72 protein-coding genes, 1 tRNA gene and 1 pseudogene (2 of these 74 running past the window's edge) are annotated in these 53,180 nt (G+C 70.8%); 56 read left to right on the top strand and 18 right to left on the bottom strand.

Annotated features, from left to right (window positions below):
* The 5 genes and pseudogenes from ACFYUV_RS38430 to ACFYUV_RS38410 form a co-directional block, all read right to left on the bottom strand.
* A protein-coding gene (locus ACFYUV_RS38430) for a tyrosine-type recombinase/integrase (RefSeq protein WP_387677892.1) crosses the window boundary here: on the bottom strand, positions 1-360 show its beginning. 2,121 nt of this gene lie to the left of the window's left edge; 360 of the gene's 2,481 nt are visible here — the first part of the coding sequence; its start codon is at positions 358-360; the stop codon falls past the left edge of the window.
* Entirely contained in the window at positions 357-1,616 is a 1,260-nt protein-coding gene (locus tag ACFYUV_RS38425) for a tyrosine-type recombinase/integrase (RefSeq protein ID WP_387677889.1), read from the bottom strand. Before ACFYUV_RS38425 ends, ACFYUV_RS38430 begins: the two co-directional genes overlap by 4 nt.
* A gap of 69 nt (positions 1,617-1,685) precedes the next feature.
* A pseudogene (locus ACFYUV_RS38420) lies at positions 1,686-2,567 on the bottom strand (TadA family conjugal transfer-associated ATPase); the annotation flags it as partial.
* Complete coding sequence (gene ssd, locus ACFYUV_RS38415) at positions 2,564-3,604, bottom strand: septum site-determining protein Ssd (protein ID WP_387677886.1); 1,041 nt, start codon at positions 3,602-3,604, stop codon at positions 2,564-2,566. The pseudogene ACFYUV_RS38420 and the gene ssd, both read right to left, overlap by 4 nt.
* A gap of 733 nt (positions 3,605-4,337) precedes the next feature.
* Positions 4,338-5,117 (bottom strand): oxidoreductase, encoded by a 780-nt coding sequence (locus ACFYUV_RS38410; protein ID WP_358290459.1) that lies wholly within the window; start codon positions 5,115-5,117, stop codon positions 4,338-4,340.
* Between the two features lie 371 nt (positions 5,118-5,488).
* Between ACFYUV_RS38410 and acs the strand changes: the two genes are divergently transcribed.
* From acs to ACFYUV_RS38390, 4 genes are all read left to right on the top strand, one after another.
* Entirely contained in the window at positions 5,489-7,462 is a 1,974-nt protein-coding gene (gene acs / locus ACFYUV_RS38405; protein ID WP_387677883.1) for an acetate--CoA ligase, read from the top strand.
* A 186-nt stretch (positions 7,463-7,648) separates the two neighbouring features.
* Positions 7,649-8,089: a phage holin family protein gene (locus tag ACFYUV_RS38400; RefSeq protein WP_352321392.1), complete on the top strand. Its 441-nt coding sequence runs from the start codon at positions 7,649-7,651 to the stop codon at positions 8,087-8,089.
* On the top strand, positions 8,079-8,996 hold the full coding sequence (locus ACFYUV_RS38395) for an alpha/beta fold hydrolase (RefSeq protein ID WP_387677880.1): 918 nt from the start codon (positions 8,079-8,081) through the stop codon (positions 8,994-8,996). The genes ACFYUV_RS38400 and ACFYUV_RS38395 overlap by 11 nt, the downstream gene beginning before the upstream one ends.
* Positions 8,997-9,011: 15 nt before the next feature.
* Positions 9,012-9,455: a DUF309 domain-containing protein gene (locus ACFYUV_RS38390; protein ID WP_358290468.1), complete on the top strand. Its 444-nt coding sequence runs from the start codon at positions 9,012-9,014 to the stop codon at positions 9,453-9,455.
* On the opposite strand, the gene ACFYUV_RS38385 is transcribed toward ACFYUV_RS38390, so the two are convergent.
* Positions 9,452-10,642, bottom strand: a complete 1,191-nt coding sequence (locus ACFYUV_RS38385) for a MarP family serine protease (protein ID WP_364327501.1) — start codon at positions 10,640-10,642, stop codon at positions 9,452-9,454. The genes ACFYUV_RS38390 and ACFYUV_RS38385 overlap by 4 nt on opposite strands.
* A gap of 103 nt (positions 10,643-10,745) precedes the next feature.
* On the opposite strand from ACFYUV_RS38385, the gene ACFYUV_RS38380 reads away from it, so the two are divergent.
* Positions 10,746-11,237 (top strand): HEAT repeat domain-containing protein, encoded by a 492-nt coding sequence (locus ACFYUV_RS38380; RefSeq protein WP_387677876.1) that lies wholly within the window; start codon positions 10,746-10,748, stop codon positions 11,235-11,237.
* Positions 11,238-11,252: 15 nt separating this feature from the next.
* Here ACFYUV_RS38380 and ACFYUV_RS38375 read toward each other — a convergent pair whose 3' ends face one another.
* Both ACFYUV_RS38375 and nth read right to left on the bottom strand, forming a co-directional pair.
* On the bottom strand, positions 11,253-11,918 hold the full coding sequence (locus tag ACFYUV_RS38375; RefSeq protein WP_387677873.1) for an NUDIX hydrolase: 666 nt from the start codon (positions 11,916-11,918) through the stop codon (positions 11,253-11,255).
* 49 nt (positions 11,919-11,967) lie between these two features.
* The gene (gene nth, locus ACFYUV_RS38370) at positions 11,968-12,690 is read right to left on the bottom strand and encodes an endonuclease III (RefSeq protein WP_352321382.1); all 723 of its coding nucleotides are present in this window, start codon (positions 12,688-12,690) and stop codon (positions 11,968-11,970) included.
* A 76-nt stretch (positions 12,691-12,766) separates the two neighbouring features.
* On the opposite strand from nth, the gene ACFYUV_RS38365 reads away from it, so the two are divergent.
* The gene (locus ACFYUV_RS38365) at positions 12,767-13,195 is read left to right on the top strand and encodes a hypothetical protein (RefSeq protein ID WP_387677870.1); all 429 of its coding nucleotides are present in this window, start codon (positions 12,767-12,769) and stop codon (positions 13,193-13,195) included.
* A 133-nt stretch (positions 13,196-13,328) separates the two neighbouring features.
* Positions 13,329-14,009: a Crp/Fnr family transcriptional regulator gene (locus ACFYUV_RS38360; RefSeq protein WP_352321378.1), complete on the top strand. Its 681-nt coding sequence runs from the start codon at positions 13,329-13,331 to the stop codon at positions 14,007-14,009.
* On the opposite strand, the gene ACFYUV_RS38355 is transcribed toward ACFYUV_RS38360, so the two are convergent.
* From ACFYUV_RS38355 to ACFYUV_RS38340, 4 genes are read right to left on the bottom strand one after another with little or no spacing between them, the layout of a single operon-like run.
* The gene (locus ACFYUV_RS38355) at positions 13,991-14,779 is read right to left on the bottom strand and encodes an MBL fold metallo-hydrolase (RefSeq protein ID WP_387677867.1); all 789 of its coding nucleotides are present in this window, start codon (positions 14,777-14,779) and stop codon (positions 13,991-13,993) included. The two genes, ACFYUV_RS38360 and ACFYUV_RS38355, sit on opposite strands and share 19 nt — an antisense overlap.
* Positions 14,776-15,594 (bottom strand): NUDIX hydrolase, encoded by an 819-nt coding sequence (locus ACFYUV_RS38350; RefSeq protein ID WP_358290486.1) that lies wholly within the window; start codon positions 15,592-15,594, stop codon positions 14,776-14,778. The genes ACFYUV_RS38355 and ACFYUV_RS38350 overlap by 4 nt, the downstream gene beginning before the upstream one ends.
* A 49-nt stretch (positions 15,595-15,643) precedes the next feature.
* A complete protein-coding gene (locus tag ACFYUV_RS38345) occupies positions 15,644-16,102 on the bottom strand; it encodes a RidA family protein (RefSeq protein ID WP_358290489.1) in 459 nt (152 codons plus the stop codon).
* Complete coding sequence (locus tag ACFYUV_RS38340; RefSeq protein ID WP_352321370.1) at positions 16,099-16,254, bottom strand: hypothetical protein; 156 nt, start codon at positions 16,252-16,254, stop codon at positions 16,099-16,101. The genes ACFYUV_RS38345 and ACFYUV_RS38340 overlap by 4 nt, the downstream gene beginning before the upstream one ends.
* 131 nt (positions 16,255-16,385) lie before the next feature.
* On the opposite strand from ACFYUV_RS38340, the gene ACFYUV_RS38335 reads away from it, so the two are divergent.
* The gene (locus ACFYUV_RS38335; protein ID WP_387677864.1) at positions 16,386-17,390 is read left to right on the top strand and encodes an ArsA-related P-loop ATPase; all 1,005 of its coding nucleotides are present in this window, start codon (positions 16,386-16,388) and stop codon (positions 17,388-17,390) included.
* Positions 17,387-18,514 carry an ArsA family ATPase gene (locus ACFYUV_RS38330; RefSeq protein ID WP_364327527.1) on the top strand — a complete coding sequence of 376 codons (1,128 nt, stop codon included), beginning with the start codon at positions 17,387-17,389 and terminating at the stop codon, positions 18,512-18,514. Before ACFYUV_RS38335 ends, ACFYUV_RS38330 begins: the two co-directional genes overlap by 4 nt.
* A gap of 53 nt (positions 18,515-18,567) precedes the next feature.
* Here ACFYUV_RS38330 and ACFYUV_RS38325 read toward each other — a convergent pair whose 3' ends face one another.
* Positions 18,568-18,864, bottom strand: coding sequence for a WhiB family transcriptional regulator (locus ACFYUV_RS38325; RefSeq protein WP_090771382.1), 297 nt, complete (start codon positions 18,862-18,864; stop codon positions 18,568-18,570).
* Positions 18,865-19,108: 244 nt separating this feature from the next.
* Between ACFYUV_RS38325 and ACFYUV_RS38320 the strand changes: the two genes are divergently transcribed.
* Positions 19,109-21,442 carry a transglycosylase domain-containing protein gene (locus ACFYUV_RS38320; protein ID WP_387677861.1) on the top strand — a complete coding sequence of 778 codons (2,334 nt, stop codon included), beginning with the start codon at positions 19,109-19,111 and terminating at the stop codon, positions 21,440-21,442.
* 475 nt (positions 21,443-21,917) lie between these two features.
* Here ACFYUV_RS38320 and ACFYUV_RS38315 read toward each other — a convergent pair whose 3' ends face one another.
* Positions 21,918-22,373, bottom strand: a complete 456-nt coding sequence (locus ACFYUV_RS38315; protein WP_352321362.1) for a GatB/YqeY domain-containing protein — start codon at positions 22,371-22,373, stop codon at positions 21,918-21,920.
* An 89-nt stretch (positions 22,374-22,462) separates the two neighbouring features.
* Here ACFYUV_RS38315 and ACFYUV_RS38310 point away from each other — a divergent pair, with 89 nt between their 5' ends.
* Together ACFYUV_RS38310 and ACFYUV_RS38305 are read left to right on the top strand one after the other, a co-directional pair.
* On the top strand, positions 22,463-23,326 hold the full coding sequence (locus ACFYUV_RS38310; protein ID WP_352321394.1) for a metallophosphoesterase: 864 nt from the start codon (positions 22,463-22,465) through the stop codon (positions 23,324-23,326).
* Positions 23,327-23,390: 64 nt separating this feature from the next.
* A tRNA-Pro gene (locus ACFYUV_RS38305) sits at positions 23,391-23,464 on the top strand.
* Positions 23,465-23,560: 96 nt separating this feature from the next.
* Here ACFYUV_RS38305 and ACFYUV_RS38300 read toward each other — a convergent pair.
* The 3 genes from ACFYUV_RS38300 to ACFYUV_RS38290 all read right to left on the bottom strand — a co-directional run bounded on the left by ACFYUV_RS38300 (position 23,561) and on the right by ACFYUV_RS38290 (position 26,033).
* Entirely contained in the window at positions 23,561-25,156 is a 1,596-nt protein-coding gene (locus ACFYUV_RS38300; protein ID WP_387677858.1) for a hypothetical protein, read from the bottom strand.
* A 2-nt stretch (positions 25,157-25,158) separates the two neighbouring features.
* Positions 25,159-25,596: a hypothetical protein gene (locus ACFYUV_RS38295; RefSeq protein ID WP_387677855.1), complete on the bottom strand. Its 438-nt coding sequence runs from the start codon at positions 25,594-25,596 to the stop codon at positions 25,159-25,161.
* A 158-nt stretch (positions 25,597-25,754) separates the two neighbouring features.
* Entirely contained in the window at positions 25,755-26,033 is a 279-nt protein-coding gene (locus ACFYUV_RS38290; protein WP_387677853.1) for a hypothetical protein, read from the bottom strand.
* Positions 26,034-26,420: 387 nt separating this feature from the next.
* Between ACFYUV_RS38290 and ACFYUV_RS38285 the strand changes: the two genes are divergently transcribed.
* The 19 genes from ACFYUV_RS38285 to ACFYUV_RS38195 all read left to right on the top strand — a co-directional run bounded on the left by ACFYUV_RS38285 (position 26,421) and on the right by ACFYUV_RS38195 (position 34,658).
* Positions 26,421-26,648 (top strand): helix-turn-helix domain-containing protein, encoded by a 228-nt coding sequence (locus ACFYUV_RS38285; protein ID WP_387677850.1) that lies wholly within the window; start codon positions 26,421-26,423, stop codon positions 26,646-26,648.
* Positions 26,645-26,992, top strand: coding sequence for a hypothetical protein (locus ACFYUV_RS38280; RefSeq protein WP_387677847.1), 348 nt, complete (start codon positions 26,645-26,647; stop codon positions 26,990-26,992). Before ACFYUV_RS38285 ends, ACFYUV_RS38280 begins: the two co-directional genes overlap by 4 nt.
* Before the next feature lie 116 nt (positions 26,993-27,108).
* Positions 27,109-27,306 carry a hypothetical protein gene (locus ACFYUV_RS38275; protein ID WP_387677844.1) on the top strand — a complete coding sequence of 66 codons (198 nt, stop codon included), beginning with the start codon at positions 27,109-27,111 and terminating at the stop codon, positions 27,304-27,306.
* Positions 27,303-27,791 carry a hypothetical protein gene (locus ACFYUV_RS38270; RefSeq protein ID WP_387677842.1) on the top strand — a complete coding sequence of 163 codons (489 nt, stop codon included), beginning with the start codon at positions 27,303-27,305 and terminating at the stop codon, positions 27,789-27,791. Before ACFYUV_RS38275 ends, ACFYUV_RS38270 begins: the two co-directional genes overlap by 4 nt.
* Entirely contained in the window at positions 27,788-28,081 is a 294-nt protein-coding gene (locus ACFYUV_RS38265) for a hypothetical protein (RefSeq protein WP_387677839.1), read from the top strand. Before ACFYUV_RS38270 ends, ACFYUV_RS38265 begins: the two co-directional genes overlap by 4 nt.
* Positions 28,078-28,455, top strand: coding sequence for a hypothetical protein (locus ACFYUV_RS38260; RefSeq protein WP_387677836.1), 378 nt, complete (start codon positions 28,078-28,080; stop codon positions 28,453-28,455). The genes ACFYUV_RS38265 and ACFYUV_RS38260 overlap by 4 nt, the downstream gene beginning before the upstream one ends.
* Complete coding sequence (locus ACFYUV_RS38255) at positions 28,452-28,913, top strand: hypothetical protein (protein ID WP_387677833.1); 462 nt, start codon at positions 28,452-28,454, stop codon at positions 28,911-28,913. The genes ACFYUV_RS38260 and ACFYUV_RS38255 overlap by 4 nt, the downstream gene beginning before the upstream one ends.
* Positions 28,910-29,356: a hypothetical protein gene (locus ACFYUV_RS38250; protein ID WP_387677831.1), complete on the top strand. Its 447-nt coding sequence runs from the start codon at positions 28,910-28,912 to the stop codon at positions 29,354-29,356. Before ACFYUV_RS38255 ends, ACFYUV_RS38250 begins: the two co-directional genes overlap by 4 nt.
* A 303-nt stretch (positions 29,357-29,659) precedes the next feature.
* The gene (locus ACFYUV_RS38245) at positions 29,660-30,181 is read left to right on the top strand and encodes a hypothetical protein (RefSeq protein WP_387677828.1); all 522 of its coding nucleotides are present in this window, start codon (positions 29,660-29,662) and stop codon (positions 30,179-30,181) included.
* 2 nt (positions 30,182-30,183) lie between these two features.
* The gene (locus ACFYUV_RS38240; RefSeq protein WP_387677825.1) at positions 30,184-30,354 is read left to right on the top strand and encodes a hypothetical protein; all 171 of its coding nucleotides are present in this window, start codon (positions 30,184-30,186) and stop codon (positions 30,352-30,354) included.
* The gene (locus ACFYUV_RS38235) at positions 30,351-30,629 is read left to right on the top strand and encodes a DUF4880 domain-containing protein (protein ID WP_387677822.1); all 279 of its coding nucleotides are present in this window, start codon (positions 30,351-30,353) and stop codon (positions 30,627-30,629) included. Before ACFYUV_RS38240 ends, ACFYUV_RS38235 begins: the two co-directional genes overlap by 4 nt.
* The gene (locus ACFYUV_RS38230) at positions 30,604-31,557 is read left to right on the top strand and encodes a hypothetical protein (protein ID WP_387677819.1); all 954 of its coding nucleotides are present in this window, start codon (positions 30,604-30,606) and stop codon (positions 31,555-31,557) included. Before ACFYUV_RS38235 ends, ACFYUV_RS38230 begins: the two co-directional genes overlap by 26 nt.
* Positions 31,554-31,964, top strand: coding sequence for a hypothetical protein (locus tag ACFYUV_RS38225; protein ID WP_387677816.1), 411 nt, complete (start codon positions 31,554-31,556; stop codon positions 31,962-31,964). The genes ACFYUV_RS38230 and ACFYUV_RS38225 overlap by 4 nt, the downstream gene beginning before the upstream one ends.
* A gap of 30 nt (positions 31,965-31,994) precedes the next feature.
* Positions 31,995-32,339 (top strand): hypothetical protein, encoded by a 345-nt coding sequence (locus ACFYUV_RS38220; protein ID WP_387677813.1) that lies wholly within the window; start codon positions 31,995-31,997, stop codon positions 32,337-32,339.
* Positions 32,336-33,028, top strand: coding sequence for a hypothetical protein (locus ACFYUV_RS38215; RefSeq protein ID WP_387677810.1), 693 nt, complete (start codon positions 32,336-32,338; stop codon positions 33,026-33,028). The genes ACFYUV_RS38220 and ACFYUV_RS38215 overlap by 4 nt, the downstream gene beginning before the upstream one ends.
* A complete protein-coding gene (locus ACFYUV_RS38210) occupies positions 33,021-33,278 on the top strand; it encodes a hypothetical protein (protein ID WP_387677807.1) in 258 nt (85 codons plus the stop codon). The genes ACFYUV_RS38215 and ACFYUV_RS38210 overlap by 8 nt, the downstream gene beginning before the upstream one ends.
* Positions 33,271-33,603 (top strand): hypothetical protein, encoded by a 333-nt coding sequence (locus tag ACFYUV_RS38205; protein WP_387677804.1) that lies wholly within the window; start codon positions 33,271-33,273, stop codon positions 33,601-33,603. The genes ACFYUV_RS38210 and ACFYUV_RS38205 overlap by 8 nt, the downstream gene beginning before the upstream one ends.
* Positions 33,604-33,783: 180 nt before the next feature.
* The gene (locus ACFYUV_RS38200) at positions 33,784-34,416 is read left to right on the top strand and encodes a hypothetical protein (protein WP_387677802.1); all 633 of its coding nucleotides are present in this window, start codon (positions 33,784-33,786) and stop codon (positions 34,414-34,416) included.
* Positions 34,413-34,658, top strand: coding sequence for a hypothetical protein (locus ACFYUV_RS38195; RefSeq protein ID WP_387677799.1), 246 nt, complete (start codon positions 34,413-34,415; stop codon positions 34,656-34,658). The genes ACFYUV_RS38200 and ACFYUV_RS38195 overlap by 4 nt, the downstream gene beginning before the upstream one ends.
* 40 nt (positions 34,659-34,698) lie before the next feature.
* On the opposite strand, the gene ACFYUV_RS38190 is transcribed toward ACFYUV_RS38195, so the two are convergent.
* Positions 34,699-34,971 carry a hypothetical protein gene (locus ACFYUV_RS38190; protein ID WP_387677796.1) on the bottom strand — a complete coding sequence of 91 codons (273 nt, stop codon included), beginning with the start codon at positions 34,969-34,971 and terminating at the stop codon, positions 34,699-34,701.
* Positions 34,972-35,083: 112 nt separating this feature from the next.
* On the opposite strand from ACFYUV_RS38190, the gene ACFYUV_RS38185 reads away from it, so the two are divergent.
* From ACFYUV_RS38185 to ACFYUV_RS38065, 25 genes are all read left to right on the top strand, one after another.
* On the top strand, positions 35,084-35,302 hold the full coding sequence (locus tag ACFYUV_RS38185; RefSeq protein ID WP_387677794.1) for a hypothetical protein: 219 nt from the start codon (positions 35,084-35,086) through the stop codon (positions 35,300-35,302).
* 315 nt (positions 35,303-35,617) lie between these two features.
* The gene (locus ACFYUV_RS38180; protein ID WP_387677791.1) at positions 35,618-35,977 is read left to right on the top strand and encodes an HNH endonuclease signature motif containing protein; all 360 of its coding nucleotides are present in this window, start codon (positions 35,618-35,620) and stop codon (positions 35,975-35,977) included.
* 12 nt (positions 35,978-35,989) lie between these two features.
* Positions 35,990-36,169, top strand: coding sequence for a hypothetical protein (locus ACFYUV_RS38175; protein ID WP_387677788.1), 180 nt, complete (start codon positions 35,990-35,992; stop codon positions 36,167-36,169).
* Positions 36,170-36,332: 163 nt separating this feature from the next.
* Complete coding sequence (locus ACFYUV_RS38170; protein ID WP_387677785.1) at positions 36,333-36,821, top strand: phage terminase small subunit P27 family; 489 nt, start codon at positions 36,333-36,335, stop codon at positions 36,819-36,821.
* A complete protein-coding gene (locus ACFYUV_RS38165) occupies positions 36,793-38,568 on the top strand; it encodes a terminase large subunit (RefSeq protein ID WP_387677782.1) in 1,776 nt (591 codons plus the stop codon). Before ACFYUV_RS38170 ends, ACFYUV_RS38165 begins: the two co-directional genes overlap by 29 nt.
* 10 nt (positions 38,569-38,578) lie before the next feature.
* Positions 38,579-38,809, top strand: coding sequence for a hypothetical protein (locus ACFYUV_RS38160; protein WP_387677780.1), 231 nt, complete (start codon positions 38,579-38,581; stop codon positions 38,807-38,809).
* 2 nt (positions 38,810-38,811) lie between these two features.
* The gene (locus ACFYUV_RS38155) at positions 38,812-40,857 is read left to right on the top strand and encodes a phage portal protein (protein WP_387677777.1); all 2,046 of its coding nucleotides are present in this window, start codon (positions 38,812-38,814) and stop codon (positions 40,855-40,857) included.
* A 25-nt stretch (positions 40,858-40,882) separates the two neighbouring features.
* The gene (locus tag ACFYUV_RS38150) at positions 40,883-41,581 is read left to right on the top strand and encodes an HK97 family phage prohead protease (protein WP_387677774.1); all 699 of its coding nucleotides are present in this window, start codon (positions 40,883-40,885) and stop codon (positions 41,579-41,581) included.
* Positions 41,582-41,659: 78 nt separating this feature from the next.
* Positions 41,660-42,862 (top strand): phage major capsid protein, encoded by a 1,203-nt coding sequence (locus tag ACFYUV_RS38145; RefSeq protein WP_387677771.1) that lies wholly within the window; start codon positions 41,660-41,662, stop codon positions 42,860-42,862.
* 17 nt (positions 42,863-42,879) lie between these two features.
* Positions 42,880-43,275 carry a Bbp16 family capsid cement protein gene (locus tag ACFYUV_RS38140; protein ID WP_387677769.1) on the top strand — a complete coding sequence of 132 codons (396 nt, stop codon included), beginning with the start codon at positions 42,880-42,882 and terminating at the stop codon, positions 43,273-43,275.
* A gap of 71 nt (positions 43,276-43,346) precedes the next feature.
* On the top strand, positions 43,347-43,673 hold the full coding sequence (locus ACFYUV_RS38135) for a hypothetical protein (protein WP_387677766.1): 327 nt from the start codon (positions 43,347-43,349) through the stop codon (positions 43,671-43,673).
* A 3-nt stretch (positions 43,674-43,676) separates the two neighbouring features.
* Positions 43,677-44,231, top strand: a complete 555-nt coding sequence (locus tag ACFYUV_RS38130; RefSeq protein ID WP_387677763.1) for a hypothetical protein — start codon at positions 43,677-43,679, stop codon at positions 44,229-44,231.
* Complete coding sequence (locus ACFYUV_RS38125) at positions 44,228-44,560, top strand: head-tail adaptor protein (RefSeq protein ID WP_387677760.1); 333 nt, start codon at positions 44,228-44,230, stop codon at positions 44,558-44,560. The genes ACFYUV_RS38130 and ACFYUV_RS38125 overlap by 4 nt, the downstream gene beginning before the upstream one ends.
* Positions 44,557-44,916 (top strand): hypothetical protein, encoded by a 360-nt coding sequence (locus ACFYUV_RS38120; protein ID WP_387677757.1) that lies wholly within the window; start codon positions 44,557-44,559, stop codon positions 44,914-44,916. Before ACFYUV_RS38125 ends, ACFYUV_RS38120 begins: the two co-directional genes overlap by 4 nt.
* The gene (locus ACFYUV_RS38115; RefSeq protein ID WP_387677754.1) at positions 44,913-45,329 is read left to right on the top strand and encodes a DUF3168 domain-containing protein; all 417 of its coding nucleotides are present in this window, start codon (positions 44,913-44,915) and stop codon (positions 45,327-45,329) included. The genes ACFYUV_RS38120 and ACFYUV_RS38115 overlap by 4 nt, the downstream gene beginning before the upstream one ends.
* Positions 45,330-45,386: 57 nt before the next feature.
* Complete coding sequence (locus tag ACFYUV_RS38110; RefSeq protein WP_387677751.1) at positions 45,387-45,800, top strand: phage tail tube protein; 414 nt, start codon at positions 45,387-45,389, stop codon at positions 45,798-45,800.
* Positions 45,801-45,813: 13 nt separating this feature from the next.
* Entirely contained in the window at positions 45,814-46,326 is a 513-nt protein-coding gene (locus ACFYUV_RS38105) for a hypothetical protein (protein WP_387677748.1), read from the top strand.
* On the top strand, positions 46,326-46,733 hold the full coding sequence (locus ACFYUV_RS38100; RefSeq protein WP_387677745.1) for a hypothetical protein: 408 nt from the start codon (positions 46,326-46,328) through the stop codon (positions 46,731-46,733). The genes ACFYUV_RS38105 and ACFYUV_RS38100 overlap by 1 nt, the downstream gene beginning before the upstream one ends.
* 50 nt (positions 46,734-46,783) lie before the next feature.
* Entirely contained in the window at positions 46,784-47,071 is a 288-nt protein-coding gene (locus ACFYUV_RS38095; protein WP_387677742.1) for a hypothetical protein, read from the top strand.
* 63 nt (positions 47,072-47,134) lie between these two features.
* The gene (locus ACFYUV_RS38090; RefSeq protein WP_387677739.1) at positions 47,135-50,362 is read left to right on the top strand and encodes a hypothetical protein; all 3,228 of its coding nucleotides are present in this window, start codon (positions 47,135-47,137) and stop codon (positions 50,360-50,362) included.
* 28 nt (positions 50,363-50,390) lie between these two features.
* Positions 50,391-50,639 carry a hypothetical protein gene (locus ACFYUV_RS38085; RefSeq protein WP_387677736.1) on the top strand — a complete coding sequence of 83 codons (249 nt, stop codon included), beginning with the start codon at positions 50,391-50,393 and terminating at the stop codon, positions 50,637-50,639.
* Positions 50,636-51,046 (top strand): hypothetical protein, encoded by a 411-nt coding sequence (locus tag ACFYUV_RS38080; protein ID WP_387677733.1) that lies wholly within the window; start codon positions 50,636-50,638, stop codon positions 51,044-51,046. The genes ACFYUV_RS38085 and ACFYUV_RS38080 overlap by 4 nt, the downstream gene beginning before the upstream one ends.
* Positions 51,046-51,489, top strand: a complete 444-nt coding sequence (locus tag ACFYUV_RS38075) for a hypothetical protein (protein ID WP_387677730.1) — start codon at positions 51,046-51,048, stop codon at positions 51,487-51,489. Before ACFYUV_RS38080 ends, ACFYUV_RS38075 begins: the two co-directional genes overlap by 1 nt.
* A 13-nt stretch (positions 51,490-51,502) precedes the next feature.
* Complete coding sequence (locus tag ACFYUV_RS38070; protein ID WP_387677727.1) at positions 51,503-52,027, top strand: hypothetical protein; 525 nt, start codon at positions 51,503-51,505, stop codon at positions 52,025-52,027.
* A gap of 16 nt (positions 52,028-52,043) precedes the next feature.
* Positions 52,044-53,180: the 5' portion of a hypothetical protein gene (locus ACFYUV_RS38065; RefSeq protein WP_387677724.1), read on the top strand. The gene runs 657 nt beyond the window's last position; the window shows 1,137 of its 1,794 coding nt (coding positions 1-1,137); its start codon is at positions 52,044-52,046; its stop codon lies beyond the right edge, outside the window.

Below are 53,180 nucleotides of genomic sequence, written 5' to 3'. Positions count from 1 at the left end.
GACAGAAGTGAGCCAGGACTCCGCGAGCTCGACCCCTTGAGGGGCCAGGTCATGGGCGCCGCTGGCCTGCCAGCGCTCCTGCCAGGACGCGCCGGGGAAGGTCTCCAGCCATCGCAGCAACTTGACCGCTCCGCGATATCTGGCTGCGTGCGCGCCTTCGACCGCAGCACGAAGTGGAGGTTCTTTGAGACGGGCCAGGACCTGTTCGCGGCTTGCCAAGCTGGCCGGCCATGAAACTGGCACTGGACGGTCGGGAAACCGGGCTCGCAGCTCTTTGACGGCGCCGTTGTTGAGGCCGGCGAGCACGCGCTGCTGGATCCTGTTGGCCCGGGCCGTGGCGGACTCGGTCTGAACCGTCACTTTTGGCCTCCGAACAGGATGTTGAGTGAGTTGGGGTTGTAGCCGGGAGCGGGAGGGGGCACCGCGCGTTCAGAGCCGCCGCTGCGGGCGTGATGCGCGAGAACGCGAGCGATCACTTCGTCCTGATCCGGGGTGGTATAGAGCTGTGTCGTGGTCAGGTGGGCGTGGCCGAGGATCTGCTGCACGTCGGTCAAGGGCATCTCCGGGTCCTGTGCCATGCGCCAGGCAGCTGTGTGGCGGAGATCGTGCAGTGTCCAGTTCGAGCCGAGCAGCTCTTGTGCGCGGCGGAACATGGCTCTGGCGCTGGGATAGGTCAGTGGCCGGAACGGCCGCCGTAGCGTGAACCACAGCGGTTGGCGGCGTCCGCGAGGAGCTCCTCGTTTCCAGATTTCCTCTTGATAGAGCCGCAGCCAGACGAACGCGTCCGGAGAGGCCGGTATCTGTTGGTCCGCGCGGGTGCCCTTGCGGGTCACCGAGAGGAGCTGTTCGCCCGGGTCCACGTCGTCCTGGAGGGAGTCCAGCAGTTCCTCGGCGCGGGCGCCGGTGGAGACCCAGAACGCCAGCAGGGCGCGATCTCGGTGATAGTTCAGGCCGGCGAAGAGCTGGTTGAACTGGTCATCGGGGATCCGCTTGGGGATGCGCTTGGGCACGGTGGGCCGGTAGCGGCCCTTCCGCTCGTTCTTGAACGGCTCCATCGGGTTGCGGTGGGCGTTGGCCCTGCTCATCCGCCGCGAGCGATCTAACGGAAACGGGTTGACGATGGGTCCTCGGCCGCTCTCCAGGTGGAAATCGTAGAAGCTGCGCAGGGTTGTCTCCGCATGCGCCCTGGTTGACGGTGCGTACTTGCGGCCCGGACTTGCCTTACCCGTCACCGAATTCACCAGACCGGCCGTCCTGGCCGCGGGCGCCGGCGACCCCCCGTCCTTGTATCGCCAATGCGGGCGGGCTGGCTTGTCGGCGATCTTCATCCACCTGGCGAAGTCTCGGCCCTCGATCGTCGTGGCCTGATTCCACAGCACGTCGACTGCGGCCAGCCACCGCCACCACAGCAAGAGATCGTTCCCGTACGACCTCAGGGTCGCGACCGACCGATCCGCCGCCTGAAGATCCGCCAGAAACGCCGCCACCGGATCCACCACCGCACCGTCGCCATCCAGCAACCGATACGGCTCCCACGGGTCACCGGTCTCGACCAGCCGTCCAATACCAAGCACGACCAGCTTCGCCAGATCCCGGCCACCACTGCCCTCAATCACGAGCCGGGACGCTAACAGGAAACTTCAGACTATGTCTCTGAACTGCGAAAACTCATGATTTAGTTCAGTTAATAGGGCGCAGCCGCCCTCGTGGCCGGTGTTCAGGGCGGCGAGCAGGTCGACGACCTCCGCTCCCCTGACCTCGCCCACCACGAGCCGGTCGGGACGCATGCGCAGCGCCTGGCGCACCAGATCGCGCAGCCCCACCCCGCCCGCTCCTTCGAGGTTGGCCGGGCGGGTCTCCAGGCGGACCACGTGGGGGTGCAGAGGGCGTAGCTCGGCGGAGTCCTCCACCAGCAGGAGGCGTTCGGCCGGGTCGGCCTGGGACAGGAGGGCCGACAGGAGCGTGGTCTTGCCCGTGCCGGTGCCTCCCGTGACGAGGAAGGCGAGGCGGGCGTCGACCATCGCCGTCAGCACCGTGACGGCCGCCGGGGCGATCGTGCCGGCCGACACCAGGTCGGACAGGGTGAAGGTGCGGCGCGGCGGCAGGCGCAGCGACACGCAGGTGCCACCGGACGCGATCGGCGGCAGGACGGCGTGCAGCCGGACGCCGCCGGCCAGCCGCGCGTCCACATGAGGCGATGCGTCGTCGAGCCGTCGGCCGGCGGCGGCCGCGAGGCGCTGGGCCAGCCTGCGGACCGCTCCGTCGTCGGTGAAGGTGACGGAGGTGCGGCGCAGGCCGCCGCCGTCGTCGATCCACACCTCGCGTGGGCCGTTGACCAGGACGTCGGTGACGTCGGGACGGGCCAGGAGCGGCTCCAGCGGGCCGGCGCCGATCAGGTCGGCGCACAGGGCGCGGGCCACCGCCAGGATCTCGGCGTCTCCGTAGACCGAGCGTTCGGCCCGGAGCGCCACGGCCACCTGGGCCGCCGTCGGCTCCACGCCGGCGCGCGCCAGCCGGACGCGGACGGCCTCCACGAGCTCCGGCGAGACCTCCTCGGCGGCGCTCATGCCGGAAGCAGGTCGCGGAGGAGGGCGGCGCAGAGGGTGCCCAGAACCGTGCGCGGGCCGAGCCTGGGCAGCTCGCCGCGGTTGAGGGTGGCGGTGAGCCTCGGATGGTCGAGCAGGTGAGCGGCGACGGGGATGCCGAGGGACGCCGCGGCCGTCTCCTCGTCGAGGACGCCGGGACGGAGCACGGCCCGCACATCGGAGGTGTGTTTGCGCAGCTCGCCCAGGACCTGGACGGTGGACAGGAGGCCGCGCAGGTCTGCCGTGGTGACCGTCAGGGTCGTGGTCGCCCTGGTGAGGGCTTCCACGGCGGCCGGATCGAGATGGCGCGGCAGGTCGACGACGATCAGGTCGAAGCCGCGCCGGCCCGCTTCCAGGACCGAACGCATGGCCTGGGGCGGGATGGCGGCCACCTCGCCACGGTGGAAGGACAGGACGGCGAGGTCGCCGAACGACGGGAGCGCCGCCTGCAGGGCGCTGGAGCTGATCCTTCCCTCCCTCGCCACGAGGTCGCCCCAGCGGGCGCCCGCCGACTCCTCGTGGCCGAGCAGCGCGTCGATGCCGCCGCCCAGCGGGTCGGCGTCGATCAGCAGCGTACGGAGGCGGTCGCCCGAGGCGCGCAAGGCCAGGCAGGCAGCGACCACGCTCGCGCCCGCCCCACCGTGGCCGCCGATCACGCAGGTCACCGCGCCGGACCGGGGCTCGGGCTCCATGGCGTCGGCGAAGCGTTCCACGAGGTGGCGTTCGTCGCCCGGGAGGCGTACGACGGCCTGGGCGCCCACCGCCACGCACTTTCGCCACGTGTCGGGGTCGTCGGGGGCGCGGGTCACCAGGAGCACCTGGTCGCGGGCGGGCGGCGAGGTGGCGGAGAGGGCGTCGGCCTGGTCGGGGCCGACGGCGACCATGGGGGCGAGGTTCCAGTAAGGGCGGGCGCCGGCGGGGGTGTGGGCCACGTCGAGCTGGGCGCCGGCGGCGGCCGCGATGCGGACCAGGTCGTCGAGGAGGTCGTGGTCCTCGGTGATGACCAGGGGGCGGTGCACGGGGTCCTCCTCTTGCGGGGGCGTGGGAGGCCAACCCTGCCGAGGAGGACGGACGTCGCGAGAGGGCGAACGGGATTCTGGGGACGGCGGCGCGGAGGCGCGGGCCGCCTGTGGACAACCGGTGAGCCCAGCACGTCCTGGGGCGGAAAAAGGGCGACCCCCGCCGGGGGGGAGAGCGGGGGTCGCCTGATCGGTCCGGCTCCGGGGGGGTAGAGCCGGTCCCGTTTCAGAAGAAAGCTTTCATCACTTCACCGGAGCATGGCAAGAGACTTGCAAAGCAATCCCTCACACAGCCGCTCCAGTTTCGGGCGATACCACCGTATGCTGCCCGATCCACTCGAGTTTCGTCGAGCAGTAATCTGGCATTTTCGCCAAGTTTTTTCGCCACCCCATAACAATCACGTAAAGGCGATCACTGTCCGTAATCGTCACAGGTAGATAACGGGTTGGCGTTCGCGGGCGCCGCAACGGGACCCTCCCGGCCGCTCCACGGCTCGGTAAAGGTCTTGCTCCAAGGGGTTCCCATCAGGGGGAGTCCGACGTAGAAAGGTGTTACGGACCACTTGTCCGGGTGCATCAGCCGGGCACCCACGTGCGACCAGCCGCGGGAGGCGCGTCGTGGCGGGCTTGACCCGCTCCGACGGATTGAGGTGCACGCTTGGTAACCCGGTGTGATGCACGGGCGGACGGCGTCTCGGACGAGACGCCGTCAGCTATGTGACCAGCCCGTCCGTCAGCCCCGCTGCATCGCTTCGCAGATCGCGGTCGTCTCCCGCACCCCCAGGCTTACCGCCGAGGCACAGTGTTGTACCCACTGGCCGACGCCCTCCGGAGTCCCGGTCAGGTACGCCCGCAGTGCCTCCGCGTACGGCAGCTCCAGGTGCCCGATCTCCACCACGACCAGCGATTTCGGGTCGAGCCCGTACTCGACCAGGGTCAGCCGCTCCGCGGAGCGCGCCACGACGCCGTCGCACGTACCGAACGGACGCAGCACCGCCAGCTCGGCGTGCACCACGGCGGCCAGCACGATCGCGGGCGCCTTGCCCGCGCCCTCCAGCAGCCGGAGCAGGGCCTCCATCCGCGTCGCGGTCTCCGCGGCCCCCGGCGCGGGGCCGAGCCCGAGCGGGTCGGGGGCGGAGTCGTCCGTGCGGGGACGCCCCAATGCGGGCTGGTCGGCGAGCCCCGCGGCGGCGACGGTGTGCAGGCGGGCCAGCACCTGCCTCGGTGCCTTCCGCCAGGTGGCGCCGAGCCGGCCCATCTCCGCGGACGCCCTCAGCGCCCCCTGGACCAGCGGGTCGTGCACCTCGTCGCGGCGCAGCGCGTCCAGCGGCACGTCGGCGCCCTCGATCGCGGCCGAGGCCCGCGCGCCGCGCAGGGACGACTCGGTGGACACCGCCGGGCTCGCCCGGCGCAGGACGCGATGCCGATAGAGCCGGTCGACGGCCTGCCGCGCCTCGTCAACCGCCTCGGACACGCCTGGGAACCGCGCGATGACGGCCAATGGGTCACTCACGAAAACCGACCTTACCGGCGGGTACACCATGCCCCGCCAGGGACCACACCCCCCGCCGCAAAAGGCACCACGCCGTGCCCCGCCACGGACCACGACCACCGCCATATGAGGCGCCACGCAGCCCCCGCCATGGACCGGACCGCCGCCGGATTAGGCGCTACGGCGACCCCCGCTTTTTCCCGCCACGCCGAACCGCATATTCTCCTGATTTCAGGATGACAACAGTTCAATTGCGTTTGTCATGCGAGCTGATAATCATGCGGCCACCCACGCGAATCGGTACAGACCTGTCTAGACCTCTTGTGTGGGGAGGCCGTGAGCTGGTGAAGTGGGACCCGACCTATCCCACCTGGCCATAGAAGGAGCACGAAGTGGCCCCGGAGACCCCTGGCAACGAGACCCAGGCGCTGTCCAACCTGCTGCAGGAGAATCGCCGGTTCGCACCACCGGCTGAGCTGGCCGCGGCCGCGAACGTGACCGCCGCCGCCTACGCCGAGGCCGACGCCGACCGTCTCGCCTTCTGGGAGCGCGCGGCCGAGCGGCTGACCTGGGCCAGGCGGTGGGACACGACGCTGGAGTGGAACGCGCCGTTCGCCAAGTGGTTCGTCGGCGGCGAGCTCAACGTCGCCTACAACTGCGTCGACCGGCACGTCGAGGAGGGACGCGGCGACAAGGTCGCCTACCACTGGGAGGGCGAGCCCGAGGGCGACAGCCGCACGCTCACCTACAACGACCTCAAGACCGAGGTCAGCAAGGCCGCCAACGCCCTGCAGGAGCTCGGCGTGGGCAAGGGCGACCGGGTGGCCATCTACATGCCGATGATCCCCGAGCTGCCGATCGCGATGCTGGCCTGCGCCCGCATCGGCGCGATCCACTCGGTGGTGTTCGGCGGCTTCTCCGCCGGCGCGCTCAAGAGCCGCATCGACGACGCCGACGCCAAGCTCGTGATCACGGCCGACGGCGGCTACCGCCGCGGCAAGCCGAGCGCACTCAAGCCCACCGTGGACGAGGCCGTCGCCGAGTGCCCGCAGGTGGAGAACGTGCTCGTCGTACGGCGTACCGGCCAGGACGTCGCGGTGGGCGAGAAGGACGTGTGGTGGCACGACCTGGTCGAGCGCCAGAGCGACCAGCACACCGCCGAGCCCCACGACGCCGAGGACCCGCTGTACATCCTCTACACCAGCGGCACCACCGGTAAGCCCAAGGGCATCCTGCACACGACCGGCGGCTACCTCACCCAGACGGCCTATACGCACCACGCGGTCTTCGACCTCAAGCCCGAGACCGACATCTACTGGTGCACGGCCGACATCGGCTGGGTCACCGGCCACTCCTACATCGTCTACGGCCCCCTCGCCAACGGCGCGACCAGCGTCATCTACGAGGGCACCCCGGACACCCCGCACCGCGGCCGGTTCTGGGAGATCGTGCAGAAGTACAAGGTCACGATCCTCTACACCGCCCCCACGGCGATCCGGACGTTCATGAAGTGGGGCGACGACATCCCCGCCAAGTTCGACATGTCCAGCCTGCGCGTCCTGGGCTCGGTCGGCGAGCCGATCAACCCCGAGGCCTACGTCTGGTACCGGGAGAACATCGGCCACGACCGCTGCCCGGTCGTGGACACCTGGTGGCAGACGGAGACCGGCGCGATCATGATCAGCCCGCTGCCGGGCGTCACCTCGGCCAAGCCGGGCGCGGCGATGCGCCCGCTGCCGGGCATCAACGCCGACGTGGTCGACGACCAGGGCAACAGCGTGCCCAACGGCGGCGGCGGCTTCCTGGTGGTGCGCGAGCCGTGGCCCTCCATGCTGCGCACGATCTGGGGCGACGACCAGCGCTACATCGACACGTACTGGTCGCGCTTCGAGGGCATGTACTTCCCCGGCGACGGCGCGAAGAAGGACGAGGACGGCGACCTGTGGCTGCTCGGCCGCGTCGACGACGTCATGCTCGTCTCCGGCCACAACATCTCCACCACCGAGGTGGAGAGCGCGCTGGTCAGCCACCCCAAGGTCGCCGAGGCGGCCGTGGTCGGCGCCACCGACCCGGTGACCGGCCAGGCCATCGTGTCGTTCGTGATCCTGCGCGGCAGCGCCGAGGAGAGCGACGACATCGCCGCCGAGCTGCGTGACCACGTGGCCAGGACGCTGGGCCCGATCGCCAAGCCGCGGCAGATCCTGGTCGTGCCCGAGCTGCCGAAGACCCGCTCCGGCAAGATCATGCGCCGCCTCCTGCGCGACGTGGCCGAGAACCGCAGCATCGGCGACGTCACCACGCTGGCCGACAGCACGGTGATGAACCTCATCTCCGAGAAGCTGCCCGCGGCCAAGTCCGAGGACTGATCAGGCCGCAAGTCAGCTGAGGCGCATGCCCGAACCGGGCATGCGCCTCAGCTGTCTCCACCGGACGGCGTTATCGTGGGCGATCGGGTAGTTCTGTGAGTAGCAGCGTCCTCGGCGTGTTCGGTGGCGCCCAGCCGTCCGTACGGGATGTTTGACACGGCCACCAGGCCTCGATAGGAGACGTTCATGCCGCAGACTCCCGAGGAAGAATCCCTGGGCTCGCTGGTCGCCCAGGCCAGCAGCCATATCTCCGACCTCGTCCGCTCCGAGATCGAGCTGGCCAAGGCCGAGTTCAAGTTCGACGCCAAGCGGGTGGGCATGGCCGCGGGCCTGTTCGCCGCCGCCGCGTTCATGGCGCACCTGTGCCTGATCCTGGCCTCGTTCACCATCGCGTACGTGCTGGCCCAGTGGCTGCCCAACTGGCTGGCCTTCCTCATCGTGACCGTCTTCTACCTGGTGGCCGCGGGCCTGCTGGTGCTGGTCGGCGTGCGCAGGCTGAAGGGTCTGGCCGGGATGAAGCGCACCGCCAGGTCGATCAAGGGCCTCAAGGAGATCGCGACGCCGGAGGAGCAGCCGCTTCCCGTGCCCAGCCCCGAGGGCCAGCCGGTGAGTCGTGATGGCACCTGACGAGTCGGTCGTCCAGATCGACGGCCCGTGGACACACCGGGCCGTGCACGCCGGCGGCACCCGCTTCCACGTCGTGGAGGCCGGTGAGGGGCCGCTGGTCCTGCTGCTGCACGGGTTCCCGCAGTTCTGGTGGACCTGGCGCAACCAGCTCACCTCCCTCGCCCGGGCCGGTTTCCGGGCGGTCGCCGCCGACCTGCGCGGCTACGGCGGCAGCGACAAGCCGCCGCGCGGCTACGACCTGCCCACCCTGGCCGCCGACGCCACCGGGCTGATCCGCGCGCTGGGCGAGACCGGCGCGGTCGTCGTCGGGCACGACTGGGGCGGCCTGCTGGCCTGGACGATGGCCGTGCTCGACCCCAAGTGCGTGCGCCGGCTGGTCGTGGTCTCGGCGCCGCACCCGCTGCGGCTGCGCAACGCGCTGGTGACCGACTTCGCCCAGGTCAGGGCCGGCCGGCACGCGCTCGGCTACCAGCTCCCGCTGCTGCCCGAACGCCGGCTCACCCGGCACGACGCCGCCCTGGTCGGCCGGATCCTGGCGGGCTGGTCGGCGCCCGGCTGGCCCGACGCCGAGACCGCGCGCACCTACCGGGAGGCGTTCCGGATCCCCGCCGTGGCCCACTCGGCGCTGGAGTACCACCGCTGGTTCGGCCGTTCCCAGCTCCGGCCCGACGGCCGCCGCTACGCCAGGGTCATGCGTACCGAGATCGAGGCGCCGACGCTGCACCTGCACGGCGCGCTCGACCCGTGCGTGCTGCCCCGCACCGCCCAGGGCTCCAGCCGGTACGTCGCCGCCCCCTACCGCTGGCGGCTGTTCGAGGGCGCGGGCCATTTCCCCCACGAAGAGATCCCCGACGTGTTCGACACCGAGCTGCTCGGCTGGCTGGCCGACCCCGAGCCCGACCGATAGGAAGCCCCGCGAGCGATGAGAGACCGCGACCCCCAGGGCAAGCCGCGCAACGCCAGGCCACGCGACGCGTACGGCAGGCCGCTCCCCTACGGCTCGCCCGGCGTCGACCGGGTCCCCGACGACTACGCCCCCACCGCCGACCAGGCGCTCGCCGACGCACGGCGCTTCCTGGCCGAGGGGCTGCCGTTCAACGCGCACGAGGTCTTCGAGGGCCGCTGGAAGTGCGCGCCCGAGGAGGAGCGCGAGCTGTGGCAGGGGCTCGCGCAGATCTGCGTCGGCCTGACGCACCTCCAGCGCGGCAACGGCCGCGGCGCGGTCACCCTGTTCAGCCGCGGCGCGGCCAGGGCGCAGGCGTACGGCGGCGACTACGACGCCGTCGGCAGGGCGGTCACCGGCCTGACCCAGGACAGCGACCCCGTCGAGGCGATCGCCCTGGTCCTGGGCGAGCTGCCCGGCTAGTCGCACTCCTGGGTGCTGGCCGCGGTGGTGTCGTTCCTGCCCTGGCCGGCATCGGGCGCGACCTCCTCGGCGGTCAGCACGTAACCGGTGTCCTTCTCGCTGACCGCGGCGGCGAAGATCACGCCGTAGACGCGGCCGTCGACGGTGAGCAGCGGGCCGCCGGAGTTGCCCGGCAGCACCTTGCCGCGGATCGCGTAGACCTTCCGCCGGACGTTGCTGCCGTGGTAGATGTCGGGGCCCTCGGCGTCGAGGCGGCCGCCGATGCGGGCCGGCTCGGCGGTGAAGCCCTTGCCCCTGGGGAAGCCGGCGATGATCGCGTTGGCGCCGCGCTTGCCGTCGGCCTCGAAGCTGAGCTGCGGCAGGTCGAGGCCGGGCACGTAGAGGATCGCGATGTCGCGCTGGGGGTTGTAGCGCACGACCTTGGCCGGGTGGCGCACGTTCTTGTAGTCGATGACCTCAAGGTCGCGGGTGACGCCCGCGACGACGTGGGCGTTGGTCATGATCCGGCCGTCGGCGTAGACGAAGCCGGTGCCCTCGATGTGCTTGTTGCAGCTCTCGGCGTTGCCCTGGACCTTGACGATGGCCCGCTGGGCCCGGCCCAGCTTGGCGCCCTGGAGGATGCTCTGCGCGGGCGGCGGCACGTCGATCAGCGTGTCGGCGCCGATCGCGTCGAAGACGGGCGGGAACTCCGACCGGTCGACGAACTTCTTGAACGGCTGCTGCCAGTTGCGCGCGGCCTGCGGGATCGCGTCGTCGACGGTGGTCAGCAGCGCGGAGTTCTTGACCTGGTCGACCAGCGGGGTGAACGTCGTGGAGACGATCAGCGACCCGATCAGCCAGGCGATCACCAGCACGGACAGCGCGCTGGCGAACGTGCCGCCCACCGCGTCGGCCATCTTGGCCGGCTCCCACGTCACGTGGCTGCGCACGACCGCGCCGACCGTGGAGGAGGCGAACTGGCCGATCGTGGCGGCCAGGAAGACGATCACGATCGCGAGCAGCGCCTGCGGGGTGTCGCCGTCGACGACGGCCTTGGCGACCGGCGGAGCGATGAAGATGCCGAGCACGGCGCCGCCCACGAACCCCACGAAGCTCATCGCACCGATGATGAAGCCCTGTCGGTAGCCGGATACGCCGAAGGCGATCACGAGGCCGATCAATATGAGGTCAAGCAGATCACCGCGCACGCTTCAAAGGTAACCAGCGATACGGTCAAGTGTGCACGTCTTCCGCCAGGACGGCGTCACCCGCCTGGCTATCTTGAGCGGTATGCCGCCGGCCGAGGGAACAGTGCGCGATCTCATCCAGGCAGCTCTCAGCGACACCGATCCGGACGGCCCGCTGCGCTGGCACGTGATCTGCCAGCTGCGCCAGCGGGCCGACCTGGAGTCGTTCATCGAGGCACGCCGCCTGTGCGCTGCGGACAACGTGGCCGAGCGCCTGCTCGGGGTGGACATCATGGGCATGCTGCGGCCGTTCGTGGACCGTACGCTGCCGGTGCTGCGCTACCTGGCCGCCAGCGAGGACGACGCCATGGTCCTGTACTCGGTGCTGATCGCCTTCGGCCACCTGGCCGACCCCCGCTCGCTGCCTTCGGTGATCGACCTGGCCTGTCACGGCGACGCGAGGGTGCGGTACGGGGCGGCGTACGCGCTGCAGCACGTGCTCGGCGATCCGCCCGACCGGGCCGGCCTGAGGATGCTGCGCACCCTGGCCGCCGACGACGACGCCGACGTGGCCGACTGGGCCTCCCTGGGCGTCTCGCTCAGAGCCCCGGAATGACCCCGGCGTCCTGCGTCAGGGCGCCGGAGTGGTCCGCTCGCGCAGGCCGAGGCGGACGACCTCGGGCGGCAGGTCCTCCAGCCGCGCCTGGTCCCAGGGACGTTCGAGGCCGCCCTCGCGCAGCACGACGTCGAGCACCATCGCGGTGAACCCCCACACCAGCATGCCCCGCACGTGGAAGGCCGGGCCGGCGAGCCCGCTGGGATGCCGCAACATGACCCGGTTGCCCGGATCGACCAGCTCGGCGATCGGCACCCGCTCCACGGACTCCACCTCGTCGGGTGAGGCCGCGTGCACGGCGGACGGCGTGTGCCACCAGCCGAACACCGGGGTGACCCGGTTGTCGCTGTGGTCGAGGTAGAGCTCGGGCATCGTGCCGAGGACGCGGACGCCGCGCGGATCGACGCCGGTCTCCTCCTCCGCCTCACGCAGGGCCGCGCCGACCGGGCCGCCGTCGCCGGGATCGACGCCGCCGCCGGGGAAGGCGGGCTGGCCCGCGTGCCTGCGCCCGCGCGAGCTGCGCTGGATGAGCAGCACGTCGGGGCCGAGCGGGCCCTCGCCGAACAACATCAGCACCGCGGCCAGGCGCCCGCCGTCGGCCGGGGGACGCAGGTATCGGGGGACCGTGATGCGCGCGGCCTGCGCCGCCAGCCGTTCGAGCCAGTCGGGCACTTCTGTCACGCCAACCTCCAACACGGCACGGCCTCGATCACTTCCCACGGCCCGGGGATCAGGAGAAGGGACCGGGCCTGACCAGCTTCTCGGCCTCCGCCTCGCCGGTGGGCCCGGTGCCGAAGGAGGGGCACAGATTCGCCAGCGGGCACACGCCGCAGGCCGGGCGGCGGGCGTGGCAGATGCGGCGGCCGTGCCAGATCACCCGGTGGGAGAAGATCGTCCACTCGCGGCGGGGCAGCAGCTCGGCCACGATGTGCTCGATCTTGACGGGGTCGGTCTCCTCGGTCCAGCCGAAGCGGCGCACGAGCCGCTGGAAGTGCGTGTCGACGGTCAGCCCCGGCACGCCGAACGCGTTGCCGAGCACCACGTTCGCGGTCTTGCGGCCCACGCCGGGCAGGGTGACCAGGTCTTTGAGCCGGCCGGGCACCTCGCCGCGGTAACGCTCGCACACGGCCTGGGCCATGCCGATGATGCTGTTGGTCTTCGCGCGGAAGAAGCCGGTCGAGCGGATGATGTCTTCCATCTCGGCGCGGTCGGCGGCGGCGTAGTCCTCGACGGTGGGGTATTTGGCGAACAGGGTGGGGGTCACCATGTTCACCCGCTTGTCGGTGCACTGGGCCGACAGGATGGTGGCGACCAGGAGCTCCAGCGGGTTGCGGAAGTCGAGCTCACAGTGGGCGTCGGGGTAGGTCTCGGCGAGGATGCGGTTCATCTTGCGTGCCCGCCGTACCAGGGCGAGCTGGGTCTCCGGCTTGCGCCCCGCCGCGTTCGTGGCCATGCCGCAAGACTATGGGAACGGTTGAACCTTCTACGCCGCGTTCGCGTACAACCTGGCGGCTTGGAGGGCGGCGACCATGGGCGATCGGCACAAGGGCGAGTCACTGACCGAGTTCGTCCGCGCGGGCGGACCGTTGCGCGGCGCGGCGCTGCACCGGCTGGCGCTGGGCAGCGCGGCGGCCATGGCCAGGATGCACGCCCATGGCGTGACCGGCCTGCGGCTCACTCCGGACAACGTCGCGCTCGGCACGCGCGGCCAGGTGTTGGTGGGCGTGCAGGGCTCGCCGGGCCGCGGCGGCCAGGCCGCCGACGTGCGGGACTGGGCCGAGCTGGTGAGGTTCGCGAGCGGGTCCGACGCGCTGCCGCAACCGCTGCGCGGGATCGTCGAGCGGTGCCGCCGTCCGGAGCCGGCCGGCCGCCCTTCGGCGGCCCATGTCGTACGCGTCCTGCTGGGCCACACGATGGCGACGGCGGTCGCCTCCGTGGACGACCTCCTGCGGAAGTAAGCAGGTCACCCGATTTGTTCATACACTTCAGTGCGCAACACAACAGGGCAATCCCGGGCTAACCCGGGCATTCCCATAGCCTGTGTGTGCCGCCCGGAGTGGGGTGAGTCACAATGGCAGCAGAGGAGGCAGAGTGAACACCGAAGATGTGCTGGGCAAGGCCCCCCTGTTCGCCGCGCTCGACCGCGAGAGCGCCGCGGCGCTGCGGACGAGCATCACCGAGGTCCAGCTGTCCAAGGGACAGACCCTCTTCCACGAGAACGAGACCGGCGACCGGCTCTACGTCGTGCTCGAAGGCAAGATCAAGCTTTCCCGCACCTCGCCCGACGGCCGCGAGAACCTGCTGAGCGTGCTCGGCCCGAGCGAGATGTTCGGCGAGCTGTCGCTGTTCGACCCGCGTCCGCGCACCGCCACGGCGACGGCGCTGACCGACGTGCGCCTGGCCGGGCTGGGCCACGACGACCTGCGCCCGTGGCTGACCGGCCGCCCCGAGGTGGCGCTGCACCTGCTGCGCGCGCTGGCCCAGCGGCTGCGCCGCACCAACGACGTGCTGGCCGACCTGGTCTTCACCGACGTGCCCGGCCGGGTCGCCAAGCAGCTCCTCGACCTGGCCGAGCGGTTCGGCGCCAAGACCGACGACGGCATGCGCGTGCACCACGACCTCACCCAGGAGGAGCTGGCCCAGCTCGTCGGGGCCTCGCGCGAGACGGTGAACAAGGCCCTGGCCGACTTCGCCCAGCGCGGCTGGCTGCGCATCGAGGCCAAGGCCGTGGTCATCCTCGACATGGACCGGCTCTACAACCGTTCCAGGTAGTCGAGCTGGGCCCGCACGGAGACCTCCGCGGCGGGCCAGAGCGACCTGTCGACGTCGGCGTACACGATCTCGACGACCTCCCGCGGCGTGCGCGCGCCCTGCGCCTGCGCCGCCCTGATCTGGTCGAGCCGCTGCCGCCGGTGGGCGATGTAGCCGTCGAGGGCCGCGATCGGGTCGGGCAGCACCGGCCCGTGGCCGGGCAGCAGCGCCCGCGCCCCCAGGCCCTCGGCCGCCGCCCGCAGCCGGTCGAGGCTGCGCAGGTAGTCGCCGAGGCCGCCGTCCTGGGCGATGATCGTGGTGCCCCGGCCGAGGACGGTGTCGCCGGTCAGCATGGCCCGGTCCTGGGGCAGCCAGAAGCACAGCGAGTCGAACGAGTGGCCGGGCGTGGCGTAGACGTGCAGCTCCAGGCCGTCGACCGTGATCACGTCGCCGTCGCCGAGCCCTTCGTCGCCGAGCCGGTGGCGCGGGTCGAGGGCGCGTACGGGGGCGTCGACCAGCTCGGCGAACCGTTTCGCGCCGCCGCTGTGGTCGGCGTGGCCGTGCGTGAGCAGGATCTGGGTGACCCGCCGCTCGCCCAGATGGTCGCGTACGCGCAGCAGGTGCGCCTCGTCGTCGGGCCCGGGATCGACCACGACCGCGTCGCGGGTGCCGATGACCCAGGTGTTGGTGCCGTCAAGCGTCATGGCGGACGGGTTGGGCGCCAGCAGGTTCTCGGCGTGCTCGGTACGGGAGCCGTCGGGCGTGCCGAGCGGGATGTGCAGGCCGCTCACGGCGTCATCAACCTCATCTCCCCCTCGACCTCCACGGCCGCCGGCAGGATCGCGGTGATCCGCCGCTCCTCGGCCAGCACGGACGCCACGCTGTCGTGCCCGGCCAGCTCGGTGAGCGTGTGGGAGGTGGGCGGCATCAGGAAGATCTCACCCGCGCGCCACAGCTCGATCGCCTCGGCCGGCCGCCGCCACACCACGTGGTCGGCCTCGCCCCCCACGTCGCGCGTGCGCTGGCCCTCGGGCAGCACCGCCACGAAGAACCGGGTGTCGAACCTGCGCTGCTCGATCTCCGGCGTGATCCAGTGGGCCCACGGCTTGAGCAGGTCGGACCGCAGCACCAGGCCCCGCTTGGCCAGGAAGTCGGCGAAGGCCAGACTGCGGTCGATCAGCGCCAGCCGGTCGGCCTCCCAGTCGTCGCCCGTGGTGTCCTCGACCACGCTGTCCGGCCCCGGCCCCGCCAGCAGCACCCCGGACTCCTCGAACGTCTCCCGCACGGCCGCGCACACCAGCCCGCGCGCGACGTTCTCACTGGCGTGGAAGACCTCGCCCCACTCCTTGGGGGACGGCCCGGCCCAGGCCACCGCCTGGTCGGTGTCGCGGGGATCGACGGAGCCGCCGGGGAAGACGTAGGCGCCCGCCGCGAAGGCCATCGTGGACTTCCGCCGGAGCAGGTAGACCTCGGGCCCGCCGCGCGGGCCCGAGCCGCGCAGGATCACCACCGTGGCGGCGTCGCGCGCCGGGACGGGGGCGAGCCGCCCGGCGATGATCTCTCTGGCTCGCGCGGCGAGCTCGTCGGGAAGGGGAAGACCGGCCACCTGACCTCCTACTAGAACATCACTCGGTCATGGTGACACATCCTGATGGTCAGGAGACCTCCGCGATCAGCTCCACTTCCACAGGGGCGTCCAGCGGCAGCGCGGCCACGCCCACGGCGCTGCGGGCGTGCTTGCCCGCCTCGCCGAACACCTCGGCCAGGAAGTCGCTGGCGCCGTTGGCCACCTGGGGCTGCTCGGTGAAGCTCGGCGCGCTGGCCACGAAGACCACGACCTTGACGATCCGCCGCACCCGGGACAGCTCGCCCAGCTCGGCCTTCAGCGCGGCCAGCGCGTTGAGCACGCAGATGCGCGCCTGCGCCTTGCCCTCGTCGACGCCGAGATCGACGCCGAGCTTGCCGGTCTGGTGCAGCTTGCCCTCCAGCATGGGCACCTGGCCGGAGGTGTAGACGAGGTCACCGGTACGGACGGTCGGCACGTACGCGGCCAGCGGCGTCACCGGCTGGGGGAGCTCGTACCCGAGCTCGGCGATCCGCTCCTCGGGGCTCACGCCTTCTCCCGCTTGAAGTAGGCGACGAGCTGCTCGGGCGAGGCGCCCTGGACGATCTGGACGAGCTCCCAGCCGTCGGACCCGAAGTTGTCGAGGATCATCTTCGTGTTGTGGATCAGCACCGGAGCGGTGAGGTACTCCCATTTCTTCATGGCATGACGATCTCATGGAAAGCCGCTTCCCGGCCTGTCACCCCACCCATACGGGGGGCGGTGACCACAATGTGAGCAATCAAACGGTGGCCGTCGGGTTTCGACAAGTAACCGTTCGGTAGCCTCGAAACGTGGACTCTCCGGACACGGATTGGGGCGACGTGCGGCTGCACGTCGTCACCGGCAAGGGCGGCACCGGCAAGACGACCGTCGCCGCCGCCCTCGCCCTCGCACTGGCCGCGGGCGGGCGCAAGGTGCTGCTCGTCGAGGTGGAGGGCAGGCAGGGCATCGCCCAGATCTTCGACCTGCCGCCGCTGCCCTACGAGGAGCGCAAGATCGCCGTCGCGCCCTCCGGCGGCGACGTGTACGCGCTGGCCATCGATCCCGAAGAGGCCATGCTCGAATACATGGAGATGTTCTACGGCATGCGCAGGGCCGGACGCGCGCTGACCAAGATGGGCATCGTCGACTTCGCCACCACCGTGGCCCCCGGGTTCCGCGACGTCCTGGTCACCGGCAAGACGACCGAGGCCGTGCGCAGGCGGGGCAAGAACGGGCGCCGGGTCTATGACGCCGTCGTCCTCGACGCGCCGCCCACCGGCCGCATCACGCGCTTCCTGAACGTCACCCAGGAGGTCGCCGGCCTGGCCAAGGTCGGACCGATCAAGAACCACTCGGAACTCGTGAACGGCGTCGTGAAGTCCAGGGAGACGATGGTGCACTTCGTCACCCTCCTGGAGGAGATGCCGGTGCAGGAGACCCTCGACGGGGTCGCCGAATTGCGCTCGGCCGGGCTTCCCGCAGGTTGCGTTTTCATCAACATGGTCCGTGAATCACTGCTTCCACCGGCCGCTCTTGACATGGCTGTCAAGGGCCGATTCGACGTGGGCGAGCTGGCGCTCGGCCTGAAGGCGGCCGGTCTCGCCGACACCTCCGACGCCGCCGCGATGGCCGAGGCGCTCGCCGAGGAGGTCGTCGAGCACGCCCGCCGCACCGAGTTGGAACACGCCGAGCGCGAGTCGCTGGCCGAGGCCGGCCTGCCGCGCGTCGAGCTGCCGCTGCTGGCCGACGGCGTCGACCTGGCCGGCCTGTACGAGCTGGCCGAAGTCCTCCGCACCCACCGGGGAGCAGTGTGAAGAAGCCCATCCCCCTCGACGTCGACGCGATCCTCGACGACAAGGGCACCCGGATCATCGTCTGCTGCGGCTCCGGCGGCGTCGGCAAGACCACGACCGCCGCGGCCCTCGGCCTGCGCGCCGCCGAACGCGGCCGGTGCGCGGTGGTGCTGACCGTCGACCCGGCGCGCCGCCTGGCCCAGTCGATGGGCCTGACCGAGCTGGACAACACCCCGCGCCTGGTCAGCTCGCCCGAGGGCGGCGGCCAGCTCTTCGCCATGATGCTCGACATGAAGCGCACGTTCGACGAGATCATCGAGGCGCACGCCGATCCCGAGCGGGCCCGCCAGATCCTGTCGAACCCCTTCTACCAGTCGCTGTCCTCCAGCTTCTCGGGCACGCAGGAGTACATGGCGATGGAGAAGCTCGGCCAGCTCCGCCGCTCCGACGAGTGGGACCTGATCATCGTGGACACGCCGCCCTCGCGGTCGGCGCTGGACTTCCTGGACGCGCCGGAGCGGCTCGGCCGCTTCCTCGACGGGCGGTTCATCCGGCTGCTCACCGCCCCCGCCAAGGCAGGCGGGCGCAGCGCGTTCCGGCTGCTCAACGCCGGGTTCGGGTTGATGGCCGGAGCGATGACCAAGCTGCTCGGCGCACAGGTGATCAAGGACCTGCAGACGTTCGTGTCCGCCCTGGACGCCGTGTTCGGCGGGTTCAGGCAGCGGGCCGAGATGACGTACCAGCTGTTGCAGGCGCCGGGCACGGCCTTCCTCGTGGTGGCCGCGCCGGAGCGCGACGCGATGAGGGAGGCGTCGTACTTCGTGGAACGGCTCGCCGAGGAGCGCATGCCCCTCGCCGGGCTCGTCGTGAACCGGGTGCACGTGTCGCCCGGCTCGGCGCTCTCGGCGGCACGCAGCGCCGCCGCGGCCGAGGACCTGGAGTCGAGGGGCGAACACGAGTTGACGGCCGCTGTGCTGCGGCTGCACACCGGCCGGATGCAACTCGCCACTCGCGAGAGCCGCGAGCAGGAGCATTTCGTCTCGGCTCATCCCACGGTGCCCGTGGCACAGGTACGTGCGATGTCCGGAGATGTCCACGATCTAGCCGGACTGCGGCAGATCGGGAACCTGTTGGCGAGCGCGTAGAGAAAGCACGGCCGACGGGCGGCGCCGGCCGTGCTCTCCCGCCGCGGGCCAGATCAGCCCGCGATCAGCTCATTGGTCCGTTCGTACTCTTCCTTCGCGGACTCGAGCAGGTCGCGCCACGAGTCCACGTCGGGCCGGCGCCTGAGCAGCGCACGGCGTTCGCGTTCGGTCATACCGCCCCACACCCCGAACTCGATGCGGTTGTCCAGCGCATCGGCGAGGCATTCGGTACGGACCGGGCATCCTCGACAGATCAGCTTCGCCCTGTTCTGTGCGGCGCCCTGGACGAACAGCGCGTCCGGGTCCGCACCCTTACAGGCGGCACGGGAGGTCCAATCCGTGATCCACATTTTTCGACCCCACTCCCCTTAGGTGGTCAGTCGTCATTTGGGGCCGACGGGCGCGGGCGCCGAGCCTCCGTATTCAGTTGCCGCAGAGGATGAACGTACGCAACTTCACGTTCGGGCCGACAGACCCCAGAGGACCAATTTCTCGCCGGACTGTTGACCGGGAATGACTAGTCACCCCTCCCAGTCAAGGCGAAATGGTGTCGTGTTACCGATAAGGACAGTGTTTCGACGTACCCTTGGGAGCGTGCAAGCGAAGGGCAAAGACCGCTCCCACCCGCTCCTCAGCGTCCTGCGTCTGATCATCGCCGGGACGGCGGCGGGTGTGCTGGCGGCGGCGGTGGCGCTGCCGGCGGTCGGCGGGGCGGGCGTGTCGGCCAAGACCGCCATGGACGGACTCGAACTCAAGCCCAGGGAACTCGACGAACCCCCGCTGCCGGAACGCACGAAGCTGGTCGACGCCAACGGCAAGCAGATCGCCCAGTTCTACTACGAGAACCGGCAGTCCGTGACCCTCGACAAGGTCGCGCCCATCATGCAGACCGCGCTGATCGCGATCGAGGACTTCCGCTTCTTCGAGCACGGCCCGATCGACGTCGAGGGCACCGCCCGCGCCCTGGTGAAGAACCTCACCGGCGGCGGCGTCATGCAGGGCGGCTCCTCGATCACCCAGCAGTACGTCAAGCAGGTGCTGGTCAACAAGGCCGAGACGCCGGAGGAGCAGCAGGCGGCCATCGCCCCGACGATGTCCCGCAAGCTCCAGGAGCTGCGGTACGCCATGGCGATCGAGCGCAAGTACAGCAAGCAGCAGATCCTGGAGAAGTACCTCAACATCGCCTACTTCGGCGCGGGCGCGCACGGCATCCAGGCCGCGGCCAGGCGCTTCTTCGACAAGCCCGCCTCCGAGCTCGACCTGTCGGAGGCCGCCACGCTGGCCGGTGCCGTCCAGAACCCGGCCCGCACCGACCCCAACGTCGGCCCCGAGTCACGCGAACGGCTGCTGATGCGCCGCAACACCGTGCTCGACCGGATGGCTGAGATTCACAAGATCACGCGGGCGGAGGCCGACGCGGCCAAGGCCGAGAAGCTCGGCTACAAGGACGTCAAGTTCCCCGGCGGCTGCGAGGCCAGCAAGTTCCCGTACTTCTGCCTCTACGTCCAGTACGAGATCCTCAACAACGACGACTTCGGCAAGAACCAGGACGAGCGCAGGAAGCTGCTCCAGCGCGGCGGCATGACGATCAAGACCACGCTCGACCCCAAGATGCAGAAGGCCGCCGAGAAGGCCATCAAGAAGTACGTCAGCCCCAAGGACAAGCCCGTGGCCGCGCAGGCCATGGTCGTGCCCGGCACCGGCGAGATCAAGGCGATGGCGGCCTCGCGCAAGTTCGGCGGCAGCAAGAAGAAGAACGAGATGAGCTACAACGTCGTCGCCGACGCCGCGCACGGCGGCGGGCGCGGGTTGCAGCAGGGTTCGACGGCCAAGGCGTACACGCTGGCCACCGCCCTGGAGGAGGGCCTGAAGTACGGCGACGGCTTCCCCTCGCCGGCCGGGTTCACCGCGAGCGGCTACAACTCGTTCAAGGACTGCAAGGGCGACAACGTCGGCGACCCCTCGCACACCGCGCACAACTCCAGCGAGGGCGGCGGCGGTTTCAAGACCCTGCAGACCGGCACGTGGGGCTCGGTGAACACGTTCTTCCTCAAGCTGGAGCAGGAGGTCGGGCTCTGCAAGGTCGTCAAGCTCGCCAAGCGCCTCGGCGTCAAGCGGGCCGACGGCGGCAAGCTGCGCGAGGTCGAGACGTTCACGCTGGGCGTCAACGAGGTCGACCCCGTGACGATCGCCAACTCCTACGCCGTGTTCGCCTCGCGCGGCCAGTACTGCAAGCCGCTGGCCATCACCGAGATCAAGGACAGGAACGGCGCCGCCAAGCAGTACAAGCCGAAGTGCTCGCAGGTCATGGAGGAGGAGGTCGCCGACGCGGTCAGCGGCATCCTGTCGGGCGTGTTCACCAAGGGCACGATGAGCGGCGTGGGCGGCATCGGTCGTGACGCGGCCGGCAAGACCGGGACGACCGACGACTACATGTCCGCCTGGTTCGCCGGTTACACCCCGAACCTGTCCTCGGCCGTGAGCCTCGGCGACCCGCGCGGCGCCTCCACCCACAAGCTGATCGGGGTCACGATCGGGGGCCAGTACTTCCCGTACGTGTACGGCGCCTCGATCTCCGGACCCATCTGGAAGCAGGCGATGATGCAGGCGCTCAAGGGGGTGGAGCCGGTGGAGTTCACGCCGGTGGACCACTCGCGGTTCGGCGGCTGCTCCGACAAGTGCGCGCCGAAGCCCAAGAAGAAGAAGCACGACGGCGACGAGGGGCCCGGGGACGGCGATCCGTTCGACAACTTCTTCGGCGACCACAACGACCGCGGCGACGGCGGCGGGGACGGGCGCGGGCCGGGCGACTGGCAGCGGCCGGGCAACGGGTTCGGCGGCGGAGGGCTCGGCGGAGGGCTCGGCGACGGGCTCGGCGGCCAGGCCAACCTCGGGCCCACAGCCCCGGCGGGCCGAACCCGCCGCTGAGAGACACTGGGCGGCCCCGAACGGCCTTGGCCACCGGATTGCCCCTTATGGCCGCCCAGCCCCTCGCACAACGCCTTCAGAGGCTCCGTGGGGACGGCCCTCAGCCGGCCGTCCCCGACCACCTCCCACAACGCCCCTCACCCAGACGCCACGGCCCGCTCGCCGCGGCCGCCCGGCGACCCGGCAGCGCCGCTCCCTCGGACCGCCGCCATGCAGGGCGGCTCCAGTCACGTCGGCCCGCCGGTGCCTCGTGAACCGCCTCCGCCCTGTCGGGCCGCCGCGGCCACCACTTCCGTCGTCCTGTGGGGCCGCTACCGCCCCCGAGGCTGGTGTCCCGAGGGCGGCGTCCCGAGGCTCGGGTCGCGGGGCGGCGTCCCACGCGAAGGCGTCCCACGCGAAGGCGTCCCATGCGAAGGCGTCCCACGCGAAGGCGTCGCGAGTGTGGCGGTCGGTGGGTGGAGCAGCGGGGCCGGGGTCAGGCGGTGAGGCGGGCGCGGACGGCGGCGGCGACGCGGCCGCCTTCGGCCCTGCCCGCGACCTTGGGGTTGACCACCTTCATGACCTGCCCCATGGCCTGCGGCCCCGACGCGCCGGTCTCGGCCACGGCCGCGTCGACGATCTGGGCCAGCTCCTCGTCGGAGAGCTGCGCCGGCAGGTACTCCTCCAGCACCGCCTGCTCGTCCAGCTCGGCCTGGGCCTGCTCGGTGCGTCCGGCGTTCTGGAACGCCTCGGCGGCCTCGCGCCGCTTCTTGGCCTCCTTGGTCAGCACCTTGATGACCTCGTCATCGCTGAGCTCCCTGGCCGCCTTGCCCGCCACCTCCTCGACGTTCACGGCCGCCAGAGCCATGCGAATCGTCCGGAGACGGACTTCGTCCCGGCTCTTCATCGAGGCCGTGAGATCGGCCTTCAGCTTGTCCTTCATTGCGCTCATGCGGTCCATCTTGCCGTCTGCCGGGACGGCTCGTGCCCGTTGTCAGGCATCATGAGTACGTGAGGAAAGCCGTCGCAGTGCCCCTGTCCATGATCGGTCTCGGCCTGGCCGGGCTGGGCTACGCCTCCGTCGTGGAGCGCAACTGGTTCCGCCTGCGCCGCTTCGACGTGCCGGTGCTGGAGCGCGGGCGGCGTCCCGTACGCGTGCTGCACCTGTCCGACCTGCACCTGACCCCCAGGCGCACGATGCTCATCAACTGGGTGCGCTCCCTGGGCGCCCTGGAGCCCGACCTGGTGGTCAACACCGGCGACTCGATCGCCCACCCCGAAGCGGTCCCCGCGCTCCTGCACGCCCTGGAGCCGCTGCTGTCCCGTCCCGGTCTGTTCGTCTACGGGTCCAACGACCTCTACGCCCCCCAGCCGAAGAACCCGGCCCGCTACCTCTGGCGTACCTCGAAGAACGACCGCCGTCAGCACATCCCCAACCTCCCGTGGGAGGAACTGGGCGCCGGCATGGCCGCCGAGGGCTGGCTGGACATGAACAACACCACCGCCCGCGTCAAGATCGGCGACCTCGACGTCGCGGTGGCGGGCATCCACGACTCCCACATCTCCCGCGACCGCTACGACCTGGTCGCCGGCCCGGCCCCCGCCGACGCCGACCTCCGCCTCGGCGTCATGCACTCCCCCGAGCCCCGCAACATGACCCGCTTCGCCGAAGACGGCTACCAGCTCCTGCTCGCCGGCCACACCCACGGCGGCCAGCTCTGCGTCCCGTTCTACGGCGCCCTGGTCACCAACTGCGGCATCGACCGTGCCCGCGTGAAGGGCCTGAGCCGGCACGAGAACGCCTGGCTGCACGTGTCCGCCGGCCTCGGCACCTCGCCGTACGCACCGGCCCGTTTCGCGTGCTTCCCGGAGGCGACGTTGCTCACGCTGGTTCCGCGACGCTGAGGCGGTCACGAGTACCCGCGAAGTCCGCTAGACTTTCTCAAGCACGCGCAAGACGGGCGTGCACCGGGGTGTAGCGCAGCTTGGCAGCGCGCTTCGTTCGGGACGAAGAGGTCGTGGGTTCAAATCCCGCCACCCCGACAGTGTTTGTCCAGGAAAAGGGCTTGATCCGAATTAAGGATCAAGCCCTTTTCTGATCTTGGGAGAAATCTGGGAGAAGCGGAGAGGGATTTCCGTTTATGCCGAACGCCGGCGGCGGCTCCTCGGCGAGATCGTCGTCACCACGCGAGCCGCCGACCCGTCGCGCCACCGGGCCAGCTCGCGGTCGAGGACCGGGATCTGCGAGGTGGGCCAGATCCTGAACCGCTCGGCGATCGCGTTCTCCCACAACGCCTGGAGTACCTCCAGCAGCTGCTCGCGCATCCCCTCCGTCGGGTGCCCGTACCGGCCGGACATGGAGGAGTCGGTGTGTCCCATCCGCTCCACCTTGAGCGCGCGCTTGATGCCGGCATCGTCCATCCACGTCTGCTGCCCATGACGGGCCCAGTGCGCCGTGAACCCAGGCAGCAGCGGCGCCCAGCTCACCAGGTGCGGCCGCTCCTTCTCCGCCCAGCTCCCCCAGTCCGGCCGGCCGCGGCCGCGCGGCGGCACGAACTCCTCGCCGGGCTCGGCCATCGGCCACGGCACGTGCACCGGCCGCCCGGGCCAGGCGTACTCTCCCTCGATCACCGGCGGCCGCCCGCGCTCAGGCGCCGGCCCGTAGACGGCCACGTCGGCAAGCACCGGCCGGGCCGGCCGGTCACGGCCGCCGTCCTTGCGCGCCGGGTAGACGCCGTCGGCGGCCGGCCGCAGGATGCGCGTGCTGAGTGCGCCCCTCTGGAGGTGCGCCCCTTCGGGAGTGAGGAACAAGTACCGGCGCGGCCGGCGCACTCCGGCGTCGCACCACTCCGCCAGTTCTTCCCCGTCGACGGATCCCAGGTGCTCCTTACGGCCCTTGCAGGTGCAGACCCGCGCCCTCGCTGCCTGCTCGCGCAGCAGCTGGGCGAGGAACGGCGGGATGTCGGCCTCCCGGACACTGCCATCCTTGGGCCAGCCGAGGTAGAAGCCGCGCAGTTCGTAGAGTTTGCGGTCGATGGTCAGCGTCGGCTCGTCTCTGAGGAGCGAGCTGGGCGCGAGGGCCAGGACCTCCGACCAGCGAAGGCCCGTCCACGCCTTGCAGATGAGCATCAGGAACACGTCGACGTCGTGCGCCAGCAGCGCGGCACGCTCGGCCAGGAGCACCATCTCCAGCGGCGTGGGCCACCCCTTGACGGCCTGCTGGTACGCCTGGACACGCCGCAGGCCCTTGCGTCCCTTGCCTCTCTTCTTGGCCGCCGGGTTGAAGGTGATGTACTTCGGCACCGCGTCACCCAGAATGTTGCCGAGCAGTGCGCGCGCATCCCCCGCCGTGCGCGGCGCGTAGCCGACACGGAGCATCCGGCGCTCCCACGGGTCCATCTCGCCGGGCTCGATCTCGTCGAGCCAGCGCGTCTCGAACTCGGGTAACAGGTGACACTGCAGCAGGGAGCGGTTCTTGGCCATCGTGGACGGCTCCAGCGTCTGCGCGCTGAGCCACTCGAACGCGAACGGACCGAACTGGATCCGCGGCCGATCCTGGCGCCGGAGGCCGAGCCGGATCTTATCTTCCTGGATCGTCCCGTAGGCACGCGCCTCGTCTTCGGTGGCGAATGGTAGGCCGGTCTCCTCGTTGAAGGTGATCCCGCCGCTGTATTTGCCGTTCCCGAGCTTCCACCGAACCCGGATAACGCCGTTGCGATTCTCGGTGTACGGCATCGTCAGTACCCCTCTCTGGCCTTGCGCTCGGCGATGATTTTCCGCCAGATGGCGGAGTCAGGCGGGTCGAAGTAGCGCATCTGGTCGGTGGCGATTACTTCGATTTCCGCACGCAGCCGAGCTCTGAGTAACCCACGTGGCACGCGGATGAGGATGCCGGCCTCCGTCAGTGTCCAGTCGATGTCCCGGACTTCGATGTCGTACTCCTCGAAGCTGAGCGCACCCCAGGCATGTCTCGGCGTTGCCTGCGGCAGTGGGGCCAGGAGCTTGCTCGCGGCCGTCCCGACATCGTCGAGCCGCTCGATGATCTGCGGGTCGCGCAGATCGATATCCGTGCTGCTGATCTTCCACAGCGATTGATCTCCGATGTGCTCACTCACCGCGGCGTGACCGATAGGGAGGGATTTTCGGGCATCGACGGGCGTGAAGCGGACGTACATGGACGTTGCCTTTCGGTGGGACCTTTCTGTGGTCGGGAGGGCCGAAAGTGCACCTTTACATCCGTTGTGTAATCAGTCACTAGCGGGATGTGCATGGACCGAGACAAAAGCGTGCATTGCTCGCATTTAGCTACCGGACTCTTACCTCGAAGTAAGGCTTACCTATCGTCAGAGCCAGCGTCAGGCTGGCGCTCCTGGCCGGCCCGCCGCTCCTCCTGATAGAGGGTCTCCCCCATCTCCTCCGCCCACTGACGCAGGAGCGCGCGTCGCTCCTCGGACAGACCCTGACGGACCGCTACCCACATCCGGCCCCGGTCGGTCTCGAACGACTCGGCCACGAGCTCGGGGATCTGCATTTCCGCCAGCACCTCCGCCGCGTCAGGACGCCCCGCTTTGACGAGATCTTCTGGCGTGATGCTCTCCAGCGCATAGGCCATGTGCGCAAGGATCTTCGCTGAGGGGCTGAACGGTACCGGCGGCTTGCCCTGCCCGACCGGGCGATAGCCCCTCTCCGTGTTTCCCCACGTGGCCTCGCCAACGTGAGCTCTCTTCGCAGCTTCAGGTATAGAGAGCCGCGGCCGGACGCCTTCGCGTACCCGCCGTATCAGGCGCCCCTCTGGCGTGCTGGGCGGCAGACTCCTCGCCACGATGCGGCCGTCCCCTCGGTCACGTAGAGGAAAGTGCAGTCACGTATAGGAAAGTACTGGAACCCAGTCCTGATTCATGCACGGATAGGCGCTGACGAGAAGACTGAACGGCAAAGTATCCGAAAGTATGGCGCAGACACTTGCGTGAGCGGCATCTGTTCCCATACTTTCCCATACATGCCTCATGCCCCCGCCCGAATACGGCCCTTACACCAGAACCCGAAAGCTGTTCTACGCCGCCGCCTGCTCGCACGACTCGAACAGGCGGAGGTGGCCGAGCGCGCGCAGATCAGCCCCAGCCACATGTCCAAGATCGAGACCGGGGCTAGGTCCGCGAGTGTCGACGTGCTGCACCGCCTCGCGATAGCGCTCGAATGCACCGTCGAGGAGCTGATCGCAGAGTGAACGCGCTTCCCGATGTACCGGAGGTCCGGCTGTTCACCAGCGAGCAGGCAGCGAAGCTGGTCGGCGGCGGGCAGGACGAGCAGATCACCAAGAACACCTTCGACGCGCTGGCCCGTTCGGGCTGTGAGCACACCCGCCTCGGCCGCAAGATCCGATGGACGATCCCGCAGATCAAGGCGGCGCTGGACCAGCACCGACACGCGCAGAGGACGGTCGCCGAGGAGGCGAAGGTCTCGGCAACCCTCACCCGCGAGACCCGATCTACCCGCGCTTCTGAGAGACGCCGTGGCGACATCGCTCCGCTGGTGTCGAAGCCCGGCAGCCGGTATGCGGCAGCCCACTGACGGGTCGGCGATGCCGCGCACGCGGGCCCGCCACCGTACCGGCCCCCACCGACAAAACCGAAGGGCCCCCGAGCTGACCCCGGGAGCCCCTGGCACGGCAAATGAATTGAGCTCTCATGACCCACTCTACTGACCCCCCGGCCGGCACCGCCAGGCGCGACGCGCGCCAGCTGGCCACGGCTGGCCAGTCCTTCGACTGGACACGTCGCCTCGACGTGCCCGTGCGCGACCTCGTGACCACCTGGCTGGAGATCGGCGACCGAGCGATCCGTCACGTCAGCATCGTCACGCCCATCCCGAGCGGTGCCCGGTGATCGCCCAGAACCGGACCGCCGCCGATGTCGAGCAGCTGCGCCGCCGGATCGTCGCCGATCACGAGCTCGGTCTCCGGGCGGTCGCCGAGGGCGATGAGGTCCTGGCCGTGTACGACGTGCTGGACCGGCAGCGTGCTGACATCGAGCAGCTGCGCGACGCACTGCGCGCGGTCCGCGAAGCGATCACCGTCCCGTACGCGGCCACCGCCGGCGGCGAGACGATCCGCGGGCGTCTCCTGATCCGGCGCGCCATGTCCGCGGAGATCATGCTCAGCGACGTGCTCGACCACGATCCGCCCCTCGGCCTCGCCTGGGAGATCACCAACCTGCGGAAGAGCCTGGCCGCCCACCCGGCCACCGGCTACGTCATCAACGAGCAGGCCCAGGCGGCGCTCGCCGAAGGCGAGCCCCGGATAGAGGCCGTCGTCCCTCCAACGCCGGAGCCGTCCCCGGCCGCCGACGAGCCCGCTGGAGGTGGGTCATGACCGACCTGCGCCGTCGCCAGCAGACCGCCGCCGAGCATCTGGCGCACTGGCTCACCCACCCGCTGACCACCCACCCCGACGAGCCCGCGCTGATCGGCAAGGCCGAGGACTTCGACCCCGACGGAGCCGACACCATCAGCCGGTGGGCGGCCGCGCTGGGCCTGCCCGCGCCGACGTGGGAGCCCTCCATTGACCACCTCGGCGGCACGTACGAGAGCCAGGGCATCGTCAGCACGGTCACCGTCCGGGTGAGCGTCTTCCTGGACCAGCTGCCCGGGGGTGGACAGTGAGCAGCCCCACCCGTTGGAACATGGCCGACCCGGCCGATGCGCTGCTGCTCCTGGCCGCCGGCGTCGAGGAGCTGGAGCAGGCCGGCCAGCAGCAGCTGCTCGCCTCCGACGTCATCCCGACCAAGCTGCGCGGCTGCACCGAGGAGGACCTGGCCGCGCTCGGCATCGAGCTCGGCCCCACGGTCGACGCCGACCCGCTGTTCCGTCACGTCGTCCTGCCGTCCGGCTGGTCGCGCCGTCCCGAGCAGGACCCGCGCGGCTCGTACCTGGTCGACGAGCACGGCCGCGACCGCGTCTGGATCTTCTACAAGGCCGCGCCGCACGATCGCCGGGCGTTCATGTCACTGCTGCCCGTCGAGGACGGTCAGCGGTGACGGCCCGCGATCCGCGTAACGATGCGTTCCGGCCACCGCCGGCGAGCTGGCCGGACCCGCTGAACGTGTCCCGGTTGGGCCGCCTGTGGGGCCTGCACTGCCGCGTGGTGGCCAACCTGATCAGCGCCGGTCTGCTGAACGGCACGTGCGGCGATGACGGCCGGTTCCGGGTGACCCGGGCAGCCGCCGAGGAGTTCGCCCGCGACGCGGTCCGCATGCGCGAGGTGCTCGTCGGCATGACGGTCCGTCACCCGCGCTGGGCCCGGGGCGAGCCGGTGCGCGTCGTCGAGGTCTGCCTCCTGCCCGATCACACCCATTGGCAGATCGGTGCGCGTACCGCCGCCGGCCAGCTCGTCTACACCAAGCCCTGCCTGGGGTCCCGCGTCATCCTGCGTGTCCCACCCGCTTCTCCCTCTACGCCCGCGCCTACCTCCGAGTCACGGAAGGACCTCGCGTGAACCTCTACGAATCGACGTTGTCCAAGCTGCGCCGCCCCCGCCCCGGCCGGGTCGTGCTGCGCGATGGCCAGCTCATGGGAGTGATCGACCTCGACGGCGGCGCGCTGGAGTGCACCCGCGAGGAACTGCTGACCCTGGCGAACACCACCCGCGAGCTGGCGCAGAGGGTCATCGAGGCCGAGAAGCGTCAGGCCGCGGGACAGCGCCCGATCCCGGTCCACGGCCAGCCCGCCCGCCCCTACACTGCGCAGCTGGCCGCGGCCGACGTCCACCACCCGGGCGCGCACGCCCGCCCAACGCCGGACACCCCGCCCGCCCCGTCGGCGGCCGCGGCCGCCGCGCCGCCCCCGGCGCCGATGCGCCCGGCGCCGGTGCCCGCGATGGTCCCGGCAGCGCGGCAGGAGGCGGTGGTGCCGGACCCTCCCCGCGCGGCGGCGTCCTGAAGGCCGGACGCCGCCGCCCGCACCACACCAGCCGCCGTCCCGGCCGCCGCCGGGTGCCGGTCAGCCTGCTGTGGCAGCAGCTGCAGCACAGCTGGCGGTCCATCTGGAGCCAGGCCGCCCGCTCCGTCACCTCCTGGACGTAGCCGCCCGAACCGCCTCCTCGCGTCCCCGTCGGCCACTTCCCCGGCCGACGGGGACACCCGGCCGCGGCAGCCCCCTCTCTGCCGCGTACGGCACCCCGTACGCACCCCTTCCCGAACAACCACCGGCGCTCCGGCGCCCCGCACGTACCCGGAACTGAACATGAGTTCGACATATATTGCACCTGCAACCACACCGGCGCTCGGCCCCGTCCGGGCCCGCCTGGCCTACCGCCGGCGGCCCCCCGCCGACGGCCTGCCTGAGACCGTCGAGTTCTACGCCACCACCGACACCGGCAGCGAATTCCGGTACGGGTTCCTGTTCCTGCCGCGCGACGCCGCCTACGACGTCATCAGCCGTCTGGAGGACATCCCGGCCACCATCAGCACCGTGGACCGGCGCACCGCCGGCCACGTCCGCTGGCTCCTCGATGAGGACTACAGCGACCCGGCCGACGAGCCGACGGAGTTCGTCCTCGACCTGATCAGCCTGATCATGCGCGCCGGTGAGGAGGACCGCCGCCGCCTTGGCCGCACCTACCCGGCCTACGTGGTCGCCGTGGCGATCGCCACGGGCTCCGAAGGGGTGGACGCGCTGCGCCGCTGGCACGAGAGCCTGCCGCCCGCCCCGGCCTCGGTCGTGGTGCCGCCTATGCCCGGTACGGCCGACGTCGAGACGGTCTGACCGTGGCGGCCGTTCTCCCGCTGCTCCTGGTCCTCGCCGGCGGCGCGCTGTGTGCCGCCGGCGAGCGCGCCATCCTCGACGAGCGGACCGTCCGGGCGATCGTCACCTGCGCCCCCGGCCTCGCCCTGATCGCGATGGGCGTGGTGGTGATGGTCTTCGGCTGGGCGCCATGACCAGCGTCCGCGCCAAGATCCCCGGCCCCGAGGCCGTCGCGCTGCACACCGCCATCGAGGAGCGACGGCACCAGCTCGGCCTCCTGCGCTGGCAGCTCGCCGTCCAGCTCGACTTCTCTCTCGAATGGATCAACCGGCTGCGCCACGGCGAGGCCAGCCAGCAGCTCAGACAGGCAGTCCTCGCCTGGCTGCATCGACATCCCGCCCCGTCACCGACCGCCCACGAGACCAAGCAAGGAGGTAAGGACCATGACAGCGGTGGCAACGACGGGTGAGCCGATCTTCTGGACCTGGGTGCGCATCCTGCGCCGCGTCGAGCTGGGCTTCGGCATCGGCAAGAAGCGCGTCGGCTCCGACACCGTGCAGCACGTGGCCATGATGGCCTGCACGTACGGAAACCCCGACGGCACCCGAATCCGCCCGAGCGAGGAGCGCCTGGCCCGGGTCTGCCGCAGGGACGTCTCGACTATCCGCAAGTGCCTCAAGAGGCTGCGCGACGTCGGCCTGTTCCGCCGGGTGTTCGAGGGGTCTGCGGCCGGCCGCCGCCGCCTGGCCGACGAGTACAGGCTGGAGATCCCCGAGGACCTGGCCGAGCGGGTGGCCATGCTCGACCCCGACGAGGGCGAGCTGGTCGTCCCGGACGGCGTCGAGCCGCCGCCGGTGAAGGCACCCCGGGCCAAGCCCGCGGCCGCCGCCGGGCCTGAGCAGGAGGCAGCACCGGGTGCTGCACCCGGTGATCAGCCTGTGGAAAACCCTGTCGAGGAGCCTCCGGTGGAAGCCTCGGAGGTCCTCGACGAGGAGCTACCCGGCGGTAATCACCGGGTGCTGCCCCTCGGAACACCGGGTGCAGCACCTCAGAACACCGTGTGCAGCACCCGGCCACCTACTCATGCACCTCCCACCCACCTACCAGCACACACCGTCTCTCCGTACGGCGCTGAGGTGGAAGGGGAGACGGCCGGCCGCCGCGAGCCTCCGGCCGAGAGTGATTTGCCGCCGATGCCGCGGGTGCTGTCGCCGTTCGTGCTGCGCGAGATCGACCCGGCCGAGGCCTACGCCGCGGCCGCGGCCGAGCTGTCCAAGCTCCCCGAGTACGGCCACGCCTGGATCACCCTGGCCCGGCGCGAGCTCGGCGAGCACACCCCGCGCAGTCAGCTCGTGATCCGGGCTGCCGCGCTGGCGGCCGAGTGGCAGCCGGCATGAACGCGCCCCGCTGCCCGCACAGCAGCGCCGATCCGAGAATGTGCCCGGACTGCCGAACCGAGCGGCTCTCCGGCCAGCCGGTGCCACCGCTGCGGGCCGTCGTGGCGGTGCTGGCCGAGCAGCCCGCCCAGATGCTCGATGAGGACCACGCCGACTACACCGAGGTCCTGAAGGCCGAGATGCGTCACGTCCTGGACCGGGTCGACTGGGCAGGCCTGCCCAAGGGCGACCTGCGCGCGCTGCTGCGCAGTGCCCTGTATGGGGTCCCCCCGCACACCGATGTGATCATCCGCGCCAGCGAGGCTCTGGCCGAGGAGCCCCAGTTGTACCTGGTCAGCGGAAATGGCATACCACTCGAACAGCAGGGGAGCGATCATGGAGAAGGAAATTCAACGCCCGTTGAGTAGCAGCCCGCAGGGTGAGACCTGGAGGCCACCGTGATCCCGACCCCCACCGAGCTGGAACCCTGCCCCGACCGCTGCGGCGCGCTCGTGCTCTGGACGCTCACCGAGCACGGCCGCCGGATGGCCGTCGACGCCGAGCCGCACGAGAAGGGCAACCAGGCCGTGTTCAAGAACGGGCCCGGCGGCTGGCGCTCCCGCTCCCTGGACGGCGCCGAGAGCCGGGCGCTGGACCCCTGGGAGCACCGCTACAAGCCGCACGTGGCCACGTGCACCCGCCGCACGGCGCAGCAGGCCATCCCCGGCCTGCCCGCCGCCGGCCGCCCCCGTACCCGCCGCCGGGCACCCGCCCGCCGCTACCCCCGATGGACACCCAGATGACCGAGACCCTCATCGAGCGGCCCGCCCTCTACGCCGGCCCGGCCGCCTACCGCCTCACCGCGACCCAGCTCAACGAGCACGACGGCCCCTACATGACCCTGTCGTGCCCCCGAGGCAGCTGCGAGAGCAACCTGCTCGCCGGCACCCGGCACCACACGACCAGCACCGAACTCGACACGCTCATCGCGGCCGCGATCCATCACGACGTCCGCCACACCGGCGCCGAGACGAGCGAGGCCTCCAAGCAACTGCGCGAGCAGGTCGCCGCGCTCGGCGAATACCGGCTCTACCCCGACGTCGACGAGCAGCCCGTCCTGATCCTCAACTGCCCCTACCTCGCGCGCACCAGCGCCCAGCACTGCCCCGACACGGCCGCCGGCCAATGCCTGGCGAACCTGCTCACCGTCGACCAGGCCATCGTCGGCGTCCAGCTCGGCACGCTGCTGCGCCTGGCAGCCGAGCACGAAGCGGCCCGGGCCCGCGCGCTGGCCGAGCTCCTGGGCGCCGACCAGCACGCCGAGCTCGTCGACCGCCTGGCCCAGTTCCGACATGCCTGGATCAACAGGCAGCAGGAGGCCATCTGCATCCGCGAGACCGCCGACGGGGCGAGCGCAGGCATCGCCTCGGCGCGTGCCGACCTGATCGGTCAGCTGATCGCGCACTTCGACAAGGCGGTGGCCGGTGTCTGACCTTGAAGCCCCTGCAGCACCGGCGCGCGTGATGGTGGCGATCGAGTTCGTTGCCGGTGGCCGTCACCAGGCCGTCTGCCGGACGGAGCCCTGCCCGGCCGCGCTCGGCGGCGAGTCGTGGCGCGGCACCGCCACCGCCATCCCGGCCTGGGCACGCGCGGAGGTGGACGAGCACCGGCGCTGGCACCGCTACCTGACTACGGTCGACCAGACGGCGGCTCAGCGTCCGACGCGGAGGCAGCGTGGCTGATGCCGACCAGCAGCGCGCTGCGGACGCCGAGCGCGAGGTCCGCCGATGGCGGCGACGTGCCATGCAGGCGGAGGCCGTGCTGGAGAGTCTGCGCGAGCTGCTACGCCAGGCAGGCCGGCTGTGCCCGACCTGCGAACGCTGGCACAAGGACGAATGCTGGCGCCTGTGCCCGATCGACGGCGCCTGCTGGGACAAGGTTGACTGCCACGGCATGGCCACGCAGGTGCAACGGCTCTCCGTGATCTACGAGTGCGGGCATACCTTCGACTCTCACCTGCCCGGCGCTGACGAGCACCACGCCAGGCTGAGGACGTTCCACGCATGAGTACGCAGCTGCCAGGACCGGACCCGTGATCCATCTGCGTCACCGCTGGGTCGTCGTCGAACGCATCGGGCGCGTGGCTACTCAGCGCTGCCGATGCGGCAAGACCCGCGTCCGCATCATCAAGATCGTCTAGCACTACGGGGGAACCATGACGAACGCCACCACCAAGTCGGTGACGCGATGACCGCAGCCGCTGATGAGGTCGTGCTCCTGGTCGAGGAGCTCATGCCGCTGCTGGCCATGCTGTGGGCCCTGGTCCCGTCGGCCGGCGGCTCGCCCATGACGGGCACCCTGTCCCACCACAAGGCGGGTTCACCGGCGCCCTGGCACGCCGAGGCCGCCATGACGCTCTACACCATCACCGAAGAGGCCCGCCGCCTAGAGGCCTCGATCCGGACGGAGGTGGCCGGCCACCCCGGCCGCCGCCGCGGCGGCAGCGACGCCAACACCGTCGAGGCGTTCGGGTCGATCTGCCGACTGGCGTACGGCCTCCCGCCGGAAAGCGCTTCCCGAGCGGCGCGCATCGTGGCCCGCTGGATCCGCGACGCCCGCCGGGTGCGCGACCTCGGCCTGGACGACCGGCCCCAGCTGCTGCCGGTACGGCCCGGCCGCCGCCGCCCGCCATGCCCGTATTGCGGCACATATGGCCTGCGTGTCGCCATGACCGACGAGTCCATCTGGTGCATCAATAGAGCGTGCACCGACCATGACGGCAACCGGCCGCGCGGCACGCTGCACCGATCGACAGTGACGGGGGACGGCATGATCAGCTGGCAGGACGGGCGCATCACACGCCGGCGGGACCTGGCATGAGCGCGGGCTGGACCGTGCGCGAGGCGGCCGAGCAGCTCGACCCGCCGATGGACGAAGTGCGCGTACGCCACATGATCGCCGCCTTCGGCTACGAGCCGATCGGGCAGCGCGCGAGCGGCGGCCGCGGCCGCCCCGTCCCCGAGTACGACCAGGCCGACCTCATGCGCGCGCACGCCGCCGTCACCGCGGTGGCCGGCGGGCTGCTGCTGGGCGTGATCTGCCCGCCGCTCGGCGCCCGCTGACCTCCCGCCGGGAAAGCGCCTTCCCTGGGCCGGCGGCCTCTCAGCCGTCGGCCTTGCGGGGCCGGCCCGTGTGCATGCGCGACCGCCGCTCGGCCACCTCGGCGTCGGCGGCCACGGCCAGGCGCTGGGCCTCGGCGTCGCCCTGCTCGGCGATGACGGCCCTGATGTAGGCGTTCAGGTGCTCGGCGCGGGTCGTGCCGAGCTCGTCACAGACGCGCTTGTAGGCCTTCCAGTGGCCCTCGGCGATCCGGACCTGGCGCGGCTTGGTGGTGTCCTGGTCGTCGGTCTTGGCGTCGGGCTTGGTGTCGCTCATCTGCGGCTTCTCCTTCGGGGGTGTGTAGCTACGAAGAAAGTCTCCCACAGGTATTGCGTAGCTACAAGCTTCCCTGTTAGTCTGTAGCTACACAGCAACGAGGGAGACAGAGATGAGCATCGAGACCATCACCGCCAAGATCACCGCCGCCGCTCTCGCCGGGGACACCGTCCGCATCGAGGACCTGGTCGAGCAGATGATCGAGGAGGCCCGGCAGGCGGGGATGGCCGACATGCTGATCGAGCTGTGGGACGCCAAGGAGATCGGCGACGAGGCCGTCGAGTTCGCGATGGAGAACAACGGCACCCCCGACATCCGCCGGGCCCGGTAGGGCCCGGGCCCCGGGCAACCGGGGCCCCTCCCATCCGGAGAGCCGCCAGCGGGAAGCGCTTTCCCTCGCGCACCTCACCCGACTCCGCGACCTCCTACAGCACGTAGTTGACGCCAGCTGTTTTATCTGGCTAAATCAGCCCCGAGAGACGTATGCCCAGACCCGGCCACCGCGCCGGGTCTTCGCATGTCAGGGACCCGCGGAGGGTGTGCCGCGGTTGGGGGAAGGGAGGCGGCGGGGGCCCTGGACTCGACCCCCGCCGCCCACCCTCCACCTCCTGCCCACACCGGCCTGGCCCAGCGTCAGGGGGTGGCCATGCCCGAGCGCGCCCCACGCCGCTGCACAGCGGCCGGCTGCCCCGCCGACGCCGAGTACGGCGGGCGATGCGCCACCCACCGCCACCCCGCCAGGCGAGGCAAGGCCAGGCCCCGTCCCTCCTCCCACGCTCAGGGCTACACCCGCACCTGGCGCGCCATCTCCGAGCGCATCCGACGCGAGCGGCCCTGGTGCGAGGTGCCCTCCTGCGGCAACCCGTCCGCGCACGTCGACCACATCGACGGGGACAAGACCAACAACGAGGAGTGGAACCTGCAGGCCCTGTGCATCCCCTGCCACTCGCGCAAGACCGTGAAGCACGACGGCGGGTTCGGCAACGAGCGCACGCCCCGCCCCTGACACCATGGGCGTATGGCGATGCACGTGCAGGTCGAGACAGCTGATGGGCCGCCCACATCCGACGGCTGGAGCGTCACCGTGCAGACGGGCGAGGCGAGCTGGCGGTGCGACTGCGGGGCCGGCCACCGTGCCACGTGGACCAGGTCCTGGCCGAGGCGCAGGTCCACCTCGATGAGCATCCTGAGTGCGTGACCGCCGAGCGCGGCCATCACTCATCGTGAGTGAATCACGTGCTCGCCCCTCGGGGAGGGGGGAGTTGATCACCGTGGGGAGGGTGGGCGAACGCGCGGGGGGGAGCTCACGGAGAGCGTGACAAGTTTCGGGACCCGTTTCCGGAGATGATCTTGAAGGGGTGGTGACGGTGGGTAAGCGCGGCCCGGCGCCCAAACCGACGAACCTTCGGTTTCTGCACGGCGACCGCAAGGACCGGATCAACACCGACGAGCCCGTGCCAGCCGACGTCGACATCACGATCCCGACGTGGCTGCCCGCCCCGGCACGCTCGCTGTGGCGGCAGCTGGCGCCCGACCTGCAGGCCAAGGGCGTGCTGACCGCCTGGGACGTCGAGGCGTTCGCGATCTTCTGTGACGCGGCCGCGCGCCGGCGCAAGGCGGTCAAGGAGCTGAAGGCCCGGGGAGAGGTCGTGGAGGTGCCGATCCTGGACATGCAGGGCGACATCGCCGGCTACCGGCTGCAGAAGAACCCGTGGACGCTGGTGCTCAACGAGGCCGACGCCCAGGTCCAGCGATACGGCGCCCGGTTCGGGCTGACGCCGTCGGACCGGTCGCAGCTCAAGATCGGGGGAGGCGGGCACCGTGACCCGACGGAGGACCTCCTCACCTGAGCGGCGGCCGCCCAACCATGACAGGCGGTGGCGGCCGGCCGACCGCAAGGGCCCGGTGTGCGGGTTCACTCTGCGCGGCAAGACCTGCGGCAAGAGGGGCGCGCACTACTGCGAGCCGCGCGCCGACCGGTTCGTGCTGTTCTGCAGCGAGCTGTTGGTGTTCACCAAGGGCCCGCACCGGCGCAAGCCCTTCCTGTTGCGCTTCTGGCAGGAGCACGAGATCGGCCGCCCGCTGTTCGGCGAGGTCGTCTGGTCGGCCGAGTGGGAGCGGTACGTGCGCCGCTACCGCATCGCGCACATCGTCATGGCGCGCAAGAACGGCAAGAGCGAGATCGCCGCGGCGATCCTGCTGTACCTGCTCGTCGGGGACGATGAGGAGTTCGCCGAGGTCTACAGCGCGGCGGCCGACAAGGTGCAGGCGCGCAAGGTGTTCGAGCCGGCCGTGCGCATGGTCCAGCTGTCGCCGGCGCTGTCGCGGCGGCTGAAGCACCTGAAGGACCAGGCGCGGCTGGTGGATGAGAAGTCCCACAGCCACTACGAGGCGATCACCGGCGACGCCGACAAGGAGCTCGGCCACAACCCGCACGGGTTCAACCTGGACGAGGTGCTCTCCCAGCCGGACGGGTCGCTGTGGCAGGCGATGACCACCGCGGCGGGCGCCCGCGAGCAGGAGCTGATGTTCACCACCACGACCGAGACGAACGACTCCGTCAGCTTCGGCGCGGTGATGATCGACGACGCCGAGCGGGTGCAGGAGGACCCGGCCCGCGCGCCGCACGTGTTCGCCTTCGTTCGCAAGTTCCCGCGCACCGCCGAGCAGCTGGAGCGGCTGCGCCGGCTGTATGCCGGGCACCCGGATCTGCCGGTCAGCTGCGACCCCTACGACGAGCGGAACTGGAAGTGGCCCAACCCGGCGCTGGACGACTTCAAGAGCCGCGAGGCGATGCGCCGCCAGGCGCTGGACGCCCGCGGGTCCAAGCTGAAGGAGAACGGCTTCCTGCAGTTCCAGCTCAACGTGCGCGTCCAGCAGGTCACCCGGTACATCTCCATGGACCTGTGGGACGCCTGCACGGGCGAGGTCGCCCCGACCCCGGACTGGGTGCTGCCCAAGCTGGAGGGCCGCCGCTGCTGGGGCGGCCTGGACCTGTCGTCCAAGCTGGACCTCACCTCGTTCTGCCTGATGGCCGACAACGGGTGGGTGCGCTGGCGGCACTGGCTGCCCGAATCGATGGCACCGATCTTGGACGAGCACACCGGCGGCCAGTTCTCCCAGTGGGTGGAGGACGGGTGGGTGGCGCTGACCGAGGGCGACACGATCGACTACGACGCCATCTACGACGCGATCGCCGCCGACCACGAGGAGATGCGCATCGTCGACATCACCTACGACAAGTGGTGCGGCGAGCCGGTCCGGCAGGAGATCGTCAAGCGAACCGGCCTGACCATGCACGAGAGCAACACCACCTACGAGCGGATGACCGACCCGATGAAGGAGCTGGCCCGGCTGCTCAAGCGGCACGACGGCGAGCTGCAGCACGGCGGCGACCCGGTCGCCCGGTGGATGGCCGACAACCTGCAGGCCAAGTCCCCGGCCGACGACCCGGACCGGTACCGGCCGGTCAAGCCCGACCGGGACAAGTCCGGCGCCCGCATCGACGGCATGGTGACCCTGCTGTACGCGATCGACGGCCGCCGCCGGGCGCCGGCCGAGAGCATCTACCAGACGCGCGGCCTGACCGTGCTGTGAAGGAGGGGCAGTGGCAGCCACACCTGCGCAGCGCCTGCAGGCCGCCACCGCGGCGTCGCGCGGCCTGGACCTGGACCGATGGGACGGCATCTGCGCGGCCGGCGTGCTGTGCCTGTTCGCGGGCGCGTGGATCTGGGTCGGCCTCGGCGTCGCCCTGGCCGTCGTCGGCGTGCTGCTGCTCGGCCTGGGCATCACCGGCGCCCGCCAGGCCGCCGGGCCCTCTACAGGTGAGGGGAGCTGATCGTGGGCCTGATCCGCGCGGCGGTGCGCGCCACCAAGACTCCTCCCTTCGACCCGGCCCGCCCGGAGACGTCTCTGGTGAACGGCTGGTGGTCGGGCGAAGGCGGCGGCGCCACGGCCGGCATTCACGTGTCGGAGGAGACGGCGCTGCACTACGCGCCGTTCTTCGCCGGCGTCCGGGTCATCGCCGAGGACCTCGCGTCGCTGCCGCTGATCACCTACGAGCGGCTGCAGCGCGGCAAGCGCCGCGCGACCGACCACCCGCTGTACCCGGTGCTGCACGACCAGCCCAACCCGTACATGTCCAGCGTGGCGCTGCGCGAGACGCTGCAGGGCCACGCGATGACCTGGCGCGGCGGGTACGCCAACATCGTGCGCAACGGCGCCGGCGACGTGGCCGAGCTGTGGCCGCTGCGGCCGGACCGGATCAAGCCGGAGATCAAGCGCACCGCGCCCGGCCGGATGACGCTGATGTACCGCTACACCGACGACGTCAACGGCATCTACGCCATGCTGCACCCCGACGAGGTGCTGCACGTGCACGGCCTGGGCGGCAACGGCATCGAGGGCTACAGCCTCATCGGGCTGGCCCGCCGCTCGATCGGGCTGGGCCTGGCCGCCGAGGCCTACGGCGCCAGCTTCTTCGGCAACAGCGCGCGGCCCTCCGGCGTGCTCAAGCACCCGGGCACGCTCGGCGACGGCGCCGCCAAGCGGCTGCGCGAGGGCTGGAACGAGATGCACCGCGGCCTCGACAACGCCCAGCGGGTGGCGATCTTGGAAGAGGGCATGGACTGGGAGACCATCGGCCTGCCGCCGGAGGACGCCCAGTTCCTGCAGACCCGCCGGTTCGGCGTGACCGACATGGCGCGCTGGCTGCGGCTGCCGCCGCACAAGATCGCCGACCTGGAACACGCGACCTACACCAACATCGAGCACCAGGCGCTGGACTACGTCACCTCGGCGCTGCGGATCTGGCTGGTGCGCTGGGAGCAGGCGATCCTCACCCGCGCGCTCACCTCGGCCGAGCGCGGCCGCTACTTCTCCGAGCACCTGGTGGACGCGCTGTTGCGCGGTGACATCAAGTCCAGGTACGAGGCGTACGCGATCGGCCGGAACTGGGGCTGGCTGAGCGCGGACGACGTCGCCGAGATGGAGAACCGCAACCCGCTGCCCGACGGCCGCGGCGAGACCTACCTGGTGCCGCTCAACATGGTGCCGGCCAAGACTCCCGCCGAGATCAAGGCCGACCTCGACAACCCCGACCCGGCGGCCGCGCCCGCGCCGCCGGCGCCTGAGCCGGACGACGACCCCGGCGGCGACCCGCGCGCCTACGGGCTGCGCGGCCGCGGGATCGCCGCCCGCCAGCGCATCGCCGCCCAGTACGCCGCGCTGATCGCCGATGCCGACCTGAAGCTGGCCAAGTTCGAGCAGAAGCAGGTGACCGCGCTGGCCGAAGAGCACCTGGCCGACGGCGCCTCGCCGCGGGAGTTCCTGGCCGCGCTGGAGGACCTCTACCGGGGTCTGGTCGCCGAGCGCACCACCGCGGCGTGGCTGCCGATCATCACCGAGTTCGCCGCGGCGATCGCCGGCGACGCCGCGGCCGACGTCGGCCACGACGACCCGGTCGACCTGCAAACGTGGGTGCAGTCCTACGTCAGCTCCCACGTCGGCTACCGCATCGCCAGCGAGCTCGGCCAGCTGACCGCGGCCGCCTCCGGGGTCGACGCCGCGGCCGCGGTACTCCAGCGGCTGGCCAAGTGGGTGAGCGAGCGGCCTGAGCGGATCGCCCGCTGGCAGGGCAACCAGCTGCCGAACGCGGCCGCGCGCGAGGTGTGGCGGGCGGCCGGCATCCAGACCCTGAAGTGGGTGACGTTCGGGTCGGACGACTGCCCGTTCTGCAACGCGCTGGACGGCGTCACCACCGGCATCGAGCAGCCGTTCGCCAACAAGGGCGGCCAGCTCGGCCTGGCCGAGAAGCTGCAGATCGGCCGCGACATCCACCACCCGCCGCTGCACCCCGGCTGCGACTGCCAGATCGTGCCCGCCTGACTCCGCCTGACGAGGAGCGAACATCATGAACATGCGTCGTCTGCGCGGCTACGGCTACGCCGACCTGGAGCGCGCCGCCGAGGGCGGCCCGATCCCGTTCACCGCCGCCACCGCCGGCATCAAGGCCGACGGCCTGAACCTGCAGATGGACCGCCTGGACCTGGAGCGGTTCCAGAACAACCCGGTCGTCATGTACGACCACGAGTACTGGGGCCGCGACGCGCTGCCGATCGGGCGGGCGGTCGAGGTCGCCGTCGACGGCGACCGGCTGCGCACCCCGCTCGACTTCGACCTGGAGGACGAGTTCGCCGCCAAGGTTGACCGCAAGATCCGTAAGGGCTACCTCAACGCGGTCAGCATCGGGTTCGGCGCCTACGGGATCGACGACCAGGGCGTGCCGGAGCGGTGGGAGCTGTACGAGATCAGCGTGGTTCCGCTGCCGCTGGACCCGGACGCGATCGCCGACCCCGACCGGGCTGGCCAGTACGCGCTCGCCCGTGCCCTCGGCCTGGCCCGCGGCCCCGCGACCGCCGGCACCGGCACCGGCGCCGTCGACGAGCACGCCGTGCGGCAGGCGATCGCCTCGCTGCAGACGCTGCTGCCCGCCCCGCCCACCATCGCCCCGCCCACCATCGCGCCGACCGTCCCGCCCGGCCCCGGGCCGGGCGTACCGGCGGCCGCCGACCGGGCGCGCCGGCTGCGCGCCCTCGAAGCATCGCTGTAACCCCGTCACGATCTTCCGCCACAGGACCGGGCCGGTCCTGCGCTGGCGGCTGTCCGCATCACGAATCAGGAGGCAGGCGTGGACATCAACGCCATGCGGCAGGAGCGCGCCAGGCTGGCCAAGCAGGCGCGCGGCATCCTCGACATCGCCCAGGCGGCGACCCGGAGCATCACCGGCGAGGAGGAGGCCGAGTTCGACCGGCTCATGGAAGAGGCCGACCGGCTGGAGCGGACCATCGCGCGGGAGGAGCAGCTGCGCGAGCAGGAGAAGCGCATCGCCGGCGACAACCCGCCCAGGAGCGACCCGGCGCCCGGCGAGGGCACCGAGGACGAGCGGCGGCTGCGCGCCTGGCGCGCCTACTGCCGCGACGGCCGCGCCGGCCTGACCGAGGAGCACGCCCGCGCGCTGAACATGGGCAGCGACCCCGAGGGCGGCTACCTGGTGCCGCCGGTCCAGTGGGTCACCGAGATGCTGCAGGCGGTCGACGACGACGTGCCGCTGCGCGGCCTGGCCACCGTCATGACCCTGACCCAGGGCGAGGGCCTCGGCGTGCCCACCCTGGAGACCGACCTGGCCGACGCCGACTGGACCACCGAGCTGGGCACCGGCAGCCTGGACGACTCGCTGCGGTTCGGCGGCCGCGAGCTGTCGCCCAACCCGGTCGCCAAGCAGGTCAAGATCTCCCGCACGCTGCTGCGCCGCTCCAACCGCAACCCCGAGCAGATCGTCCGCGACCGGATGGCCTACAAGTTCGCGGTCACCCAGGAGAAGGCGTTCATGACGGGCGACGGCAATAAGAAGCCGCTCGGCGTGTTCACCGCCTCCACCCAGGGCATCTCCACCGCCCGGGACGTCGTCACCGGCTCGGCCACCGACGTCACCGCCGACGGGCTCATCGACGCCAAGTACACGCTCAAGCCGCAGTACTGGGCGCGGGCGCGCTGGCTGTGGCACCGCGACGCGATCCGCCGCATCCGCAAGCTGAAGGACGCCAACAACGTCTACATCTGGCAGGCCGGCCTGGCCTCCGACCGGCCCGACACCATCCTCGACGTCCCCTACGTCGTCAGCGAGTGGGTGCCCAACACCTTCACCACCGGCCTGTACGTCGGCATGATCGCCGACTTCTCCTACTACTGGATCGTCGACGCCCTGGACATGGAGGTGCAGCGCCTGGTCGAGCTGTACGCCACCAGCAACCAGGTCGGCTTCATCGGCCGGCTGGAGACCGACGGCATGCCGGTCCTGGAAGAGGCCTTCGTCCGCATCAAGACCAGCTGAGAAAGGCGCCTCCCATCATGTCCAGGTTCGACAACGTCAACGACATCTCCGTCGCCGTCTCGCTGCCGGCGGCCGCGCGCACCGCGACCGCCAACGGCACCGGCGTGGACCTCAACGGCTACAACGCCGCGGCGGTCGTCATCACCTCCGGCACCGTCACCGACGGCAGCGTCTACACCTTCGAGGTGCAGGAGTCCGACGACAACGCCACCTTCACCGCGGTGGCCGACGCCGACCTCATCGGCACTGAGCCGACCCTGTCCTCGGCCGACGACAACGTGGTGCGCGAGGTCGGCTACAAGGGCAACAAGCGCTACATCCGCGTCGCGCTCACCACCGTGACCGGCGCCACCACCGGCGGCCTGTTCGCCGCCATCGTCGTGCGCGGCAAGCCCCGCAAGTACCCGGCCTGACCCCTGAGCACCGGGCCTGGGCCGGTTGCCCCCGTACCGGCTCAGGCCCGGGTCACCCTGGAAGGAGCGCCATGAAGATCAAGATGCTGACGCTGTACGCGAGCGCCGAGCGCAGCGTGCAGCCGGGAGAGACGGCTGTGTTCCCCAACGACGAGGCCGAGGAGCTGATCGCGGGCGGCTTCGCCGTCCCGGCCGACGGCGCGCAGGTGCGCACCCGCCCGGTGCCGCAACCGCCCAAGGACGGCGGCCAGCAGCAGACCGCACCCCCGGTCACGCCCCCGGACACGGAGACCCCCAAGGCGCCGGTCAAGGCCCCGGCCAAGGCGGCGAGCAAGGCCGCGGGCAAGCCGCCGGCGAAGGCCGCCACCGAGACGCCGGCCGAACCGCCGAAGGAGTAGCCGATGCCGTACGCCGAGGCGGCCGAGCTCGGCGTGCTCATGGGCCGCGGCGAGGCCGGCCTGGACGCCGAGGAGACCGCGCGGGCCGAGCTGCTGCTGGCGCTGGCCACCGGCGTGATCGACGACGAGACCGGCCAGTCGCTGACGCTGGCCACCGACACCGTGGTGCTGGACGGCAACGGCGGCCACCGGCTGCTGCTGCCGCGCTGGCCGGTCACCGCGGTCGCCTCGGTCACGATCGTGGACGAAGACGGCAGCGAGACCGTGCTGGAGCACGGCAGCGACTACCGGTGGACCTCCTACGGCAGGCTGCGCCGCATCGGCCAGTGCTGGCCACGCCGCGAGCAGGCGATCGAGGTCGTCGACACCGCCGGCTGGGCCCCGATCCCGGACGGGGTCAAGGCGATGTGCCTGCGCCTGGCCCGGGTCGGCTGGGACAACGCCGCCGGGCTGGAGTCCGAACGCCTGGGCGACTGGGCGGCCAAGTGGGCCACCCCCGGCATGCAGCTGACCACCGCCGAGAAACGCTCCCTGGCCATGTACCGGGCCCGCACATGATCGCCCACCTGCTTAACCGGACGCTGCAGCACCGGCGGCCCTCCACCGTCCGTGACGGCGGCGGCGGCCAGCACACGACCTGGCTGCCGATCGGCGCTGTCCGGGCCCGCGTCTCCCAGCCGGGCACACCGGCCGAGCGGGAGGAGGGCGACCAGAGCGGTGCCGACCTCAGCTACCCCGTCTACCTGGCGCCCGGCGCGGGCGTACGCCGCGGCGATGAGCTGTTCGACGACGCGCACGTGTACGAGGTGCTGGCCACCTACACGCCGTCGGAGCCGATCTACCTGCGGGCCGACTGCCGGCGGCGGGAACGGGAGGAGGAGACGTGAGGATCGAGGTCGACGCCGCGGCGGTGCGCCGCGCCTTCTACCGGATGTTCCACGACGTCGACGAGGCCGGTGCCGACGTGGCGGCCGAGTGGGCCGACCACGTGCAAGGCCGTGCCGTCGAGGACGTCGCCGTCGACACCGGGTTCCTCCAGGAGCACATCGACAAGAAGGTCTCCCGCCAGCGGATGGACGCCACCGTCGGCGTGTTCGACCCGGACGGCTACTACGGCCAGTTCATCGAGCGCGGCACCGAGTCGATCACCGCTGATCCGTTCCTGGAGCCGGCGGCCGACGACGGCAACGACCTGCTGCCCGTGCTGACCCGGGCGGCGCTCGATCGGCACCTGCCCTCGTGAGCGCCATCTGGCCGGTCCAGCAGGCCATCTACGCGCGCCTGACCTCCGACGCGCAGCTGATGGCGCTGATCGACGGCGTCTACGACGAGGTGCCCGAGGCGCGCGACCGGCCCTACATCGCCTTCGCCGAGATCACCGAGAAGGACGACTCGACGCACGACCGGCGCGGCTTCGAGGTGATGGTCACCCTCAACATCTGGTCGGCCTACCGCGGGTTCGGCCAGATCGGCCAGGTGCTGGCCGAGGTCGACCGGGTGCTGCACCGGGTGCAGCTCGACGTCGACGGCTGGCATCTGATCAGCATCGCCCGCCAGCCCGCCCCGATGCAGTCCGCCGGGGTGCGGCGGGTGGCCGCCCCCGACATCCGGCAGGGCCAGGCGCGCTTTCGCGTCTGGGTCACCGAACCCCAATGACGAGCCCCGACAGGCCCCGAGCACAGACGGGCCCCGAGCACAGACAGGAGCAGGCCCATGGCCGGAGTGGACGGATACGGCTGCCAGCTGCAGCGCAGCGACATGGCCGGATCCCCGACCTTCACCGCGATCGCCGGCGTCACCAGCGTGGGCGGCCCGGAGATCGAACGCGAGACCTACGACGTCACCGACCACTCCTCGCCGGACGCCTGGCGCGAGTTCATCGGCGGACTGAAGGACGGCGGCGAGGTGTCCATCGAGGTCAACTACGACCCGCGCGTGCACGACGTGCTCGTGGCCGACTTCGACGACGAGCTGCCGCGCGACTACCGCGTGGTGTGGCCGGCCATCACCGGCGCGCAGTGGGAATTCAAGGCGATCATGACCGGCTTCTCGCCGGAGGGTCCGCACGACGACAAGCTGGCTGCCGAGGTGACCTTCAAGGTGACCGGCAAGCCGGTCCTGAGCTGAAGGGCGCGCCGACATGTCTTTGACCACCAAGCTGACGGTCTCCCTGTCCGCGGCGCTCACCAGCGCCCAGGACCTGGCCTCGGCCAGCGTGCCGCTGTCGCTGCGGCAGATCGTGGAGCTGGCCGACGGCACCGGCGCTGGCCACGCCGACCGCGTCTTCCACGACCGGCGCGTCCTGGCCGCCTCGGCCAGCGAGAGCCTGGATCTGGCGGGCGGCCTGACCGATCCGCTCGGCGCCTCGCTGACGTTCGCCCGGATCAAGTTGATGCTGATCCGCGCGGCCGCCGCCAACACCAACAACGTGCTGGTGGGCGGCGCCGCCTCCAACGGGTTCGCCACCTTCACCGCCGACCCCACCGACAAGCTCGTCGTCCGGCCCGGCACCACGCTGCTGCTGGCCACCAGCGACATCGACGCCACCGGCTACGCCGTCGCCGCCGCCACCGGCGACCTGCTGCAGGTCGCCAACTCCGCGGCCGGCACCCCCGTCACCTACGACATCGTCCTGATCGGAGCATCCGCCTGATGGCCACCCCCACCCGCGACACCGCCAGCACCGCATCCGGCACTGCGCCCGACGCCGTGGTGTTCCTGACGCGCGAGCAGATCCTGTCCGTCGACGACCGGCGCGAGGAGCAGGTGCATGTCCCCGAGTGGGGCGGCACCGTGATCGTGCGCGGCCTGTCCGGCACCCAGCGCGACAAGTACGAGGGGTCGCTGCTGGACTCCAAGAACCGGGTGCGGGTGCTGGACGCGCGCGGCAAGCTCGCCCAGATGTCCATCGTCGACCAGTCCGGGCAGCTGCTGTTCGGCGAGGAGGACATCAAGGCCCTCTCCCGCAAGTCGGCCAAGGCGCTGTCGCGCGTCGTCGACGTCGCCCAGCGGCTGTCCGGGCTGTCGGATGAGGACCTGGAGGAGCTGGAGGGAAACTGAAGGCGCGCCCCGAGCGCGCCTTCTACTTCCGGCTGGCCGCCCACCTGGGCATGACCGTGGGCCGGCTGCTGGCCGAGATCTCCTCGGCCGAGCTCACCGAGTGGATCGCCTACGAGCAGATCAGCGGCCCGCTCGGCCAGGCCCGCACCGACATCCACACCGCGATGATCGGCAGCTGGATCGTCAACTCCCAGCGGGGCAAACGCGGGCCGCTGCCGCTGCGTAAGTTCTTGCCCGGCTGGGTGCCCCGGCCGCAGCAGTCCCCGGAGGAGATCTACTCCCGCATCCGGCAGATCAACGCCGCGCTCGGCGGCACCGAGGCCGAACCGCGCGAGTGACGCCCGTGCCGCCTCGGCCGCCTCTGCCTGCCTGAACCACAACACGTCGGGGGGTGAGTCGTCGTGGCGACCCTGAAGACGCTGTTGGTCAAGCTCGGCATGGACACCAAGAAGTTCAAGTCGGGCCTGAACCGCGGCCTGGCCGGGCTGGAGTCGCTGGCTGCCAAGGCCGAGAAGCTCGACGGCGTGGCCAAGGCCGGCGGGCTGGCCATCATGGCCAGTCACGCCGTCCAGCTCACCGCCGCCCTGGCGCCGGCCGCCGGCGCGATCCTGGCGCTGCCCGCCGCCATGGGTGCGGCCCAGACCGCCGCGGCCACCCTGAAGATCGGCATGGTCGGAGTCGGCGAGGCGATGTCGGCGGTGGCCGAGGGCGACAGCAAGAAGCTCGCCGAGTCGCTGAAGGACCTGACGCCGGCGGCCGCCGCGTTCGTGCGGGAGAGCGCGGCGCTGAAGACGTCGGCGTTCGACCCGCTGCGTAAGGCCGTGCAGGAGAAGCTGTTCGACCGGCTGACGCGGCCGCTGAAGACGGCTGCCACCAGCGTGCTGCCCACCGCTAAGGCGGGCATGACCGACGTGGCCGGCGCGCTCAACAGCATGGGCCGCGAAGGCCTGCGGGTGGCCTCGACGCCGTTCTTCCGCGGCCAGCTCGCCACGGTGTTCAGCGGCACCGCCAAGACCGCCAGGACCCTGCGGGGCGGCATCGAGCCGCTGGTCGCGATCGTGCTGCGGCTGACGAACGTGGGCATGCCGCTCGTGCAGCGGATGACCGGCTGGGCTGTGGAGGGGGCCAAGAGCGCCGCGGCGTTCCTGAAGTCCAAGGACGGCGCCGCGGCGCTGGCTGGCGTCGTCCAGCGGGCTGGTGACACGCTGGCCAGCCTCGGCCGGATCGCCGCCAACATCGGCGTCGGCCTGGCCGGCATCTTCAAGGCGGCCGGCAGCGAGGGCGACGGCCTGCTGACCACGTTGGAGAAGCTGACCGGCAGGTTCGCCGCCTGGGCCCAGTCTGCGAAGGGGCAGGAGCAGATCGGCCAGGCGTTCGCCTTCCTGTCGCAGGCGGCGGCCGGACTCGGCCCCATTCTCAGCCTGCTGGCCGGCCCGCTGGCCACCGTGGTGGGCTGGATCACCCAGCTGCCCGAGCCGGTGCGGTCGGCGGCCGCCCAAGCGCTGGCCTTCGCCCTGGTGGCGGGCGGCCTGGCCAGCAAGCTCGGCCCGGCCGTCTCCGGCCTGGTCTCTCTGGTGGGCGGCGCGAAGAAGGCGGTCCCCGCGGTCAAGTCGCTGATCTCGGGTGGCAAGCTGCTGGCCGGAGCGATCAAGGCCATCGGGGTGGCGATCGCGGGCAACCCGATCGGCCTGATCATCACGGGCCTCATCCTGCTCGGCACCGCCCTGTACACCGCCTACCAGGAGTCGGCGAAGTTCCGGCAGATCGTCGACACGGCCTTCGCCTTCCTGCAGCAGGTGTACACCACCTACATCGCGCCGTTCATCGCCGGAATCGGCGAGCTCATCGGCGCGATCATGGCCGGCGACTGGGGGAAGGTCGGCGAGCTGCTGCAGGGGGCCGCGCAGCAGGTCGTCACCTGGCTCGGCCAGATCGGCGAGAAGATCGGGCAATGGCTGTCTGAGCTGCCCGGCTGGATCGCCGAGAAGGCCGCCGTGCTGGGCGAGGCGCTGCTGGCGTGGATCAAGGAGACGCTGCCGAAGATCCCGCCCGCCCTGGAGGCGCTCGGCCACAAGATCGCCGAATGGGCGATGGCGCTGCCCGGCCTGATCAAGGAATGGATCGGCAACGGCGAGAAGCTGGTCGCCTGGCTCAAGGAGTGGGGACCGAAGATCGTCTTGGGCCTGGGGCTCGCGGTCGGCGTCGCCGTCCTGGCGGTCCCCGCCATCATCGCCGGCCTGGCCGCCGCCCTGATCTACGCCATCGGGGTGGCCATCGTCGAACTGACCAAGGAGATGAAGGCCAAGTTCGACCAGGCCATGACCCAGGCGGGCAAGGCCGTGCAAGACGGCGCCTCCAAGGTCATCAAGTGGTTCCAGGAACTGCCCGGGAAGATCAAGACCGCGCTCGGCAATCTCGGCTCCTACCTGCTGCAGGCGGGCCGCGACCTGATCAACGGCCTGATCAACGGGGTCAAGGCGAAGGCGGGCGAGCTGGCCGCCGCGGCCGAGCAAACCGTCAAGGGCGCGGTCGACGGGGCGAAGCGGTTCCTCGGCATCTCCAGCCCGTCGACGGTCTTCGCCGAGATCGGCAAGTGGACCGTGCAGGGCCTGATCCAGGGGCTGACAGCCGAGCAGGGCAAGGTTAAGGACACCATCACCAAGATGGTCGAAACGATCAAGAAGCAGTTCGGGTCGCGGCCCGACGTCGTCGACGGGCTGCTGGAGTTCGTCCGCGCCGGCAACAAGAACTTGGAGGACCTGGCGCTGCAGCGCGAGGCGCTGGTCAAGCAGCTGGCCGACGCGAAGGAGTACGCGAAGAAGGTCGCCGGGACCGCCGCCGAGTGGGCCTCCATCACCGGCCTGAAACTGCCCGAGGAGGGCGCCGGGGCCGGTGATCTGCTGTCCGGGCTGAAGTCGCGGGCCCAAGCCATCAAGGACTTCGCGGCCAACATCCAGGCCCTGGCCAAGCGCGGCCTGAACAAGACGACGCTCAAGCAGATCATCGACGCCGGCGTCGAGGGCGGCGGGTCGCTGGCCGAGATGCTGGTCGGCGCCGACGGCAGCGAAATCAAAGCCATCAACAAGGCGCAGAAGCAGATCGACACCATGAGCCAGAAGCTCGGCAAGATCGGCGCTGACGCGATGTATGACACGGGCAAAAAAGCAGGTCAGGGCTATTTGACCGGCCTGCAGGACAGCCTGAAGAAGCTCGACGCCGAGATGACCAAGATCGTGCAGGCGCTGGTGAAGGCCATCAAGAAGGAGCTGAAAATCAAGTCGCCCTCCAGGGTGATGGCCGATATCGGGATGAACACGATCGCTGGCCTGATCGAGGGCATCGCCGGTATGCAGGGCAAGGCGCTGGCCGCCGTGACGGGCCTGGTCGGCAGCGCGGCCAGCGCCGCCGCGGGCATGGCCAGCGGCCAGGTGTTCGATCAGGCGCTCGCCGGGACCGACATGCAGCAGCGGGCGGTTGCCCGGCACACCGGCTCCTCCTCACCAGACAGCCCGTCCGCGGGCAGCGGCGTGACAGTCCAGGTCGACCTGTCTGGCTCGACCATCCAGGAGAAGGCAGACGTGCCCGCCCTGGCCACGGCGATGGGCGTTCAGGTCCTCTCCATCATCTGACCCACCTCGAACGAAGGGCGGTTCCGGCATGCCCGGAAACGATGGCGGACTGTCGTTCGCCGAGAAGATCAAGACGTTGCAGTTCGCGACGGGCCGGTCCCGGCCGGTCCGTCGCGAACCGCTCGACGACAGCGGCCGGCGAACCAAGGTGGTCACCGAGTTGACCGAGTCCGGCTGCATCGCCACCACCCGCAACAGGACCTCGGATCGGGGCGAGCACCAGGACGTGCACATCCAAGCCCCGCTCCTGACCGGCAAGGGAGTGGTGACCCAGTGACCTCGCGACGGATGGCCCGCGCCCTGCGCGCGGAAGCGGAGCTGCTGGAGGCGTGCGGCGACGAGCAGGAAGCGCTCCAGGCGGCCAAGGCCCTGTTCGAGGAAGACCCGACGGAAGAGACACTCGCCGAGCGGCGAGCGGCAATGCAGCGCATGCGCCAGTTCCGCGGCTGGATCCGCGCGGTCGCCCGCATCAAGCAACTGCGGCAGGAGCTCACCCGCGACCTCGAAGCCAGCGTGCGGGCCGCGATCGAGCTGGAGATCAAACGCCTGGAGGCCGACTGGGGGCCGCTGATCGCCGAGATCGAGGCGATGCAGTCCGCGCCGCCGCCCGGCCCCGGCGACGCGGCCGTCCATGTCCAACCCGTGCGCGGCCGAGGCCGCACGATGCGTCCCGGGGGTGCCTGATGGCGTGGTCCGCGTCCGGCCTGTTCGTGGCCACTCACGTCGACCAGTGGGACGCCAGCGCGCTGGGGATCAACCTCGACGCCGAGGACAGCAAATTCGCCCTGTGGGGCAGCAGCGTCACGCCGAACTACACCACGGACATGGCCTACGGCACCGCGCCGTGGAACGCCGGCGAATCCTCCGGTACCGGCTACACCGCGGGCGGCCCCACCCTGGCCAACACCACCATCACCGGCGCCTCAGGCAGCATGACGTTCGACGCCGACAACGTGCAGCTCAACAACAGCACGATCATCGCCGAGGGCGGCATCCACTACTTCCCCACCAAGTCCAACCGGCTGTTCCTCGCCGTCTGGTTCGGCGCGCCGAAGGAAACCCAGGACGGCACGTTCCTGATCACCTGGCACGCGTCCGGCATCGCCGTGCTCGACTGCACCCCATAGGGAGGCGACGTTCATGGCTACCGGCTCCATCCCGCTCGCGATCGGCGCTGCCATCCTCCCGGACGGCAGCGCCAGCAACGCCGCCCCAGCGATGCAGCGCGTCAAAAGCTCAGCGACTGCCCCGGCCCCGTACTTCCTGCAGCTGGCATACGACGCCGCCACGCGCGAACAGGTGACGTGGTCGCTGCGAATGCCCGCCGACTACGGCAGCACGCCGACCCTGAAAATCCAGTGCAAGACGGCCGCCACCAGCGGTAACACCATCTTCGAGGGACGGCTGGCAGCCGTCACGCCCGGCGACGCCACCGACGTCACCGCGAAAGCATTCGCCGCAGCCAACACCAGCTCGGCGACGGCGGTGCCAAGCACAGCCCAGCGGCTCTTCGAGATCAGCATCGCCCTCACCAGCGCTGACTCGCTGGCGGCCGGCGACCTGGTGATCGTCTACCTGGCGCGCGATGCAGCCAACGCGTCCGACACGGTCAACGGCAACGACATCGAAGTGGTGGCGGCCACGCTCGAATACACGACCGCGTAGACGGGGGTGATGGTGCGTGGCCAGGACGTTCGACGGCGTCGACGACTCGATCGGCGTAGCAGTTACCGGGCTCGCCGCCCAGACCACGGCCGGATCGTATGTGGCGGTGATGCGCCGCAACGGCACCACCCTGGCGACCGCGATCGGCCTCAACACCAGCGGCGCGGCCCGCGTCGCCGAACTCGCGCTGGTCAACACGACCAACGTGCTACGGCTGCGGGCCGCCACGTCCGCCCAATCCGCTTTCACCGTCACCAGCTCCGACGGCTGGGTGCTGGTGGCCGCCACCAAAGCGGCCGGCAGCGCGACCCCGCGCATGCACAAGTACGTGTACAGCACGGGCGCGTGGACGCATCAGGACGGGTCCGCCGCCATAGCCGACGCAGGGCCCGTCGGCGGCGGCACCGCGTTCTTTGGCTCTGCGTCGGACAGCGACATCGCCGCCGTCGGCATCTGGGACCGCGTCCTCAGCGACGGCGAGGTCGAGTCCCTCGCCCACTCGTTGGTGGCGTGGTCGGCGTCGGCACCGGTCGGCATGTGGGTGCTCGACCAGGCCGACACGGCGCAGACGGTGCCGGACTGGACCGGGCGAGGCGGCCAGCAGAACAGCATCACCGGCACCATCGTCGCCACGTCGAGCGCGCCGATCGGGTACGGAGCCCCGGTCCGGATCACCCCGCACCCCTCGGTGCCTGCCAACGTCACCCCGGCTGTGGTGGCGGCGCCGTGGTCAATCCCTGCGCCGGGCATCTCGCGCGGCCTGAACGCCAAGCCTGCCGCGGTCCTGGCGTCGTGGGGACTGCCCACGCCGGACATCTTCGTCGGATCCTCACCGCCGACGAACGTCCAGCCCAACCTGATCGGTGCCTCCTGGACGCTGCCCGCGCCGACGATCACCACCAACAAGAACGTCAACCTCAACCCGGCGCCGCTGGTCGTCCCGTGGACGCTGCCCGCGCCTGTGATCAGCGTGCCGGTCAATCCGGGCGACGACCTCGACGGGCCGGGACAGATCTCCTACAACGGGTTCCGCATCGGCAACGGCACGCCCTACCGGATGACCGAGCTGGTCGGCGCAGACATCGACATGCCCGACCTGGACGACGGCGACGTCGACAACCCCAACAGCGACGGCGCGATGCCAGGCGAGAAG

Origin of the sequence: Nonomuraea sp. NPDC003560, assembly GCF_042878785.1 — a bacterium.
GTDB lineage: Bacteria > Actinomycetota > Actinomycetes > Streptosporangiales > Streptosporangiaceae > Nonomuraea.
This window is presented reverse-complemented; position numbering and strand designations above follow the sequence as displayed.

Coding starts and splice junctions, on each gene's coding strand:
- ACFYUV_RS38245 (WP_387677828.1), top strand. CDS start 29,660: ATGAGTTCGACATATATTGCACCTGCAACCACACCGGCGCTCGGCCCC.
- nth (WP_352321382.1), bottom strand. CDS start 12,690: ATGGCCACGAACGCGGCGGGGCGCAAGCCGGAGACCCAGCTCGCCCTG.
- ACFYUV_RS38395 (WP_387677880.1), top strand. CDS start 8,079: ATGGCACCTGACGAGTCGGTCGTCCAGATCGACGGCCCGTGGACACAC.
- ACFYUV_RS38365 (WP_387677870.1), top strand. CDS start 12,767: ATGGGCGATCGGCACAAGGGCGAGTCACTGACCGAGTTCGTCCGCGCG.
- ACFYUV_RS38390 (WP_358290468.1), top strand. CDS start 9,012: ATGAGAGACCGCGACCCCCAGGGCAAGCCGCGCAACGCCAGGCCACGC.
- ACFYUV_RS38285 (WP_387677850.1), top strand. CDS start 26,421: ATGCCTCATGCCCCCGCCCGAATACGGCCCTTACACCAGAACCCGAAA.
- ACFYUV_RS38125 (WP_387677760.1), top strand. CDS start 44,228: ATGATCGCCCACCTGCTTAACCGGACGCTGCAGCACCGGCGGCCCTCC.
- ACFYUV_RS38295 (WP_387677855.1), bottom strand. CDS start 25,596: ATGTACGTCCGCTTCACGCCCGTCGATGCCCGAAAATCCCTCCCTATC.
- ACFYUV_RS38215 (WP_387677810.1), top strand. CDS start 32,336: ATGACCGAGACCCTCATCGAGCGGCCCGCCCTCTACGCCGGCCCGGCC.
- ACFYUV_RS38100 (WP_387677745.1), top strand. CDS start 46,326: ATGGCCACCCCCACCCGCGACACCGCCAGCACCGCATCCGGCACTGCG.
- ACFYUV_RS38070 (WP_387677727.1), top strand. CDS start 51,503: ATGGCTACCGGCTCCATCCCGCTCGCGATCGGCGCTGCCATCCTCCCG.
- ACFYUV_RS38230 (WP_387677819.1), top strand. CDS start 30,604: ATGACAGCGGTGGCAACGACGGGTGAGCCGATCTTCTGGACCTGGGTG.
- ACFYUV_RS38135 (WP_387677766.1), top strand. CDS start 43,347: ATGAAGATCAAGATGCTGACGCTGTACGCGAGCGCCGAGCGCAGCGTG.
- ACFYUV_RS38095 (WP_387677742.1), top strand. CDS start 46,784: ATGACCGTGGGCCGGCTGCTGGCCGAGATCTCCTCGGCCGAGCTCACC.
- ACFYUV_RS38310 (WP_352321394.1), top strand. CDS start 22,463: ATGATCGGTCTCGGCCTGGCCGGGCTGGGCTACGCCTCCGTCGTGGAG.
- ACFYUV_RS38110 (WP_387677751.1), top strand. CDS start 45,387: ATGGCCGGAGTGGACGGATACGGCTGCCAGCTGCAGCGCAGCGACATG.
- ACFYUV_RS38340 (WP_352321370.1), bottom strand. CDS start 16,254: ATGAAGAAATGGGAGTACCTCACCGCTCCGGTGCTGATCCACAACACG.
- ACFYUV_RS38265 (WP_387677839.1), top strand. CDS start 27,788: ATGACCGACCTGCGCCGTCGCCAGCAGACCGCCGCCGAGCATCTGGCG.
- ACFYUV_RS38235 (WP_387677822.1), top strand. CDS start 30,351: ATGACCAGCGTCCGCGCCAAGATCCCCGGCCCCGAGGCCGTCGCGCTG.
- ACFYUV_RS38140 (WP_387677769.1), top strand. CDS start 42,880: ATGTCCAGGTTCGACAACGTCAACGACATCTCCGTCGCCGTCTCGCTG.
- ACFYUV_RS38085 (WP_387677736.1), top strand. CDS start 50,391: ATGCCCGGAAACGATGGCGGACTGTCGTTCGCCGAGAAGATCAAGACG.
- ACFYUV_RS38075 (WP_387677730.1), top strand. CDS start 51,046: ATGGCGTGGTCCGCGTCCGGCCTGTTCGTGGCCACTCACGTCGACCAG.
- ACFYUV_RS38290 (WP_387677853.1), bottom strand. CDS start 26,033: ATGGCCTATGCGCTGGAGAGCATCACGCCAGAAGATCTCGTCAAAGCG.
- ACFYUV_RS38195 (WP_387677799.1), top strand. CDS start 34,413: ATGAGCGCGGGCTGGACCGTGCGCGAGGCGGCCGAGCAGCTCGACCCG.
- ACFYUV_RS38190 (WP_387677796.1), bottom strand. CDS start 34,971: ATGAGCGACACCAAGCCCGACGCCAAGACCGACGACCAGGACACCACC.
- ACFYUV_RS38400 (WP_352321392.1), top strand. CDS start 7,649: ATGCCGCAGACTCCCGAGGAAGAATCCCTGGGCTCGCTGGTCGCCCAG.
- ACFYUV_RS38200 (WP_387677802.1), top strand. CDS start 33,784: ATGACCGCAGCCGCTGATGAGGTCGTGCTCCTGGTCGAGGAGCTCATG.
- ACFYUV_RS38325 (WP_090771382.1), bottom strand. CDS start 18,864: ATGTGGATCACGGATTGGACCTCCCGTGCCGCCTGTAAGGGTGCGGAC.
- ACFYUV_RS38175 (WP_387677788.1), top strand. CDS start 35,990: ATGGCGATGCACGTGCAGGTCGAGACAGCTGATGGGCCGCCCACATCC.
- ACFYUV_RS38275 (WP_387677844.1), top strand. CDS start 27,109: ATGACCCACTCTACTGACCCCCCGGCCGGCACCGCCAGGCGCGACGCG.
- ACFYUV_RS38180 (WP_387677791.1), top strand. CDS start 35,618: ATGCCCGAGCGCGCCCCACGCCGCTGCACAGCGGCCGGCTGCCCCGCC.
- ACFYUV_RS38185 (WP_387677794.1), top strand. CDS start 35,084: ATGAGCATCGAGACCATCACCGCCAAGATCACCGCCGCCGCTCTCGCC.
- ACFYUV_RS38225 (WP_387677816.1), top strand. CDS start 31,554: ATGAACGCGCCCCGCTGCCCGCACAGCAGCGCCGATCCGAGAATGTGC.
- ACFYUV_RS38315 (WP_352321362.1), bottom strand. CDS start 22,373: ATGAGCGCAATGAAGGACAAGCTGAAGGCCGATCTCACGGCCTCGATG.
- ACFYUV_RS38130 (WP_387677763.1), top strand. CDS start 43,677: ATGCCGTACGCCGAGGCGGCCGAGCTCGGCGTGCTCATGGGCCGCGGC.
- ACFYUV_RS38300 (WP_387677858.1), bottom strand. CDS start 25,156: ATGCCGTACACCGAGAATCGCAACGGCGTTATCCGGGTTCGGTGGAAG.
- ACFYUV_RS38105 (WP_387677748.1), top strand. CDS start 45,814: ATGTCTTTGACCACCAAGCTGACGGTCTCCCTGTCCGCGGCGCTCACC.
- ACFYUV_RS38150 (WP_387677774.1), top strand. CDS start 40,883: ATGAACATGCGTCGTCTGCGCGGCTACGGCTACGCCGACCTGGAGCGC.